The sequence below is a fragment of the Malikia granosa genome (genome assembly GCF_002980595.1).
In the GTDB taxonomy this organism is placed as follows: Bacteria; Pseudomonadota; Gammaproteobacteria; order Burkholderiales; family Burkholderiaceae_C; genus Malikia; species Malikia granosa.
The window spans coordinates 1-49,576 of sequence record NZ_PVLQ01000005.1; the positions used below are offsets into that span (position 1 = coordinate 1).

The 49,576-nt window shown below is 66.7% G+C and carries 57 protein-coding genes and 1 tRNA gene; 25 read left to right on the plus strand and 33 right to left on the minus strand.

What is annotated here, in order from left to right:
• Positions 1-4: 4 nt before the first annotated feature.
• Positions 5-79 (plus strand): hypothetical protein, encoded by a 75-nt coding sequence (locus C6P64_RS18770; protein WP_425436659.1) that lies wholly within the window; start codon positions 5-7, stop codon positions 77-79.
• 127 nt (positions 80-206) lie between these two features.
• Here C6P64_RS18770 and C6P64_RS00405 read toward each other — a convergent pair.
• From C6P64_RS00405 to rplN, 19 genes are all read right to left on the minus strand, one after another.
• Positions 207-283, minus strand: a tRNA-Met gene (locus tag C6P64_RS00405).
• Between the two features lie 24 nt (positions 284-307).
• Positions 308-697, minus strand: a complete 390-nt coding sequence (rplQ, locus tag C6P64_RS00410; RefSeq protein WP_105746623.1) for a 50S ribosomal protein L17 — start codon at positions 695-697, stop codon at positions 308-310.
• Positions 698-768: 71 nt separating this feature from the next.
• The gene (locus C6P64_RS00415; RefSeq protein WP_105746624.1) at positions 769-1,755 is read right to left on the minus strand and encodes a DNA-directed RNA polymerase subunit alpha; all 987 of its coding nucleotides are present in this window, start codon (positions 1,753-1,755) and stop codon (positions 769-771) included.
• 108 nt (positions 1,756-1,863) lie between these two features.
• On the minus strand, positions 1,864-2,487 hold the full coding sequence (gene rpsD, locus C6P64_RS00420; protein ID WP_105746625.1) for a 30S ribosomal protein S4: 624 nt from the start codon (positions 2,485-2,487) through the stop codon (positions 1,864-1,866).
• Between the two features lie 162 nt (positions 2,488-2,649).
• Positions 2,650-3,051, minus strand: coding sequence for a 30S ribosomal protein S11 (gene rpsK, locus C6P64_RS00425; RefSeq protein WP_105746626.1), 402 nt, complete (start codon positions 3,049-3,051; stop codon positions 2,650-2,652).
• Positions 3,052-3,070: 19 nt separating this feature from the next.
• Positions 3,071-3,436, minus strand: a complete 366-nt coding sequence (gene rpsM / locus C6P64_RS00430) for a 30S ribosomal protein S13 (RefSeq protein ID WP_105746627.1) — start codon at positions 3,434-3,436, stop codon at positions 3,071-3,073.
• Positions 3,437-3,454: 18 nt separating this feature from the next.
• Positions 3,455-3,568 (minus strand): 50S ribosomal protein L36, encoded by a 114-nt coding sequence (gene rpmJ / locus C6P64_RS00435; protein WP_072242940.1) that lies wholly within the window; start codon positions 3,566-3,568, stop codon positions 3,455-3,457.
• A 30-nt stretch (positions 3,569-3,598) separates the two neighbouring features.
• Complete coding sequence (gene infA / locus C6P64_RS00440; RefSeq protein WP_105746628.1) at positions 3,599-3,817, minus strand: translation initiation factor IF-1; 219 nt, start codon at positions 3,815-3,817, stop codon at positions 3,599-3,601.
• Positions 3,818-3,820: 3 nt separating this feature from the next.
• On the minus strand, positions 3,821-5,140 hold the full coding sequence (gene secY, locus C6P64_RS00445) for a preprotein translocase subunit SecY (RefSeq protein ID WP_105746629.1): 1,320 nt from the start codon (positions 5,138-5,140) through the stop codon (positions 3,821-3,823).
• Positions 5,141-5,163: 23 nt separating this feature from the next.
• Positions 5,164-5,595, minus strand: coding sequence for a 50S ribosomal protein L15 (gene rplO, locus C6P64_RS00450; protein ID WP_105746630.1), 432 nt, complete (start codon positions 5,593-5,595; stop codon positions 5,164-5,166).
• A gap of 13 nt (positions 5,596-5,608) precedes the next feature.
• Positions 5,609-5,791 carry a 50S ribosomal protein L30 gene (gene rpmD, locus C6P64_RS00455; protein ID WP_105746673.1) on the minus strand — a complete coding sequence of 61 codons (183 nt, stop codon included), beginning with the start codon at positions 5,789-5,791 and terminating at the stop codon, positions 5,609-5,611.
• 11 nt (positions 5,792-5,802) lie between these two features.
• Positions 5,803-6,318, minus strand: a complete 516-nt coding sequence (gene rpsE / locus C6P64_RS00460; RefSeq protein WP_105746631.1) for a 30S ribosomal protein S5 — start codon at positions 6,316-6,318, stop codon at positions 5,803-5,805.
• Positions 6,319-6,332: 14 nt separating this feature from the next.
• Entirely contained in the window at positions 6,333-6,698 is a 366-nt protein-coding gene (gene rplR / locus C6P64_RS00465) for a 50S ribosomal protein L18 (RefSeq protein WP_105746632.1), read from the minus strand.
• An 11-nt stretch (positions 6,699-6,709) separates the two neighbouring features.
• The gene (gene rplF, locus C6P64_RS00470) at positions 6,710-7,243 is read right to left on the minus strand and encodes a 50S ribosomal protein L6 (RefSeq protein WP_105746633.1); all 534 of its coding nucleotides are present in this window, start codon (positions 7,241-7,243) and stop codon (positions 6,710-6,712) included.
• Between the two features lie 24 nt (positions 7,244-7,267).
• Positions 7,268-7,663 carry a 30S ribosomal protein S8 gene (gene rpsH, locus C6P64_RS00475; protein ID WP_105746634.1) on the minus strand — a complete coding sequence of 132 codons (396 nt, stop codon included), beginning with the start codon at positions 7,661-7,663 and terminating at the stop codon, positions 7,268-7,270.
• A gap of 18 nt (positions 7,664-7,681) precedes the next feature.
• Positions 7,682-7,987, minus strand: a complete 306-nt coding sequence (rpsN, locus tag C6P64_RS00480; RefSeq protein WP_105746635.1) for a 30S ribosomal protein S14 — start codon at positions 7,985-7,987, stop codon at positions 7,682-7,684.
• A gap of 8 nt (positions 7,988-7,995) precedes the next feature.
• On the minus strand, positions 7,996-8,535 hold the full coding sequence (gene rplE, locus C6P64_RS00485) for a 50S ribosomal protein L5 (RefSeq protein ID WP_105728902.1): 540 nt from the start codon (positions 8,533-8,535) through the stop codon (positions 7,996-7,998).
• A gap of 2 nt (positions 8,536-8,537) precedes the next feature.
• Positions 8,538-8,858: a 50S ribosomal protein L24 gene (rplX, locus tag C6P64_RS00490; protein ID WP_105746636.1), complete on the minus strand. Its 321-nt coding sequence runs from the start codon at positions 8,856-8,858 to the stop codon at positions 8,538-8,540.
• A gap of 11 nt (positions 8,859-8,869) precedes the next feature.
• A complete protein-coding gene (rplN, locus tag C6P64_RS00495; protein WP_105728735.1) occupies positions 8,870-9,238 on the minus strand; it encodes a 50S ribosomal protein L14 in 369 nt (122 codons plus the stop codon).
• 276 nt (positions 9,239-9,514) lie between these two features.
• Between rplN and proC the strand changes: the two genes are divergently transcribed.
• Entirely contained in the window at positions 9,515-10,351 is an 837-nt protein-coding gene (proC, locus tag C6P64_RS00500) for a pyrroline-5-carboxylate reductase (RefSeq protein ID WP_105746637.1), read from the plus strand.
• Between the two features lie 9 nt (positions 10,352-10,360).
• On the opposite strand, the gene ubiA is transcribed toward proC, so the two are convergent.
• The 3 genes from ubiA to recG are packed head-to-tail and all read right to left on the minus strand — an operon-like array spanning position 10,361 to position 14,376.
• Positions 10,361-11,251 (minus strand): 4-hydroxybenzoate octaprenyltransferase, encoded by an 891-nt coding sequence (gene ubiA, locus C6P64_RS00505; protein ID WP_105746638.1) that lies wholly within the window; start codon positions 11,249-11,251, stop codon positions 10,361-10,363.
• Positions 11,248-12,219 carry a hydrogen peroxide-inducible genes activator gene (locus C6P64_RS00510; protein WP_105746639.1) on the minus strand — a complete coding sequence of 324 codons (972 nt, stop codon included), beginning with the start codon at positions 12,217-12,219 and terminating at the stop codon, positions 11,248-11,250. Before C6P64_RS00510 ends, ubiA begins: the two co-directional genes overlap by 4 nt.
• A 6-nt stretch (positions 12,220-12,225) precedes the next feature.
• A complete protein-coding gene (gene recG / locus C6P64_RS00515; protein WP_105746640.1) occupies positions 12,226-14,376 on the minus strand; it encodes an ATP-dependent DNA helicase RecG in 2,151 nt (716 codons plus the stop codon).
• Between the two features lie 86 nt (positions 14,377-14,462).
• On the opposite strand from recG, the gene C6P64_RS00520 reads away from it, so the two are divergent.
• On the plus strand, positions 14,463-15,344 hold the full coding sequence (locus C6P64_RS00520; protein WP_105746641.1) for a LysR family transcriptional regulator: 882 nt from the start codon (positions 14,463-14,465) through the stop codon (positions 15,342-15,344).
• A 21-nt stretch (positions 15,345-15,365) separates the two neighbouring features.
• Here C6P64_RS00520 and C6P64_RS00525 read toward each other — a convergent pair whose 3' ends face one another.
• The gene (locus tag C6P64_RS00525; protein WP_105746642.1) at positions 15,366-16,130 is read right to left on the minus strand and encodes a ParA family protein; all 765 of its coding nucleotides are present in this window, start codon (positions 16,128-16,130) and stop codon (positions 15,366-15,368) included.
• A 100-nt stretch (positions 16,131-16,230) separates the two neighbouring features.
• Here C6P64_RS00525 and queA point away from each other — a divergent pair, with 100 nt between their 5' ends.
• The 3 genes from queA to C6P64_RS00540 all read left to right on the plus strand — a co-directional run bounded on the left by queA (position 16,231) and on the right by C6P64_RS00540 (position 19,310).
• Entirely contained in the window at positions 16,231-17,286 is a 1,056-nt protein-coding gene (gene queA, locus C6P64_RS00530) for a tRNA preQ1(34) S-adenosylmethionine ribosyltransferase-isomerase QueA (RefSeq protein WP_105746643.1), read from the plus strand.
• Positions 17,287-17,380: 94 nt separating this feature from the next.
• Positions 17,381-18,610: a CaiB/BaiF CoA transferase family protein gene (locus tag C6P64_RS00535; protein WP_105746644.1), complete on the plus strand. Its 1,230-nt coding sequence runs from the start codon at positions 17,381-17,383 to the stop codon at positions 18,608-18,610.
• Between the two features lie 7 nt (positions 18,611-18,617).
• Positions 18,618-19,310 carry a TetR/AcrR family transcriptional regulator gene (locus C6P64_RS00540; protein WP_105746645.1) on the plus strand — a complete coding sequence of 231 codons (693 nt, stop codon included), beginning with the start codon at positions 18,618-18,620 and terminating at the stop codon, positions 19,308-19,310.
• Positions 19,311-19,428: 118 nt separating this feature from the next.
• Here the strand turns inward: C6P64_RS00540 and C6P64_RS00545 are convergent, their stop codons facing one another.
• Positions 19,429-20,586 carry an acyl-CoA dehydrogenase family protein gene (locus C6P64_RS00545; RefSeq protein ID WP_245911582.1) on the minus strand — a complete coding sequence of 386 codons (1,158 nt, stop codon included), beginning with the start codon at positions 20,584-20,586 and terminating at the stop codon, positions 19,429-19,431.
• A 209-nt stretch (positions 20,587-20,795) separates the two neighbouring features.
• Between C6P64_RS00545 and C6P64_RS00550 the strand changes: the two genes are divergently transcribed.
• From C6P64_RS00550 to tgt, 5 genes are all read left to right on the plus strand, one after another.
• Positions 20,796-22,259, plus strand: coding sequence for a benzaldehyde dehydrogenase (locus C6P64_RS00550; protein WP_105746647.1), 1,464 nt, complete (start codon positions 20,796-20,798; stop codon positions 22,257-22,259).
• 38 nt (positions 22,260-22,297) lie between these two features.
• On the plus strand, positions 22,298-23,281 hold the full coding sequence (locus tag C6P64_RS00555) for a tripartite tricarboxylate transporter substrate-binding protein (protein WP_170073011.1): 984 nt from the start codon (positions 22,298-22,300) through the stop codon (positions 23,279-23,281).
• A gap of 20 nt (positions 23,282-23,301) precedes the next feature.
• Positions 23,302-24,477, plus strand: coding sequence for a mandelate racemase/muconate lactonizing enzyme family protein (locus C6P64_RS00560; protein ID WP_105746649.1), 1,176 nt, complete (start codon positions 23,302-23,304; stop codon positions 24,475-24,477).
• Entirely contained in the window at positions 24,477-25,649 is a 1,173-nt protein-coding gene (locus tag C6P64_RS00565) for a CaiB/BaiF CoA transferase family protein (protein WP_105746650.1), read from the plus strand. The genes C6P64_RS00560 and C6P64_RS00565 overlap by 1 nt, the downstream gene beginning before the upstream one ends.
• A gap of 259 nt (positions 25,650-25,908) precedes the next feature.
• Positions 25,909-27,093, plus strand: coding sequence for a tRNA guanosine(34) transglycosylase Tgt (gene tgt / locus C6P64_RS00570; protein WP_105746651.1), 1,185 nt, complete (start codon positions 25,909-25,911; stop codon positions 27,091-27,093).
• Between the two features lie 18 nt (positions 27,094-27,111).
• Here tgt and C6P64_RS00575 read toward each other — a convergent pair whose 3' ends face one another.
• Complete coding sequence (locus tag C6P64_RS00575; RefSeq protein ID WP_105746652.1) at positions 27,112-27,894, minus strand: PhaM family polyhydroxyalkanoate granule multifunctional regulatory protein; 783 nt, start codon at positions 27,892-27,894, stop codon at positions 27,112-27,114.
• Between the two features lie 199 nt (positions 27,895-28,093).
• On the opposite strand from C6P64_RS00575, the gene C6P64_RS00580 reads away from it, so the two are divergent.
• A complete protein-coding gene (locus C6P64_RS00580; protein ID WP_105746653.1) occupies positions 28,094-28,477 on the plus strand; it encodes a TraR/DksA family transcriptional regulator in 384 nt (127 codons plus the stop codon).
• A gap of 23 nt (positions 28,478-28,500) precedes the next feature.
• Here C6P64_RS00580 and C6P64_RS00585 read toward each other — a convergent pair whose 3' ends face one another.
• A complete protein-coding gene (locus C6P64_RS00585) occupies positions 28,501-29,364 on the minus strand; it encodes a fumarylacetoacetate hydrolase family protein (protein ID WP_105746654.1) in 864 nt (287 codons plus the stop codon).
• 8 nt (positions 29,365-29,372) lie between these two features.
• A complete protein-coding gene (locus tag C6P64_RS00590; protein WP_105746674.1) occupies positions 29,373-29,870 on the minus strand; it encodes a Dps family protein in 498 nt (165 codons plus the stop codon).
• 183 nt (positions 29,871-30,053) lie between these two features.
• Here C6P64_RS00590 and cfa point away from each other — a divergent pair, with 183 nt between their 5' ends.
• Positions 30,054-31,232 carry a cyclopropane fatty acyl phospholipid synthase gene (gene cfa / locus C6P64_RS00595; RefSeq protein WP_105746655.1) on the plus strand — a complete coding sequence of 393 codons (1,179 nt, stop codon included), beginning with the start codon at positions 30,054-30,056 and terminating at the stop codon, positions 31,230-31,232.
• Between the two features lie 55 nt (positions 31,233-31,287).
• Complete coding sequence (purU, locus tag C6P64_RS00600; protein WP_105746675.1) at positions 31,288-32,133, plus strand: formyltetrahydrofolate deformylase; 846 nt, start codon at positions 31,288-31,290, stop codon at positions 32,131-32,133.
• Positions 32,134-32,167: 34 nt separating this feature from the next.
• Here purU and C6P64_RS00605 read toward each other — a convergent pair whose 3' ends face one another.
• The gene (locus tag C6P64_RS00605; RefSeq protein ID WP_105746656.1) at positions 32,168-32,596 is read right to left on the minus strand and encodes an Hsp20/alpha crystallin family protein; all 429 of its coding nucleotides are present in this window, start codon (positions 32,594-32,596) and stop codon (positions 32,168-32,170) included.
• Between the two features lie 126 nt (positions 32,597-32,722).
• Positions 32,723-33,430, minus strand: a complete 708-nt coding sequence (locus tag C6P64_RS00610) for a YggS family pyridoxal phosphate-dependent enzyme (protein WP_105746657.1) — start codon at positions 33,428-33,430, stop codon at positions 32,723-32,725.
• A gap of 25 nt (positions 33,431-33,455) precedes the next feature.
• On the opposite strand from C6P64_RS00610, the gene C6P64_RS00615 reads away from it, so the two are divergent.
• Together C6P64_RS00615 and C6P64_RS00620 are read left to right on the plus strand one after the other, a co-directional pair.
• Positions 33,456-34,499: a type IV pilus twitching motility protein PilT gene (locus C6P64_RS00615; protein ID WP_105746658.1), complete on the plus strand. Its 1,044-nt coding sequence runs from the start codon at positions 33,456-33,458 to the stop codon at positions 34,497-34,499.
• Between the two features lie 52 nt (positions 34,500-34,551).
• A complete protein-coding gene (locus C6P64_RS00620; protein WP_105746659.1) occupies positions 34,552-35,688 on the plus strand; it encodes a PilT/PilU family type 4a pilus ATPase in 1,137 nt (378 codons plus the stop codon).
• 28 nt (positions 35,689-35,716) lie between these two features.
• On the opposite strand, the gene C6P64_RS00625 is transcribed toward C6P64_RS00620, so the two are convergent.
• The 3 genes from C6P64_RS00625 to C6P64_RS00635 are packed head-to-tail and all read right to left on the minus strand — an operon-like array spanning position 35,717 to position 37,418.
• Positions 35,717-36,370, minus strand: a complete 654-nt coding sequence (locus C6P64_RS00625; protein WP_105746660.1) for a BON domain-containing protein — start codon at positions 36,368-36,370, stop codon at positions 35,717-35,719.
• Positions 36,367-36,975 (minus strand): SIS domain-containing protein, encoded by a 609-nt coding sequence (locus C6P64_RS00630; RefSeq protein WP_105746661.1) that lies wholly within the window; start codon positions 36,973-36,975, stop codon positions 36,367-36,369. The genes C6P64_RS00625 and C6P64_RS00630 overlap by 4 nt, the downstream gene beginning before the upstream one ends.
• 38 nt (positions 36,976-37,013) lie before the next feature.
• Positions 37,014-37,418 carry a YraN family protein gene (locus tag C6P64_RS00635; protein ID WP_105746662.1) on the minus strand — a complete coding sequence of 135 codons (405 nt, stop codon included), beginning with the start codon at positions 37,416-37,418 and terminating at the stop codon, positions 37,014-37,016.
• A gap of 1 nt (position 37,419) precedes the next feature.
• On the opposite strand from C6P64_RS00635, the gene rsmI reads away from it, so the two are divergent.
• The 8 genes from rsmI (at position 37,420) to glmU (ending at position 46,833) form a co-directional block, all read left to right on the plus strand.
• On the plus strand, positions 37,420-38,340 hold the full coding sequence (rsmI, locus tag C6P64_RS00640; RefSeq protein ID WP_105746663.1) for a 16S rRNA (cytidine(1402)-2'-O)-methyltransferase: 921 nt from the start codon (positions 37,420-37,422) through the stop codon (positions 38,338-38,340).
• A 175-nt stretch (positions 38,341-38,515) separates the two neighbouring features.
• Positions 38,516-41,203, plus strand: coding sequence for a bifunctional acetate--CoA ligase family protein/GNAT family N-acetyltransferase (locus tag C6P64_RS00645; RefSeq protein WP_105746664.1), 2,688 nt, complete (start codon positions 38,516-38,518; stop codon positions 41,201-41,203).
• Positions 41,204-41,330: 127 nt separating this feature from the next.
• A complete protein-coding gene (locus tag C6P64_RS00650) occupies positions 41,331-42,182 on the plus strand; it encodes a 3-hydroxybutyryl-CoA dehydrogenase (RefSeq protein ID WP_105746665.1) in 852 nt (283 codons plus the stop codon).
• On the plus strand, positions 42,182-42,400 hold the full coding sequence (locus C6P64_RS00655; protein ID WP_105746666.1) for a SlyX family protein: 219 nt from the start codon (positions 42,182-42,184) through the stop codon (positions 42,398-42,400). Before C6P64_RS00650 ends, C6P64_RS00655 begins: the two co-directional genes overlap by 1 nt.
• Positions 42,401-42,411: 11 nt before the next feature.
• Entirely contained in the window at positions 42,412-42,648 is a 237-nt protein-coding gene (locus C6P64_RS00660; RefSeq protein WP_105746667.1) for an oxidoreductase-like domain-containing protein, read from the plus strand.
• A gap of 58 nt (positions 42,649-42,706) precedes the next feature.
• The gene (locus tag C6P64_RS00665; RefSeq protein WP_105746668.1) at positions 42,707-43,417 is read left to right on the plus strand and encodes a transglutaminase-like cysteine peptidase; all 711 of its coding nucleotides are present in this window, start codon (positions 42,707-42,709) and stop codon (positions 43,415-43,417) included.
• A gap of 26 nt (positions 43,418-43,443) precedes the next feature.
• Positions 43,444-45,360 (plus strand): bifunctional diguanylate cyclase/phosphodiesterase, encoded by a 1,917-nt coding sequence (locus C6P64_RS00670; protein ID WP_105746669.1) that lies wholly within the window; start codon positions 43,444-43,446, stop codon positions 45,358-45,360.
• Between the two features lie 72 nt (positions 45,361-45,432).
• Entirely contained in the window at positions 45,433-46,833 is a 1,401-nt protein-coding gene (gene glmU / locus C6P64_RS00675) for a bifunctional UDP-N-acetylglucosamine diphosphorylase/glucosamine-1-phosphate N-acetyltransferase GlmU (protein ID WP_105746670.1), read from the plus strand.
• Between the two features lie 27 nt (positions 46,834-46,860).
• Here the strand turns inward: glmU and C6P64_RS00680 are convergent, their stop codons facing one another.
• Positions 46,861-47,358 carry an Lrp/AsnC family transcriptional regulator gene (locus C6P64_RS00680; protein ID WP_105746671.1) on the minus strand — a complete coding sequence of 166 codons (498 nt, stop codon included), beginning with the start codon at positions 47,356-47,358 and terminating at the stop codon, positions 46,861-46,863.
• Between the two features lie 136 nt (positions 47,359-47,494).
• On the opposite strand from C6P64_RS00680, the gene glmS reads away from it, so the two are divergent.
• Positions 47,495-49,402 carry a glutamine--fructose-6-phosphate transaminase (isomerizing) gene (glmS, locus tag C6P64_RS00685; RefSeq protein ID WP_105746672.1) on the plus strand — a complete coding sequence of 636 codons (1,908 nt, stop codon included), beginning with the start codon at positions 47,495-47,497 and terminating at the stop codon, positions 49,400-49,402.
• The last annotated feature ends 174 nt before the right edge of the window (positions 49,403-49,576 follow it).

Genomic DNA, 49,576 nt, shown 5'->3' on the forward strand with positions numbered 1-49,576 from the left:
GGGCATCCATGCCTTTGACCAATGGGGGGTCGAGCTCGGCAAGACCATGGCCAAGCAGATGGAAGCGAACGCCAACTGAAGAAGTCGGCGGCACGGCAGGGAAAGATCCTTGCCGCTGACTCATGGCTGGACTGATGTAGCGGCCAGCAAGCCAAAACAAAAAAGCCTGCTATCGCAGGCTTTTTGTCTGGTTGAACCAGGAATTCTGGTTGCGCGGGCAAGATTTGAACTTGCGACCTTTGGGTTATGAGCCCAACGAGCTACCAGGCTGCTCCACCGCGCGTCAAGAATTGAATTCTAGCACGAATTACTCGGCTGCCGGGGCTTCAGCCGAAGCGTCAGCGCGGTCGACCAGTTCGATCAGGGCCATCGGGGCGTTGTCGCCGACGCGGAAGCCCATCTTCAGGATGCGGGTGTAGCCGCCCGGACGGTTGGCAGAGCGCGGGCCCAGGTCGTTGAACAGCTTGGTGACGACGTCGCGGTCACGCAGACGGTCGAAAGCCAGGCGGCGGTTGGCGACCGAGTCGACCTTGGCCAGGGTGATCATGCGCTCGACGACGCGACGCAGTTCCTTGGCCTTGGGCACGGTGGTCTTGATGGCCTCGTGCGTGAGCAGCGAGTTCATCATGTTGCGCAGCATGGCCTGGCGGTGGGCGCTGGTGCGGTTGAGCTTGCGAAGTCCGTTTCCGTGACGCATGGTAGTTTCCTTTGAATATTTACCCGCGGCCGTATCAGGTACCGCAGGGGGTCAGGGGCAGAAAAAGGGGGTCAGTGCTTTTCCAGGCCGGCGGGCGGCCAGTTTTCCAGCTTCATGCCCAGCGTCAAGCCGCGCGAAGCCAGCACTTCCTTGATTTCGTTGAGCGACTTGCGACCCAGGTTCGGGGTCTTGAGCAGCTCGTTCTCGGTGCGCTGGATCAGGTCACCGATGTAGTAGATGTTCTCGGCCTTCAGGCAGTTGGCGGAACGCACGGTCAGCTCGAGCTCGTCGACCGGGCGCAGCAGCACCGGGTCAAACTGCTGGGTCACGCCGCTCTTGACGGCACCGTTCTCGAACACGTCAGCGCCTTCGAGCTGGGCGAACACGGCCAGCTGCTCGACCAGGATCTTGGCAGCAGCGCGCACGGCCTCTTCCGGACCGACGGCACCGTTGGTCTCGATCTCGAGCACCAGCTTGTCGAGGTCGGTACGCTGCTCGACGCGGGCGTTCTCGACCGCGTAGCTCACGCGCTTGATCGGGGAGAAGGAAGCGTCCAGCAGGATGCGACCGATGGCTCGGGTCGAATCGTCGCCACGGCGCAGGTTGCCCGGCACATAGCCACGGCCCTTCTCGACCTTGATCTGCATGTCGAGCTTGGCACCGGCCGACAGCGTGGCGATCGGATGCTCGGGATTCAGGATCTCGACGTCGTGCGGGGTCTGGATGTCAGCGGCAGTGACCACGCCAGCACCGTCCTTGCGCAGGCTCAGCGTGACTTCGTCACGGCCATGCAGCTTGAAGACCACGCCCTTGAGGTTGAGCAGGATGCTGACGACATCTTCCTGGACGCCATCGATCGAGGAATACTCGTGCACCACACCCGCGATCGTCACTTCCGTCGGCGCATGTCCCACCATGGAGGACAGCAGCACACGGCGCAGGGCGTTGCCCAGCGTGTGGCCGTAACCGCGCTCGAAGGGCTCGAGCACGACCTTGGCCTTGTTGGCCGTCAGTTGCTCGACGTTGATGTTCTTGGGCTTGAGCAGATTATTCAGCATTCGGACTTCCTTCAATACCCTCGGCTCGTTACGCCGATAAGGCCGATGGAGCACAAATCCCGGACTCCGCAGCTGAGCAGAATCCGGGCACTAGGGAGACTCTCGCGATTAACGCGAGTACAGTTCGACGATCAGCGATTCGTTGATGTCGGAACCGAACTCGTCGCGGTCAGGCGACTTCTTGAACACGCCTTCGGCCTTGTCGGCAGCGACTTCGACCCAGGCGGGGAAGCCGATTTGCTTGGCGAGTTCCAGCGCCTCGATGATGCGGGCTTGCTTCTTCGACTTCTCGCGCACGGCGACGACGTCACCGGCCTTGACCGAGTAGGACGGGATGTTGACGCTCTGGCCGTTCACCAGGATGGCCTTGTGCGACACCAGCTGGCGTGCTTCGGAACGGGTGGAGGCAAAGCCCATGCGGAAGACGACGTTGTCCAGGCGGGATTCCAGCAGGGACAGCAGGGTGGCGCCGGTGTTGCCACGGCGACGGTCGGCTTCGGCGAAGTAGCGGCGGAACTGGCGCTCGAGCACGCCGTAGATGCGCTTGACCTTTTGCTTTTCGCGCAGTTGCAGGCCGAAGTCGGAGGTACGCTGACCCGAGGTACGGCCATGCTGGCCCGGCTTGGTGTCGAACTTGGCCTTGTCGCTGATCGAGCGGCGGGCGCTCTTGAGCAGCAGGTCGGTGCCTTCACGGCGGGAAAGTTTGGCCTTGGGGCCGATATAACGTGCCACGTTGATTCCTTTTATGCACTGCCGCAAGAGTTGTCTTGCGGGAGCCGCCCCTGACAGGGGGTGGCGGTGGTCTTAACGACAAACACCACCGCAGCGACGCTGCGGTGGCGACCAAAACAAAAGCCTTGGATTATAGCGCTCTCGTACTGATCGACCAAGCGATCAGATACGACGACGCTTTTGCGGACGGCAGCCGTTGTGCGGCACCGGGGTCACGTCGGAGATCGAGGTGATGCGGATGCCCAGGGCGCCCAGGGCGCGCACCGAGGATTCGCGGCCCGGACCCGGACCCTTGATTTCGACGTCCAGGTTCTTGATGCCCTGTTCGATCGCGGCACGGCCAGCCACTTCGGAAGCAACCTGAGCAGCGAAGGGAGTCGACTTGCGCGAACCCTTGAAGCCCTGGCCACCCGACGAAGCCCAGGACAGAGCGTTGCCCTGGCGGTCGGTGATGGTGATGATCGTGTTGTTGAACGAAGCGTGGACGTGCGCGATACCGTCGGCGATGTTCTTGCGAACCTTCTTACGGACGCGGGCGGCGGCGCTGGATTGTTGCTTAGCCATGGTTATCCTTCAATCCGGTTTATTTCTTCAGCGACTGGGCGGCCTTGCGCGGACCCTTGCGGGTACGGGCGTTGGTCTTGGTGCGCTGACCGCGGACCGGCAGGCCGCGGCGATGACGGAAACCGCGGTAGCAACCGATGTCCATCAAACGCTTGATGTTCATCGTGGTTTCGCGGCGCAGGTCGCCTTCGATCGTGTAGGTGTTGACCACGTCGCGAACCTTTTCGAGTTCGGCGTCGGACAAGTCCTTGATCTTCTTGTTGTACTCGATGCCACAAGCTTCGCAGATCTGACGCGCACGGGTGCGGCCGATACCGAAGATGGAGGTCAGGCCGATCTCGGCGTGCTTGTGAGGCGGAATGTTGATACCAGCAATACGTGCCATGGTGGTCCCTTAAACGTATCAGCCTTGACGCTGCTTGTGTCGCGGGTCGGTGCAAATAACGCGCACGACGCCATGGCGACGGATGATCTTACAGTTGCGGCACATTTTCTTGACCGAAGCCGAAACTCTCATGTCATTCTCCTGAAGAAATCTCAAAACTCTTTACTTGGCGCGGAACACGATCCGGGCACGCGTGAGGTCATAAGGGGTCAGTTCGACCTTGACCTTGTCACCAGGAAGGATGCGGATGTAGTGCATGCGCATCTTTCCCGAAATGTGGCCCAGGACCACGTGCCCGTTTTCCAGCTTTACCCGGAACGTGGCGTTGGGGAGGTTCTCTAGCACCTCGCCCTGCATCTCGATCACATCATCCTTGGCCATCGATCAGACACCTGGTGCTGCCTTGAAGTTGGCCTTTTTCAACAAGGACTCGTACTGTTGCGACATCAGGTAGTTCTGCACCTGGGCCATGAAGTCCATGGTCACCACCACGATGATCAGCAGCGAAGTGCCACCGAAGTAGAACGGAACGTTGTACTTCAGGATCAGGAACTCCGGCAGCAGACAGACCAGCGTGATGTAGATCGCACCAGCCAGCGTCAAGCGCACCAGCACCTTGTCGATGTGCCTGGCCGTCTGGTCACCCGGACGGATGCCCGGAATGAAGGCACCGCTCTTCTTCAGGTTGTCTGCGGTCTCACGGCTGTTGAATACCAGCGCGGTGTAGAAGAAGCAGAAGAACACGATCGCTGCGGCGTAGAGCGCCACGTAGATCGGCTGTCCCGGCGACAGTGCCGAAGCAATGTCGCGCAACCAGCGCGTACCGTCACCGGTACTCACCCAACTGACCACCGTGGTGGGCAGCAGGATGATGGACGAAGCAAAGATCGGGGGAATGACGCCAGCCATGTTCAGCTTGAGCGGCAGGTGCGACGATTGACCGCCATACACCTTGTTGCCCACCTGACGGCGTGCGTAGTTCACCAGGATCTTGCGTTGTCCGCGCTCGACGAACACCACGAAGTAGGTCACGAGGACCACCAGGGCGACGATGAAGATCGCCACCAGGGGAGCCATCGCGCCGGTGCGAACCAGTTCGAACAGGCCACCGATAGCGCTCGGGAGACCCGCAGCGATACCGGCGAAGATCAGGATCGAGATGCCGTTGCCCAGGCCACGCTCGGTGATTTGCTCACCCAGCCACATCAGGAACATCGTACCGGCGACCAGGGTCACGACGGTGGTCAGGCGGAAGCCGAAACCAGGGTCGATCACCAGGCCTTGCGTGCCTTCCAGTGCCAGGGCGATGCCGAGCGACTGGAAGATGGCGAGGCCCACGGTGCCGATGCGGGTGTACTGCGTGATCTTGCGCTTGCCAGCTTCGCCTTCCTTCTTCATCTGCTCGAAGGCGGGCAGGATATAGCCCATGAGCTGCATGACGATGGAAGCCGAGATGTACGGCATGATCCCCAACGCGAACACGGTGAAGCGCGACAGCGCTCCGCCCGAGAACATGTTGAACAGGTTCAGGATGCCGCCCTGCTGGCCCTTGAAGAGCTGGGCCAGCTGGTCGGGGTTGATACCTGGCACCGGGATATGAGCCCCGATACGGTAGACGACCAATGCCAGCAGCAGGAACACGAGCCGGCGACGGAGGTCGCCGAACTTGCCTGTCTTCGCGAGGGTAGCAGCGTTAGTGGCCACGAGCAGTTCCGGTTAAAACCCGATCAGGCCAACGAGCCGCCAGCGGCTTCGATGGCTTCCTTGGCGCCAGCAGTCGCGCCGACGTTGGTCAGCTTGACGGCCAGAGTCAGTTCACCGGTCTTGATGACCTTGACCTTCTTGGCCAGTTCCGGCACGAGGCCAGCGGCTTTGAGAGTCAGCAGATCGACTTCTGCAGCGCCCAGCGCTTGCAGGTCGGACAGAGTCACTTCGGCGTTGTACTTCAGGCTTTGGGACTTGAAGCCACGCTTGGGCAGTCGGCGCTGCAGCGGCATCTGGCCGCCTTCGAAACCGACCTTGTGGTAGCCGCCCGAACGCGACTTTTGGCCCTTGTGGCCACGGCCAGCGGTCTTGCCGAGACCGGAGCCAATGCCACGGCCCACGCGACGCTTGGCGTGCTTGGCACCGGCAGCGGGCTTGAGAGTGTTGAGTTCCATGTCTTGACTCCGATCAGATCACTTTGATCAGGTAACTGATCTTGTTGATCATGCCGCGCACTGCGGGGGTATCCTGCAGTTCGCTGGTGCTGTTGAGTTTGCGCAGGCCCAGGCCGCGCACGGTGGCGCGATGGTCCTCTTTGCAGCCGATGGGGCTGCGAACCAGTTGAACCTTGATGGTGTTATTGGCAGTCATGATCTCTCCCATCAGCCCAGGATCTCTTCCACCGACTTGCCGCGCTTGGAGGCGACGTCAGCCGGGGTGGTCGAGTTCTTCAGAGCGTCCAGAGTGGCGCGGACCAGGTTGTAGGGGTTGCTCGAGCCATGGCTCTTGGCCACGACGTCGGTGATGCCCAGCACCTCGAAAACGGCACGCATCGGGCCGCCGGCGATGATGCCGGTACCCTTGGCGGCCGGCAGCATCATGACGTTGGCAGCGCCGTGGTGACCCTTGACTGCGTGATGCAGGGAGCCATTCTTCAGCGAAACCTTGATCATGTTGCGGCGGGCTTCGTCCATGCCCTTTTGCACGGCGGCCGGCACTTCACGGGACTTGCCCTTGCCCATGCCGACGCGGCCGTCGCCGTCGCCAACCACGGTCAGTGCGGCGAAAGCCATGATGCGACCGCCCTTGACCACTTTGGTCACGCGGTTGACCGCGATCATCTTCTCGCGCAAGCCGTCGTCAGCTTCGCTCTTCACGTTAGCTTGAAATTTAGCCATTTGCGTATCCCCAATCAGAATTGCAGGCCGGCTTCACGCGCGGCGTCTGCCAGGGCCTTAACGCGGCCGTGATAGGCAAAGCCCGAACGGTCGAAAGCCACTTTCTCGATACCGGCGGCCTTCGCCTTCTCGGCGATGCGCTTGCCGATCAGCTCGGCTGCAGCCTTGTTGCCACCCTTGCCGGCGGCACCCAGTGCGGCACGCACTTCGGCTTCGACGGTAGAGGCCGAAGCCAGCACCTTGCTGCCGTCGCCAGAGATGACGCTGGCATAGATGTGCAGGTTGGTACGGTTCACGGTCAGACGGACGGCGCCTTGCTGTGCAATGCGGATGCGGGTCTGACGGGCACGGCGCAAACGCTGTTCTTTTTTCGTCAACATGTTCGCAGTCCTTATTTCTTCTTGGTCTCTTTGATCACGACCTTTTCATCCGCATAACGGATGCCCTTGCCCTTGTAGGGCTCGGGAGGACGCACGGCACGGACTTCGGAAGCGATCTGGCCAACGCGCTGACGGTCAGCGCCCTTGATCACGACTTCGGTCGGGGTCGGGGTGGCGACCGTGATGCCAGCGGGCATCTCGATGTTCACCGGGTGCGAGAAACCGACGGCCAGGTTGAGCTTGTTGCCCGAGGCGGCGGCCTTGTAGCCCACGCCGATCAGGGTCAGCTTCTTCTCGAAGCCCTTGCTCACGCCATTGACCATGTTGTTGACCAACTGGCGGATGGTGCCGCTCATGGCGTTGGCTTCACGCGATTCGTCGACCGGGCTGAACGACAGCTTGCCGTCAGCGCTTTCGACCTTGACCAGCGCGCTCTGAGCCAGCTCCATGGCGCCCAGGGCACCCTTGACGCTGATGGTTTCGGGCTTGATGGCCACTTCCACGCCTTGCGGAATGGCGACTGCCTGCTTACCTACACGAGACATTTCAGATACTCCTCAATGCGCGCGTTAGGCGACGAAACACAGAACTTCACCGCCGACACCGGCAGCGCGCGCTTTGCGATCGGTCATCACGCCCTGGGGGGTGGTGACGATGGCGACGCCCAGGCCATTCTGGACCTGGGGGATGTCCTTGCTGCCCTTGTAGACACGCAGGCCAGGACGGCTGACGCGCTCGATGCGCTCGATGACCGGACGGCCAGCATAGTACTTGAGGGCGATTTCGAGCTGGCTCTTGCCGGCTTCGGTCTTGACTTGGAATCCGTCGATGTAGCCTTCGTCCTTCAACACCTGGGCGATGGCGGTCTTCACTTTGGAAGACGGCATGGCCACTGCGGCCTTGCTCACCATCTGGGCGTTGCGGATGCGGGTCAGCATATCGGCGATAGGATCACTCATGCTCATTTGGGGTTCTCCTACGGCTTACCAGCTGGCTTTGGTGACGCCGGGAATTTCACCGGCGAAAGCCAATTCACGCACCTTGGCACGGGCCAGACCGAACTGGCGGAAGGTACCACGGGGACGACCGGTGATTTCACAACGGTTGTGCTGGCGGGTCGGGTTGGCGTTGCGGGGCAGCTTCTGCAGACCCAGGCGGGCTGCATCGCGCTCTTCGTCGGAACGCTTGGCGTCACCGGCGATGGACTTCAACTCGTTGTACTTGTTGGCGAACTTGGCGGCGAGTTTCTCGCGCTTCAGTTCGCGCTGGAGCAAAGCTTGTTTAGCCACAAACCACCTCAGTTCTTGAACGGGAAACGGAAACCAGCCAGCAGTGCCTTGCACTCGGCGTCGGTCTTGGCGGTCGTCGTGATGCTGATGTTCAGACCACGCAGAGCATCCACCTTGTCGTACTCGATCTCGGGGAAGATGATCTGTTCTTTGACGCCAACGTTGTAGTTGCCACGGCCGTCGAAGGACTTGCCGGAGATACCACGGAAGTCACGCACGCGCGGCAGGGCCACGGTGACGAAACGGTCCAGGAATTCGTACATCTGGGCGCCACGCAGGGTGACCATGCAACCGATCGGCTGCTGTTCGCGGATCTTGAAACCAGCGATGGCCTTGCGGGCCTTGGTCACGACCGGCTTCTGGCCAGCGATCTTGGTCAGGTCGCCGACGGCGTGATCCATGACCTTCTTGTCGGCAACCGCTTCCGAGACACCCATGTTCAGGGTGATCTTGGTGATGCGCGGCACTTCCATGACGGACTTGTAGCCGAACTGCTCTTTCAGAGCCGGTGCGACCTTGTCGCGGTAGATTTCTTGAAAGCGTGCCATGGTCATGCTGCCTTGATTTCTTCGCCGGAAGACTTGAAGACGCGGACTTTCTTGCCGTCTTCGGTCACCTTGACGCCGACGCGATCGGCCTTGCCGGTGGCGGCGTTGAAGATAGCCACGTTGGACTGGTGAATGGGCATGGTCTTGTCGACGATGCCGCCAGCGATGCCCTTCATGGGGTTCGGCTTGGCATGCTTCTTGACCAGGTTGATGCCCTCAACCACCAGACGCTCTTCATCGGCGCGCGACACCACGGTGCCACGCTTGCCCTTGTCGCGACCAGCGATGACGATGACTTCGTCGCCTTTACGGATCTTGTTCATGTGTCGACTCCTTACAGGACCTCAGGGGCCAGGGACACGATCTTCATGAACTTCTCGGTACGCAGTTCACGCGTCACGGGGCCGAAGATGCGGGTGCCGATAGGCTCCAGCTTGGCATTGAGCAGGACGGCGGCGTTGCCGTCGAACTTCACCTTGGCACCATCGCCGCGGCGGATGCCGGCAGCGGTACGGACGACCACAGCGTTGTAGACCTCGCCTTTTTTGACGCGGCCACGCGGTGCGGCTTCCTTGATGCTCACTTTGATGATGTCGCCCACGCTGGCGTAACGGCGCTTGGAGCCGCCCAGCACTTTGATGCACATCACGGACTTGGCGCCCGTGTTGTCAGCAACATCGAGTCGAGATTGCGTTTGGATCATTTGATTTAAGTCCCAACTTGAATCCCAGCGGCCACCACGGCCACAGGCGATCAGTCTTGGGCCCGTCGTTGGCAGCCAGCTCACGGTTTGCAACCGCGCTCCGGCCGACTTCGCTGGGCAGATACTTCACCCACTACGGGCGAAGAGAAAGATTATCCAACAATTCAGCAAACTAGGCAAGGGGTTTTGCGCGGCAAATGCAACAGCCGCCGCGGGCCAGGCAGCGCCCCCGCCCGCCCGGCCAGCAGCCGGGCCGCGCGGGTAAGATCGGTGTCCATGAAGCAAGAGCCGACCTCCATCGCATCGACCCGCATCGCCTTCATCGGCGGCGGCAACATGGCCAGCGCCATCATCGGCGGGCTGATCCAGCAAGGCCTGGACGGCAGCCGCATCGCGGTCGTCGAGCCGCTCGCCGAGCAGCGCGAGCGCCTCGAATCGCGCTATGGCGTGACCACGCTCGAAGCCGCAGGCCCGGAGCTGCAGGGTTTCGATCTCGTAGTCTGGGCCGTCAAGCCGCAGATCATCAAGCAGGTCGCGACCGACTGCGCCCAGCACCTGGCGGGCGCGCTGCACCTGAGCGTGGCCGCTGGCATCCGCAGCGACAGCCTGGCGGCCTGGCTGGGCAGCGAGCGCATCGTGCGCGCCATGCCCAACACGCCGGCGCTGGTCGGCCAGGGCATGACCGGCCTGTACGCCCGCACCGCGGTCGTGGCGGCGGACCGCGGCCTGATCGAGGCCGTGATCGGCACCACCGGCCAGTACCTGTGGGTCGAGCGCGAGGCCGACCTCGACGCGGTGACCGCGCTGTCGGGCTCGGGCCCGGCCTATGTGTTCTATTTCCTGGAAGCGATGCGCCAGGCCGGCACCGAGATGGGGCTGAGCGCCGAGACCGCGACCCGGCTCGCGATCGGCACCTTCGCCGGCGCCGCCCGGCTGGCCCAGGACGCGAGCGAGCCGCCCGAGGTGCTGCGCGAGCGCGTGACCTCCAAGGGCGGCACCACCTATGCCGCGCTGTGCTCGCTGGAAGACAGCGGCGTCAAGGCCAGCTTCGTCAAGGCGCTGCATGCGGCCAGCCAGCGCGCCAAGGAACTCGGCGACGAGTTCGGCGCCTGAGTCGGCGCTTCAGTTCAGCGCGTAACTGCCGGCCACGCCCAGGAACAGGGTCAGGCCGAGCCAGTGGTTGAGGCGGAAGGCACGGAAGCAGCCTTCGCGCGTGCGCTCGCGGATCATGCCGTAGTGCCAGACCACCTGGGCCAGCGCCGCGGCGAATGCCAGGCCCAACACCGGGCCGCCGATCCAGGGCCAGAGCAGCCAGGCCCACAGCCCCAGGTGCAGCAGGTAGAAGGCCATCACGGCAGCGACATCCCAGCGCCCGAGCGTGATGGCCGAGGTCTTCATGCCGATGCGCAGGTCGTCGTCGCGGTCGACCATCGCGTATTCGGTGTCATAGGCCAGCACCCAGAACAGCTTGCCGAGCAGCAGCGCCCAGGCCTGCCAGGGCACCTGGCCCTGGATGGCGGCGTAGGCCATCGGGATGCCGAATCCGAAGGCCACGCCCAGTACCGCCTGCGGCATCGCGATATGGCGCTTGGCATAGGGATAGAGCATGGCCACCAGCAGCGCCGGCACCGACAGCGCGATGGTGATGGCATTGGTCGTGAGCACCAGGCCGAAGGCCAGCAGGGCCAGTCCGGCGCCGACGAGCAGCGCTTCCCGGGTCGAGATCCGGCCGCTGGTGATGGGACGCTGCGCGGTGCGCTTGACATGGCGATCGAAGTCGCGGTCGGCGACGTCGTTGATGCAGCAGCCGGCGCTGCGCATCAGGATGGTGCCGAGCGTGAAGACCAGCAACAGCTGCCAGCCCGGCCAGCCACCGGCGGCCAGCCAGAGCGCCGACAGCGTGGGCCAGAGCAGCAGCAGCCAGCCAGCCGGCCGGTTCCAGCGGATCAGGTCGAGGTAGAGCGCGAGCTTGGCGCGCCAAGCCGGCAACGCGGCAACGGGGCTGTGGTTCATGCGGACAGTCTCTTGACGCCGGGCAGTTCGCAGGCGTAGATGGCATTGCGCAGCGCGGCGATGGCCTCGTAGCGCGTGAAGCTGCGGCGCCAGGCCAGCACGACGCGACGCATCGGCGGCTCGCCAGCGAACGGCAGGTAGCGCAGGTAGGAGGCATCGCCCGGGCCCGATCCGGGCGGCAGGGCCCTGGCGCCCGGATCGAGCGCGGAGTTCGGCACGCTCAGGCGCGGCACCAGCGTGACGCCCATGCCGGCGGCGACCATGTGGCGGATGGTCTCGAGCGAGCTGCCCTCGAAGCTCTTCCTGATGCCCTCGGCGTCGTTCGAGAAGCGGGCGAACTCGGGACAGACCTCGAGCACATGGTCGCGGAAGCAGTGGCCGGCGCCCAGCAGCAGCATGGTTTCCTGCTTGAGCTGCTCGGCCGTGACCTCGTCCTGCTGCGCCAGCGCATGCGCCACCGGCACCACCGCGACGAAGGGTTCGTCGTAGAGCGGCGCGATCGCGAGGTTGGTGTCGGGAAAGGGCTCGGCCAGGATGGCGGCGTCGATCTCGCCCAGGCGCAGCTGCTCGAGCAGCTTGGCGGTCAGGTTCTCCTGCAGCATCAGCGGCATCTGCGGCGTGCGCTGGATCACCTGGCGCACCAGGTCGGGCAGCAGGTAGGGACCGATGGTGAAGATCACGCCCAGGCGCAGCGGACCGGCGAGCGGGTCCTTGCCGCGCTTGGCGATCTCCTTGATCGAGGCCGCCTGCTCGAGCACGACCTGGGCCTGGCGCACGATTTCCTCGCCCAGCGGCGTGACGGCGACCTCGCTCGCGTTGCGCTCGAACAATTTGAGCTCGAGCTCTTCCTCGAGCTTCTTGATCGCCACGCTGAGCGTGGGCTGGGAGACGAAGCAGGCCTCGGCCGCCTTGCCGAAATGGCGTTCGCGCGCGACGGCGACGATGTACTTGAGTTCGGTCAGCGTCATGGGGATTCAGGCCTTCAGATAATCGGATTTTCCGCCCAGCCAGCGATCGACATGCTGTTGCGCCAGGCGCGGCCAGCGTTCGAGCATGACCGGCGCCCAGGCGCGCGCCCATTCGAGCAGGTGGATGTCGGTCGCGAGATCGGCAAAGCGCAGCATGGCGGCGCCCGACTGGCGCGCGCCGAGGAACTCGCCGGGGCCGCGGATCTCGAGGTCGCGCCGGGCGATCTCGAAGCCATCGGTGGTCTCGGCCATGGCGCGCAGGCGCTCGCGCGCGGTCTCGCTCAGGCGCCCGGACTCGTTGGTCGAATACAGCAGCAGGCAGGCCGAGGCTGCCGCGCCGCGCCCGACCCGGCCGCGCAGCTGGTGCAGCTGGCTCAGGCCGAAGCGCTCGGCATGCTCGATCACCATCAGCGAGGCGTTCGGCACATCGACGCCGACCTCGATCACGGTGGTGCTGACCAGCACGCCCATCAGGCCGGCGCTGAACAGCGCCATCACCGCCTTCTTCTCGGCCGGTGGCATGCGCGAGTGCAGCAGGCCGACGCGCAGCGGCTGGCCGTCGGCGCTGCACAGGCCCTCCATCGCGGCGCTGAGCTCGAGATGGGTGGCGGTCGCGTTGCCGAGGTCGAGCGCCTCGCTCTCCTCGATCAAGGGGCAGACCCAGTAGACCTGGCGGCCCTGCGCGACCTGGGCCCGGATGCGGCCGATGACCTCGTCGCGCCGGCTGTCCGAGACGACCTTGGTCACTATGGGACTGCGGCCAGGAGGCAGCTCGTCGATGGTCGAGACGTCGAGATCGGCGTAGTAGCTCATCGCGAGCGTGCGCGGGATCGGGGTCGCGCTCATCATCAGCAGGTGCGGCTCCAGGCCGGCGTCGCGCATCTTCTCGCGCAAGGCCAGGCGCTGCGCGACGCCGAAGCGGTGCTGCTCGTCGATCACGGCCAGCGCCAGGTTCTGGAACTGGACCTGCTCCTGGATCACGGCATGGGTGCCGACCACCAGCGCGGCCTCGCCCGAGGCGATGCGCGCCAGCATGGCGGCGCGCTCCTTCTTCTTCTGGCTGCCGGTCAGCCAGGCCACGCCCTTGCCCAGCGGCGCCAGCAGTGGCTCGAGCCAGCCGACCAGCTTGCTGAAATGCTGCTCGGCCAGGATCTCGGTCGGCGCCATCAGCGCGCATTGCCAGCCGGCGTCGATCGCGACCGTGGCGGCCAGCGCCGCGACCACGGTCTTGCCGCTGCCGACATCGCCCTGCAGCAGGCGGTGCATCGGCACCGGGCGCGCCAGGTCGGCCGCGATCTCGTCGACGACGCGGGACTGGGCCCCGGTCAGGCCGAAGGGCAGGACCGCCAGCAGCTGCTGGTCCAGCCCGTCCGGGCGGCGCGGCAAGGCCGGCGCGCGCAGCCGGTCGCGCTCCTGCTTGGCGCGCTGCTGCGACAGCTGCTGCGCCAGCAGCTCCTCGGCCTTCAGCCGCTGCCAGGCCGGATGGCTGCGGTCCTCGAGCGCGGCGAGCGAAGTATCGGGACGCGGGTGGTGCAGGAAATGCAGCGCCTCGCGCAGTGTCCAGGGCGGCTGTGCCGAGCCGTTGCGGCCACGCAGCCGCAGGCCCGGGCAGTCGGCGATTGCCTCGGGCGGAATGGTGTCGCCGAGGTCGGCGCGCTCCAGGCCGCTGAGCACGGCCCGGCGCAGATAGGCCTGCGGCAGTCCGGCGCTGGTCGGGTAGACCGGGGTCAGCGCATCGGGCAGCTCGCCGCCGGCGACGCGGAAGGTCGGGTGCATCATGGTCCAGCCCAGGAAGCCGCCGCGCAGCTCGCCGCGCGCGCGGATGCGCTCGCCGACCGCCAGCGTCTTCTGGTGCGAGGGATAGAAACTGAAGAAGCGCAGCGTGCAGCGCTCGCTGCCATCGTCGAGCACGACCAGCAGCTGGCGCCGCGGGCCCAGGGAGAGCTCGCAGGAGGTCACAATGCCCTCGATCTGCACTTCCTCGCCCTCGCGCGCCTCGCGCAGGCGCACGATGCGGGTCTCGTCCTCGTAGCGCAGCGGCAAATGCAGCGCGAGGTCGATCGCGCGCACCAGCCCGAGCTTGCGCAACGCCTTCTGCGGTGCGGACAGGGGCTTGCTGGCGGCAACCGGTGGCGGAGCGGACAAGGCGTCTGACATGGCGGCATTTTGCCGCAGCCGGCCCCGCTTTGCGCCCGAACGGAAAAGCAGACAATCACGGTATCCATTGCAAGGAAAAGCAGAGCATGAGCCTGGCTTTCAATTACCGACACCTGTACTACTTCTGGATCGTCGCCAAGGAAGGCGGCATGACGCGCGCTGCGGCGCGGCTCGACATGGCGGTGCAGACCGTCAGCGCCCAGGTGCGCGAGCTCGAGCGCGACCTCGGCTGCCAGCTGCTCAAGCCGGCCGGACGCGGGCTGGCGCTGACCGAGGCCGGCGTCGCCGCGCTGCGCCAGGCCGAGCAGATCTTCCAGCTCGGCGAAATGCTGCCCGAGCGGGTGCGCGCGGCGGCCCAGGCACCTGCCATGCGGCTGGCGGTCGGGATCGCCGACGGCCTGGCCAAGCTCGAGGTGCAGCGCCTGCTGCAGCCAGTGCTGGCCACGCCGGACCTGCGCCTGGTCTGCCACGAGGGCGAGATGGCCGACCTGCTGGCCGAGCTCGCGGTGCACCAGCTCGACGTGGTGCTGTCCGACCACCCGGCCCCGTTCAACCCGCACCTGAAGGTGCACAGCCATCCGCTGGGCAGTACCGGCATGGGCTGGTATGCCGCGCCGCGCTGGTGGGAGCAGGCGCAGGGCAGTTTTCCGGCCTCGCTGCAGGATGTCCCGGTGCTGCTGCCGACCACCCACTCGATCGTGCGCGCCCACCTCGACCAGTGGCTGGCCCAGCTCGGCCTGCGCCCGCGCGTGGTCGGCGAGTTCGAGGACAGCGCCCTGCTCGAGACCTTCGGCGGCGCGGGACTGGGAGCCTTCCCGGCCGCGCTCGCGCTGGAGGAGGCGCTGCTGCAACGGCACCAGGCCAGGCTGCTGGGCGCCTGCGCCGGGGTCGAGGAGCATTACTACGCGATCAGCACCGAGCGCAAGGTGCAGCACCCGCTGCTGCGCCAGCTGCTGGCGCAGGACTGAGCGCCGGGCCGCTGCTGCAGCTCAGGCCAGCGCGGCGTGCAGCTCGACCAGGGCCTGGGTCAGCTTGTGCCTGGGGTCGAGGTGGATCATGGGCCGTGCCAGCTGGTGCGACTCGCGCACCTTGATCGAGGCCGGCAGATAGGGCTGCAGCACCGGCAGGCCTTCCGCGACCAGCTCCTGCACCAGCTGCTGCGGCAGCTTGGCGCGTGGCTGGAACTGGTTGACCACGATGCCCTTGACCTGCAGACCGGCATTGTGGTCGGCCCGGATCTCCTGCACATTGGCCAGCAGGGTGTAGAGTGCCTGGCGGCTGAAGTCGTCGCAATCGAAGGGGATCAGGCAGCCATCCGCCCCCATCAGCGCCGAGCGGGTGTAGAAGTTGAGCGCCGGCGGCGTGTCGATGTAGATGCGGTCGTAGTCCTGGCCGAACTGCTGCAGCGCCTCGCGCAGCTTGTAGATCTTGTGGCGCGACTCGAGCTTGACCTGCAGCTCGTCGAGCCGGTCGCTGGCGGCCATCAGGTCGAGCCGCTCGAACGGCGTGCGCAGCACGAAATCGGCCGGCGGCGCGGGATTGAAGCTGAAGCCCAGCGTCTGGTCGAAGAAGCTCGCGACCGTGGGCTGCTGTGCGCCGACCGGGGCGCCGAGCAAATAACGGGTCGAGTTGCCCTGCTGGTCGAGGTCGATCAGCAGCGTGCGCAGGCCCTGGGCAGCGCTGATCGCGGCAAGGTTGCAGGCAATGGTGGACTTGCCCACCCCGCCCTTCTGGTTGAATACGACGAGCGCCACGGCGCCTCCTGCGGTTGTTGGTGCAGGTCATTATGGGGCAGCCCAGCCATGGGAAAATGTCGGTTTTTCTTGGCACGGGCCCGTTCGGCCCTCAAGCGACATGAATCCATCTGCTTCCAGCGCCACGCGCGCCCACAATGTCAGCGACTTCGACTTCGAGCTGCCGCCCGAACTGGTCGCCCAGCACCCCGCCGCTGAGCGCAGCAGCTCGCGCCTGCTCGACAACAGCGGCCGCTCGCCGGTCGACCGCATCTTCAAGGAACTGCCCGGCCTGCTCAGGGCCGGCGACCTGCTGGTCTTCAACGACACCAAGGTCGTCAAGGCCCGCCTGTATGGCGAGAAGGCCTCGGGCGGCAAGGTCGAGCTGCTGATCGAGCGCGTGCTCGATGGCCACGAGGTGGTCGCGCACATGAAGGTCAGCAAGAAGCCGCTGCCGGGCGCGGTGCTGCACATGGTCGGCGGCTTCAGCGCCGAACTGCTGGGACGCTGGCCCGAGGACAAGGGCCCGCTGTTCCGCTTCCGCCTGAGCGCCGAGCCCTACGCGCTGATGGAGCAGCATGGCCATGTGCCGCTGCCGCCCTATATCGAGCATGGCGACAGCGCCGAGGACGAGCGTCGCTACCAGACCGTGTTCGCGCGCGCGCCGGGCGCGGTCGCGGCACCGACCGCCTCGCTGCACTTCGATGAAGCCCTGCTCGACGCGCTCGAGGCGCGCGGCATCGAGCGCGCCAGCGTCACGCTGCATGTGGGCGCTGGCACCTTCCAGCCGGTCAAGGTCGAGGCCATCGCCGACCATGTGATGCACTCCGAGCGCTATGCGGTGCCCGAAGCCACCCAGCAGGCGATTGCCGACTGCCGCGCGCGCGGCGGCCGCGTGGTCGCGGTCGGCACGACCACGGTGCGCACGCTCGAATCCTGGGCCCAGTCCGGCCGCGCGAGCGGCGAGACCCAGATCTTCATCACGCCGGGCTTCGACTTCAAGGTGGTCGACCTGCTGGTGACCAACTTCCACCTGCCCAAGAGCACGCTGATGATGCTGGTCAGCGCCTTCGCCGGCTACGAGACCATCATGGCGCTCTATGCGCGCGCGGTGCGCGAGGGCTACCGCTTCTTCAGCTATGGCGACGCCATGCTGCTGAGCCGTAGCGGCCGCTGACGACCTGCGCGGGAGCCGGACCAGCACGGTTTACATCCGGTGCGGGAGCATCCATAATAAGCAACCAACCAGTTGGTTGAATAAAAGGAAACGAATGTCTCTCGCTACATCCGGTGCCCTGAGCGGCCTGCGCATCCTCGACCTGACCCATGCCCTGGCCGGGCCCTTCTGCTCCCAGATCCTGGCCGACCATGGCGCCGATGTGATCAAGGTCGAACCGCTGGAGGGCGATTTCTTCCGCCGCATGGGTCCGTTCCGGCAGGACGACCAGGAGCAGCATTACGGTGGCCTGTTCCAGTCCTGCAACCGCAACAAGCGCTCGATCGCGCTCAACCTGAAGCATCCCGAGGGACAGGCCCTGCTCAGGGAACTGGTCGGCAGCGCCGACGCGCTGGTGGAGAACTACCGGGCCGGCGTGCTCGACAAGCTGGGCATAGGCTACGAAGACCTCAAGCGCGTCAACCCGCGCCTGGTCTACACCTCGGTGCGCGGCTTTGGCGACAAGTCAGGCGGCCAGAGCCCCTACATGGACTGGCCGGCCTTCGACATCGTGGCCCAGGCCATGGGCGGCTGGATGGGCATCACCGGCGAGGATGCCGACCATCCGGTCAAGGTCGGTGGCGGCGCCGGCGACACGGTGTCCGGACTGTTCGCGGCCTTCGGCACCATGGCGGCGCTGTGGCATGCGCGCAGCAGCGGCCAGGGCCAGTATGTGGACGTGGCGATGACGGACAGCATCCTGGCGCTGTCGGAACTCGTGGTGAGCCAGTTCAGCTACCGGGGCGTGTCGCCGCAGCCGGCGGGCAACGGCATCCCCGGCCTGGCGCCGTTCGGCACGATCCATGTCAAGGATGGCGTGATCGCGATTGCCGCCCCGCATGATCCCCAGTTCCACCTGCTGTGCGACCTGATCGGCCTGCCCGAGCTCAAGGCTGATCCACGCTTCAGCACCGAGGCCCTGCGCTGGGAAAACCACCGGCTGCTCACCCAGGCGATCGAGAGCTTCACGCGCAGCAGGACCAAGCTCGAGTTGCGCGACCTGTTTGGCGGCCGGGTGCCCTTCAGCCCGATCTACAACGCGCAGGAAATCTTCAGCGACCCGCATTTCGCCGCCCGGCAGATGCTGCCCGAGGTCGAGCAGCCCGGCAGCTCGCGCCCGGTGGCCGTGCCTGGGGTGCCGGTCAAGCTGTCGCAGACGCCCGGACAGGTGCGCCACCGCGCCCCGCTGCTGGGCGAGCACACGCGGGAAATCCTGGCCGGACTCGGACTGGCCAGCGAGCGCATCGAGGCGCTGGTCGACGCGCGCGTCATTTCGACACAATAATCCGTGCATGTCTGACCATCTCCCCAGCACCGCCCGCAAGCCCGGGCTGACTTCCAGCGCGCCCAGCGTCGTAGCGGCCGAGCTGGACCCTCCCACGCCGCGCAAGCGGAAGGCCCCGGGACCACGCCACGAGGACAAGCGGGTCGCGATCCTGCGCACCGCGGCACAGCTGTTCGCCGACAACGGCTACGAGGCGACCTCGCTCGACAAGATTGCCGACCAGCTCGGCATGCACAAGGCGACGCTCTACCACTATGTCTCCAACAAGGAGAGCATCCTGTACCAATGCCTGGTGCTGTCCTTCGGCAACCTCGATGCGGTGATGAGCGAGATGGAAGACCGCAGCGTGCCGCCCTTGCAGCGGCTGCGGCAGTTCGCGCACAGCCTGGCGCTGGCGCAGAACAACGTCTTCGGTCGCTGCCTGGTGCTGGTGGGCTCGCGCCCGCTGGACATGATGCCCGGCGGCGAGATCCGCCAGTTCCAGCGCCGGCTGGACGAGACCGTGCGCGCGCTGATCGTCGAAGGCATCGCGGATGGCTCGATCAAGCCCTGCCACCCTGGCCTGGTGTCCTCCATGCTGTTCGGCTCGCTGAACTGGGTGCCGCGCTGGTACCAGGAAGGCGGCAAGCTGAGCATCGAGCAGGTGGTCGACAGCTTCATGGATGTGCTGACCAGCGGCATCGCGGCGCCGCGGCGCTGAGACCTGCGCCTGAAGCAGCAAGCCCGGCCAGCCTGCAACAGGCTGGCCGGGCTGGTCTGGACCGGGGCGGCCCGTGCGCGCAGGCCACCGGGCTGGCGGCGCTGCAGGCCGCCGGCGCTCACATCGAGCGGGCGATCACGTCCTTGAGCGTCTCGTTGGAGCCGCCGTAGATCTTGGCGACACGGGCATCCATGTAGAGCTGCGCGATCGGGTACTCGCACATGTAGCCGTAGCCGCCAAACAGCTGCAGGCAGCGGTCGATGATCTGGCACTGCTTCTCGGAGCCCCACCACTTGGCCATCATGGCGTCGTTGGGCTGCAGCGGCTTGCCATCCACCATGTCCTTGATCAGCGTGTCGATGAACACGCGGCCGATGCGGGCCTCGGTCAGGCATTCGGCGAGCTCGAACTTGGTGTTCTGGAAGTCCCACAGGGTCTGGCCCAGCATCTTGCGGTTCTTGGCATGCTCGACCGTCAGCTCGATCGCGCGCTCGGCACAGGCGATGCCGACGATGCCGATCGACAGGCGCTCCCGGGTGAACACGTCCATCAGCTGGAAGAAGCCCTTGCCCTCGACGCCGCCGATCAGGTTCTCGGCCGGCACCCGCGCCTCCTCGAGGAAGATCTCCGCCGTGTTCATGGCGTTCTGGCCGATCTTCTCGAGCACCTTGTTGACCTTGAAGCCCGGGCACTTGTCCTTCTCGACCATGAACAGCGAGATGCCCTTGGCACCCGAGCCCGCGCCGCCCGTGCGCGCGGCGACCAGCACCATGTCCGCCTGCTGACCCAGGGTGCAGAAGATCTTGTTGCCATTGAGCACATACTCGTCGCCCTCGCGGCGAGCGGTGGTGCGCAGAGCCTTGACGTCGGTACCGGCATCGGGCTCGGTGATGGCCACGGCAATCATCTTCTTGCCGGCGGCGATGTCGGGCATCCACTTGAGCAGCTGCTCGTGGGTGGCGGTGCCGTGGAAGAAGCCTGGGCTGTTCAAGGCGCCCGGGATGAAGCCGAAGGTGGTGTCGCAGATGCGGGCCTGTTCCTCCATCACGACCACTTCATGGGCGATGGTGGCGCCCATGCCGCCGTATTGCTCGGGGATGCTCATGCACAGCAGGCCCAGCTCGCCAGCCTTCTCCCAGACATCGCGGTCGATGCCGTGCTGCTTGCGGAACTTGTCGGCCTTGGGAGCCACTTCCTCCTCGAAGAAGCGGCGGGCGGTGGCGCGCAGCATCTCCAGCTCTTCGGTCATCCAGGGGGAGCGATAGGTTTGCGACATGGGGATATCTCCACTCTTGTGGGCAGCCAGACTGCCAGGGTTGCATGGTTGAAACACGGATCGATCAACCGATCGGTTGATGAAACTTCAGTGTTATCGAAATTTTCTCAATTGTCAACCGACTGGTTGGTTGACTAATTGAAAAAATCCTCCTACAGTTCACGCAGCGCCGACAAGCACCCGGGCGCCCACACACTGGAGGAGACGAGATGAACAGCAATCTGCTGACTGCTACCGAATGGACTGGCAAGGCCCTGTCCGGTCACTGGACAAGCCTGGCCGGCGGTACCCTGGAAGTGATCGAGCCGGCCACTGGCGAGCCCCTGGCCCAGCTGGCCAAGGCCAGCCCGGCGGACATCCGGGCAGCCTGCCAAGGCGCCAGGCAAAGTCAGAAGGCCTGGGCCGCCCTGCCCTATGGCGAACGCGCCAAGGTGTTCCGCCGGGCGGCGGGCCTGCTGGAGGACAACCGCGCGGCCTATGCCGAATGGATCGTGCGCGAGACCGGCGGCATACCGCCCAAGGCCATGTTCGAGATCGACTCGGTCATCCACCTGCTGCACGAGGCCGCCGCGATGCTGACCCAGCCGCGCGGACTGGTGCTGCCCAGCGTGGATGGCGTGAGCAGCATCGCGCGCCGCGTGCCGCACGGGGTGGTGGGCGTGATCTCGCCGTTCAACTTCCCCTTCCTGCTGACCAGCCGCGCCACGCTGCCGGCGCTCGCCTGCGGCAACGCGGTGGTGCTCAAGCCCGATCCGCGCACCCCCGTGACCGGCGGCGTGCTGCTGGCGCTGCTGCTGCAGGCCGCCGGCCTGCCTGCGGGCGTGCTGCACATGCTGCCCGGCGAAGCCGATGCCGGCGAAGCCCTGGTGAGCGATCCGGACGTGACCATGATCTCCTTCACCGGCTCGACCGCCGTGGGCCGCCGCGTTGGCGAACTCGCCGGCCGCCATCTGAAGAAGGTGGCGCTCGAGCTCGGCGGCAAGAACGCGCTGCTCATCCTGGACGACGCCGACCTGGAGCTGGCCGTCTGCGGCGGCTCCTGGGCCTCCTGGCTGCACCAGGGCCAGATCTGCATGAGCGCCGGCCGCCACCTGGTGCAGCGCAAGCTGGTCGAGACCTACGCCCAGCGCATGGCGGAAAAAGCCAGGGCGCTGCCTGTCGGCAACCCGCACACCAGCCCGGTGGCGATCGGCCCGCTGATCACGGAAAAGCAGGCCGCCAACGTGCACCGCATCGTGCAGCAGTCGATCGCGATGGGCGCCAGGCTGCTGGCCGGTGGCAGCCAGGACGGCCGCTTCTACCAGCCCACGGTGCTGGCCGACGTGACGCCCGACATGCCGGTGTTCCGCGAGGAGATCTTCGGCCCGGTGGTCTCGATCACCGCGTTCGACAGCGACGCCGAAGCCGTGGCGCTGGCCAACGACACCGAATACGGGCTGGCCGCCGGCGTGCACAGCCGCGACATCGGCCGCGCGATGGCACTGGCCGAACAGCTCAACGTCGGCCTGGTCCATGTCAACGACCAGACCGTCAACGACGACGGCACCATGCCGATGGGCGGGCGCGGCGCCTCGGGCAACGGCTCGCGCCATGGCGGCCCGGCCAACTGGGACGAATTCACCCAGTGGCAATGGACCACGGTGCGCAACACCGCGCCGGCCTACCCCCTGTGACGGCCCAGGCACCTTTCCAGCAATCCAAGGAGACAATCGTGCAGAAGACCCCTTCCATCCGCCACCTGATCCGCAACACCGCGCTGGCCACCGCCATCGGCCTGGCGCTGGCCGGCACCGCCCTGGCGCAGGACAAGCCCGTCGTCAAGATCCTGGTCGGCTTCCCGCCCGGCACCGGCAACGACAACCTGGCCCGCATGTATGGCGAAGCGCTGTCGGAAGCCATCGGCGTCAGCACCGTGATCGAGAACAAGCCGGGCGCCGGCGGGCTGATCGCGGCGCAGGCCCTCAGGCAGGCCCCGCCGCAGAGCAACAGCCTGCTGTTCAGCCTCGACCACCAGGTCGTGATGCTGCCGCTGATCAACAAGAACCCGGGCTTCGACGTGAAGAAGGACATGGTGCCGGTGGGCCGCATCGTCAACTTCTACACCTGCCTGGTGGTGCCCGCCAGCTCGCCGGTCAAGGACCTGCCCGGCTACATCGAGAGCGTCAGGAAATCCCCGGCCCAGGGCAATGTCGGCATTCCGGCACCGGGCTCGCAACCGCATTTCCTGACCTATCTGCTGGGCCAGAAATACAGCGTGGACCTGAGCGCCGTCCCCTACAAGGGCTGGGCTCCCGCCATCGTGGACCTGATCGGCGGCAGCCTGCCGGCCGGCATCGGCCCGTGCAACGACCTGAACGAATACAAGAAGGCCGGCAAGCTGCGCGTGCTCGCCGTGGCTTCGGACAAGCGCTACAAGGCGATGCCGGACGTGCCCACCTTCGGCGAATTCGGCTTCAAGATGCCGGCCGACAGCTTCATCGGCGTCTATGCCGCCGCCAACATGAAGCCGGAATTGATCAAGCAGGTCACCGACGCGACCCGCAAGATGTTCGAGTCGCCCAAGCTGGTCGAGAAATTCGCCTCCACCCAGATGGAACCCGCCTACGCCGGCCCGGAAGAGCTGCGCGGCATCGTGGAAAAGAACACCGAGTTCTGGGGCGAGCAGGTCCGCAAGTCCAACTTCCAAGCCCAATAACCCCATACCCGAGCCCCATCATGAGCAAAATCGTCAAGGTCGAGACCTTCCCCGTTTCCACACCGCTCAAGAAGCCGGTGATCATGCCCAACACCCGCATCACCTCGATCGACAGCGTGGTGCTGAAGATCACCTGCGATGACGGCAGCGTCGGCTTCTCCGACTCCGGCGACACCTCGTCCTGGTACCGCGGCGAGCTGCAGGAGTCGATCATCGCGATGATCTCCAACGTGATCGCGCCGCGCATCCTGCTCGGCGAAGACCCGCGCAACATCGAGAAGATCGTCGCCAAGATGGACCTGCTGGTGCGCGACAACAACCAGGCCAAGGCGACGGTGGACTTCGCGCTGCACGACCTCAAGGGCAAGCTGCTCGGCGTGCCGGTCTACGAGCTGCTCGGCGGCCGCACCATCGAGGCCGCGCGCCAGGGCTGGGTGCTGTCGGCCGGCAAGCCCGACGACGTGGCGGCCGAAGCCAAGCGCGCCAAGGACGTCGGCTTCGCGCTGTTCAAGATGAAGATCGGCTACGGCACGATCCAGGACGACATCGACATGGTGCATGCGGTGCGCGAGACGGTCGGCCTGGACGCCTACCTGACCATCGATGCCAACGGCTTCTGGAGCTACGAGAAGGCGCTGCACATCATCCGCAAGATCGATTCCGCCGGCCTGGACCTGATCGAGCAGCCGCTGGCGCACTGGGACATCGAGGGCATGGCCCGCCTGCGCGCCGCGGTCAAGACGCCGATCTACGCCGACGAGTCGGCGCAGGAGCTGTACAACCTGAAGGAGATCATCGACCGCCGCGCGGCCGACGGCCTGTTCATCAAGCTGCAAAAGGCCGGCGGCCTGGTCAAGGCGCAACGCTGGCTGACCATGGCGCGCCTGGCCGGCCTGCCGGTGCACTGCGGCTGCATGATCGGCTCCGGCCTCGAGCACAGTCCGGCCGCCCACCTCTGGGTCGCCAACGAATGGGCAACCCAGGGCCTCAACGAGTCGATCGGCCCGCTGATGATCCACGGCACGATGGAGAGCAAGAACATCGCGGCCGGCACCGACATCGCGCTGAACATTCCGAAGTTCGAGGGCGGCCTGTGCTACCCGAACGAAGGTCCGGGTTTCGGCATCGAGCTCAACGAAGCCTTCCTGCTCAGCCACAAGACGGCCGACAGGCAAGGCCGCCAGGTGAGCCTCTGATGCAGCGCGCAGGCCCCCTGTCCCACCTGACGGTGATCGAATTCGCGGGCCTCGGCCCCGCGCCCTTTGCCGGCATGATGCTGGCCGACCAGGGCGCGCGGGTGATCCGCATCGATCGCCCGAGCAAGCCCGGCAAGGCAGGCGGAATGGCCGCCCTGACCGCGCGCCACAGCGACGTGCTGTCGCGCGGCCGCGAGTCGATCGCGCTCGACCTCAAGCAGGCCGAAGGGCGCGAAGTGGCGCTCAAGCTGATCGAGCGCGCCGACCTGCTGCTCGAGGGCTTCCGCCCCGGCGTGATGGAGTCGCTGGGCCTGGGCCCGGACATCTGCCTGGCGCGCCGCCCGCAGCTGGTCTATGGCCGCGTCACGGGCTGGGGCCAGAACGGCCCGCTGGCACAGGCGGCCGGCCACGACATCAACTACACCGCCCTGTCGGGCGCACTGCATTCGACGGCGCGCCGCGGCGCCCAGCCGACCCCGACCCCCGGCCTGATCGGCGACTTCGGCGGCGGCGGCATGCTGGCCGCCTTTGGCGTGCTGGCCGCCGTGCTGCAGGCCAGGCAGTCCGGCCAGGGCCAGGTGGTGGATGCGGCCATCAGCGATGGATCGGCCTTGCTGACCGCGCTGATCCAGGGCTGGCGCAGCTGCGGCCTGTGGAATGCCGAAGCTGGCAGCAACAACGGCGATGGCGGCGCGCATTTCTACGACGCCTACCGCTGCGCCGATGGCAAATATATGTCGATCGGTGCCATGGAACCCCAGTTCTACGCCCTGCTGCGCGAGAAATGCGGCCTGGACGGACCCGAATTCGACGCGCAGTGGAACGCTGCCCAATGGCCGCAGCTGAAGGAGCGCGTCGCCGAAGTCTTCCTGCAGAAGACGCGCCAGCAATGGTGCGAGCTGCTCGAAGGCAGCGATGTCTGCTTCGCCCCGGTGCTCGACCTGGACGAGGCACCACGACACCCGCACAACCAGGCGCGCCACACCTTTGTCGAGGTCAACGGCATCACGCAGCCCGCGCCGGCACCGCGCTTCAGCCAGACCCCGGCGGCGCCCTGCCAGCCGGTACGCGCAGCCGCCGCCGACACCTGCAAGCTGCTGGCCGAGATCGGCTACGACGAAGCGGCCATCGCGGGCCTGCTGCAGGGCGTCGCCCAGCAAGCCGGGAACTGAAACGGCCGGGTTCAGTGCGGGCCGGCCCCGGGCTGGCAAGAGTCAGTGGGCCGGTCCGGATCAGCAACGATGCCCCCCCGCGGGCGACACTGGCGGCTGCGCGTCGGCACCGACAGCCTCGACAGCCAGGCTCGCCCGCGTGAACTCGGCCTGACTGGTCTGGGGACGTTCTAGCTCGAGCAGCGCCGCCCAGACCAAGGGAGGCGGCCCGACCTTCTAGAATCGCGGCTTGCCCGCCCGGGCCGCTAGGGAACCTCACATGCTCAAATTCGACCTGCTCCACACCGACCCCGACAGCCACGCCCGCCGCGGCCAGCTGACACTCAACCACGGCGTGGTGCAGACGCCGATCTTCATGCCGGTTGGCACCTACGGTACCGTCAAGGGCGTGATGCCGAAAAGCCTGCACGACATGGGGGCGCAGATCATCCTGGGCAACACCTTCCACCTCTGGATGCGGCCCGGGCTCGACATCATGCAGAGCTTTGGCGGCCTGCATAAGTTCGAGCAATGGGACAAGCCGATCCTGACCGACTCGGGAGGCTTCCAGGTCTGGAGCCTGGGCGCGATGCGCAAGATCAGCGAGGAAGGCGTCAAGTTCGCTTCGCCGGTCAACGGCGACAAGCTGTTCATGTCGCCCGAGGTCAGCATGCAGATCCAGACCATCCTGAACTCGGACATCGTGATGCAGCTCGACGAGTGCACGCCCTACTGGCAGGGCGAGAAGGGCAGCGGCCACATCACGACCGAGGCCGAGGCGCGCGTCTCGATGGAGCTGAGCCGGCGCTGGGCGCTGCGTTCCAAGAACGAGTTCGAGCGACTGGGCAACCCGAACGCGCTGTTCGGCATCGTGCAAGGCGGCATGTTCGAGCATCTGCGCCAGGAGTCGCTCGAAGCCCTGGTCGAGATGGACTTCCCCGGCTACGCGGTCGGAGGGGTGAGCGTCGGCGAACCCAAGGAGCTGATGCTGCAGATCATGGCGCACACGCCGCACCGCCTGCCCGCCCACAAGCCGCGCTACCTGATGGGAGTCGGTACGCCCGAGGACCTGGTCGAGGGCGTGGCCCAGGGCGTCGACATGTTCGACTGCGTGATGCCGACGCGCAACGCGCGCAACGGCACCATCTTCACGCGCTACGGCGACCTGAAGATCCGCAACGCGCGCCACAAGGCCGACCCGCAGCCGCTCGATTCGAGCTGCACCTGCTACGCCTGCGCCGGCTCCAGCGGCGTGAGCTGGGACGACGGCGGGCGCGAGGGCTTTTCCCGCGCCTACCTGCACCACCTGGACCGCTGCGGCGAGATGCTGGGCCCGATGCTGACCACGGTGCACAACCTGCACTACTACCTCAACCTGATGCGCGAGGTGCGCGAGTCGCTCGAGGCCGGCCAGTTCAGCGCGCTGCGCGCCCGCTTCAAGTCGGAGCGCGCGCGCGGCGTCTGATACCGGCCCGCCGCTGCCTCACTCGGCGGCAGGCTTCTTGCGCGGACGCGGGCTGGCGGCCTTCTTGGCGGCGGTCGCTGCCGTCTTCTTGGCGGCGGCCTTCGGTCGAGGACGGGCCGCGGTGCTGGCTGCCGCCTGCTCGCTGGCCTGCTGCGCCGAGGCCGCCCGGGCTGCCTCGGCATCCTGGCGGGCCTGCTCGGCCAGCTTCTCGGCCGCCTCGGCGCTCGCCTGCACGGTCTGGGCCACCTGCTCGGCCGCCTTCGCGGCCTGCCCGGCCATGTCCTGCACCGCGCTGGTCGCAATGGTGGTGAACTGCTCGGTCAGCGAATTCCACCACTGCATCGGATCGACCCCGGTCTTGGCACCGGCCTGGGCGGAATCGGTCTGGGCCGACTCGGCGGCGGGCTGGACCGGCGGCTCGGCCGGCTTGGCGGGACGCGCAGCGGCCTGGGCCTGCACCGTCTCGGGCTTGATCTTGAACGACTCGGCCACGTCCTGCAGGCTCAGGTTCATGTTCTCGAGCGTGGCCAGCGTCATCTTCTGCACCTCGAGCGCCTGGATCGTCGCGGCCAGCGCCTTGGCATTCTGGTCGAGCCAGAACTCCACCGCGCGCAGGTCGTGGATGCGCTTCTCGATCTCCTCGACGCTGAAGGTCGGTGCCACCCAATGCCCGAGCGAAGGCATGGCACTGGCCGCAGGCTGCAGGCCTGGCGCCACCCCGGTGGCCTGGCGCGCGAGGCTTTGCAGGAAATCGAATCCGGGTATGTACTGGCCGAAGGCGCTGAAGTCGGTCTTGTCCATCTGGGCTCCTGGGAAGGCATGCAACGTCGGGCTGACGCCGCTTCGCTGCCAAGCATGCCACAAGCTGCTGGAGCGGGATTCCTCTGCCGCTTGACCTCGGTCAAGATCCGCAGCGCCGGCCTGGAACAAGATATGGGCAGAAGGAAGGGTTTGGTATGAGAATGTCGATTCGATCCGGACCTTCCAGGAGATGACAACCATGAGCGCCCCCACCCCAGAGACCTTTGCCCAACAGCTGCAACAGTTGCGTCACGACCTGATCGAACAGATTCGCCAGCAGCGCGGCGGCAAGATCGGCCGCGCCGAAGCCGCTGAAGACCGCCATGACATCCAGAGCGGCGACTGGGCGCAATTCGATGGCGAGCGCGATCTCGCGATGGCGCTGGACCAGCGCGAGACGGCGGAGCTGCAGGCGATCGACGCGGCGCTCAAGCGGATCGCGAACGGCAGCTACGGCTATTGCGGCGATTGCGAAGCCGAAATCCCGGCGGCACGGCTGCATGCCAGCCCGACCACGCTGCGCTGCCTGACCTGCCAGGAGCGCGCCGAGCGCGCCAGCGGCGAGACCCACCCCACCCTCTGACCCCGTTTCCCGGCAAGCGGCCTTCAGGCCGCCAAGGCCAGGGTCTGGGCGATGGCGCCAAACAGGCTCTGGCCCTGCGGGCCCTTGACCTCGAGGCGCAGCTGGTCGCCCTCCTCCAACGCCGGGGAGCGCTGCGCCAGGCAACCGAGCACCGTGCCGGCGCCCAGCGGGCGATGGCGGCACAGCAGCGCCAGCCACTGGCCGAAATGGAGTGAGCCGGCCTCGGGCTCGCCGCCAGCCAGCGCCTGTCCGTTGCGCGTGAGCTGCAGGGGCAGCTTGAGGCGGCCACGCTGCCAGGCCGATCCGAGCTCGTCGAGCGTGACGGCGACCGGGCTGAAGGCAGTGGCTGGCCAGGCCGGCATGGCGCCCTCAGGCGCCGCAGCGCCTGCCGGCGCCCGCAAGCACCAGTCATTGACCAGCATCAGCAGCCGGATCGCGTCGAGCGCCTGCTCGGGACTCGCGCGTGCCGGCAGGTCGGCGCTGACGACCGCCAGACCGGCGCCACAGTCGACGCCAAGCGCCGGCTCATGCCAGGGCATGTCGTCGCAGGGCCCGAGGAAGGCATCGCCTGATCCCTGACGCAGCGACAATTGCCTGCCAGCCCCAGCGGGCTGTTCGGGCAGCGCCGGATCCGCCGCGGCCCATTGGAAGGCGCGCGGCAGCGGCGCCATGCAGCGACCGGGCTCGAAGGGAAAGGCATGGCGGGCCCGTCCCTGGTTCAGCGCCACATAGAAATCCTGCAGTTGCGGGGCGATGAAGTTCCAGTCGTCGAGCGCCTGCTGCAGCGTCTGGGCCGCGCCCGTGGCGTAGCAGGCCAGGCCGAGATCGCGCGAGACGACGAGCAGCTGGCCGTCGCGCGAGCCGTCCTTGTAGGTAGCCAGTTTCATCCTGGCGTTCAGTCCTCGAGCAGGCTGCGCAGCATCCAGGCCGACTGCTCGTGCACGCTCAGGCGCTGCGTCAACAGGTCGGCACTGGGCTGGTCGTCGGCCTGGTTCACCAGCGCAAACAGGCCGCGCGCGGTGCGCGCCACCGCCTCGTGGCCCTCGGCCAGCAGGCGGATCATCTCGGTCGCCTTGTGCGGACGGGCCTCGACATCGGGCAGCGAGCTCAGGCGGACGAACTCGGCATAGGAGCCCGGCGCCGGATGGCCCAGCGCGCGGATGCGCTCGGCGATCGGATCGACCGCGTTCCACAGCTCGGTGTACTGCTGCATGAACATCGCATGCAGGCTGTTGAACATCGGTCCGGTCACGTTCCAGTGGAAATTGTGCGTGGTCAGGTAGAGCGTGAAGGTATCGGCCAGCAGGCGGCTCAGGCCCTGGGCAATCGCCGCCCGGTCCTGCTCACCGATGCCGATGTCCATCTTGAGGGCTTCAGTCTTCTTCTTTTCCATATCGAACTCCAGTTCCAAAATCCGCAACGACAACTGCGTGGCTTGATCTTAATCCGGCCCGGATCGCAGGAGAATTTCATCTGTCGGCCTCGGTGATTGAAAAAATCAATCACCAAGCGTACGCCAGCGGCTGGACCGCACGCGCCCTCTTGGCTTACTTTCACGCCGGGGAGGGAGCACAAGATGGACAAGGAACTGGTTCAAGCGGCCGGGTTCGAGCGTCCGCAGCCGGAACAGACCGGTGCGCAGGCCGCGTTCGAGGAACTGCTCGCGCAAGCCGATGTCAGGCTCAACGGTCCCAGGCCCTGGGACCTGCAGATCCGGCACGGCGGCACTTTCGAGCGCGTGCTCGGCCAAGGCAGCCTGGGCCTGGGCGAGAGCTATATGGACGGCTGGTGGGACTGCGAGCGGGTCGACGAATTCATCTGCCGCGCGCTGCGCGCCGGCCTCGACCGGCAGGTGCGCAACCCGGCACTGCTGCTGCTCGCGCTCAAGTCCCGGCTGATGAACCTGCAGTCCCGCGCGCGCGCCTGGCAGGTGGGCGAGCGGCATTACGACAGCGGCAACGAACTGTTCGAGGCCATGCTCGACCCGACCATGTCCTACAGCTGCGGCTACTGGGCCAATGGCGCGACCCTGGAGCAGGCACAGCGCGCCAAGCTGGAGCTGATCTGCCGCAAGCTGCAGCTCAGGCCCGGCATGACCCTGCTCGACATCGGCTGCGGCTGGGGCGGGCTGATGCGCCATGCCGCCGAGCAATACGGCGCGATCTGCGTCGGACTGACGATCTCGCGCGAGCAGGCCAAATGGGCCGGCCGCCAACTGCAGGGCCTGCCGGCCCGGGTCGAACTGGTCGACTACCGCGAGTTCAGGCCCGCCGGCGGGCAGCGCTTCGACCGCCTGGTCTCGGTTGGCATGTTCGAGCATGTGGGGCCGAAGAACTACCGCAGCTATTTCGAGCTGGCCCGGCGCCACCTGCGCGAGGACGGCCTGTTCCTGCTGCACAGCATAGGCAAGAACCGTCCCGGCGGCGCCAACGATCCCTGGATCGAGAAATACATTTTCCCCAACGGCCGGCTGCCGAGCGTGGGCGAACTGACCCGGGCCGCCGAGCGCGAGTTCGTGCTCGAGGACCTGCACAACTTCGGCGCCGACTACGACCGCACGTTGATGGCCTGGCTGGAACGCTTCGATGCCGCCTGGCCCCGGCTGCAGCCGCGCTACCCGGAGCGCTTCCGGCGCATGTGGCGCTACTACCTGATGGCCTGCGCCGGCGGCTTCCGCGCGCGCGACAACCAGCTCTGGCAGCTGGTGCTGTCACCGCGCGGCGTGAGCGGCGGCTATCGCCGACCGCTGCTCTGAAGCCAGCGGCCCGGCCCGCCGACGGGCCACATGGATGCGCGACAATCGCAGCACCATGAATACTTACGTCTTGACCCTGTCCTGCCAGGACAAGCCCGGCATCGTGCACGCTGTCTCGGGCTTCCTGCTGGAACATGGCGGCAACATCGAGGAAGCCGCCCAGTACAATGACCACGATACCGGGCTGTTCTTCATGCGGGTGCAGTTCGTCTGCCTGAGCCTGGGCCAGCAGGAACTGCGCCAGGCCGTCGGGCAGTTTGTGCAGGCGCACGCGATGGACTGGAGCCTGCATGCACTCGACGCCCGCCTGCCGACCGTGATCATGGTGAGCCAGCAGGGCCATTGCCTGAACGACCTGCTGTTCCGCTGGAAGAGCGGCCTGCTGCCGATCGACATCCGGGCCATCATCAGCAACCACCGCGACTTCTACCAGCTAGCGGCGAGCTACAACATCCCCTTCCATCACCTGCCGGTCACGGCTGCGACCAAGGCCCAGGTCGAGGCGCGCCAGCTCGAGATCATCGAGCAGGAGCGGGCCGACCTGGTGGTACTGGCGCGCTACATGCAGGTGCTCTCGAACGAGATGTGCGCCAAGCTGGCCGGCAAGGCGATCAACATCCACCACAGCTTCCTGCCCAGCTTCAAGGGTGCCAAGCCCTACTACCAGGCGCACCAGCGCGGGGTCAAGCTGATCGGCGCGACCGCCCACTACGTGACAGCCGACCTCGACGAGGGCCCGATCATCGAGCAGGACGTGGCGCGGGTCGACCACAGCATGACGGTGGACGACCTGACGGGCATCGGCCGCGACACCGAGAGCCAGGTGCTCGCGCGCGCCGTCAAGTGGCACAGCGAGCACCGCGTGCTGCTCAACGGCCACCGCACCGTGGTGTTCCGCTGAGCCAGGCAGGCCGGCCCGGCCCTGGCCGGGCGGCTCAGTCGATCTCGAGCCGGTGGCCGCTGCTGCTGCCCTGGCGCTTGGGCAGGGTCAGGCTCAGCACGCCGTTGTCGAACTTGGCCTTGGCCTGGCTGTTGTCGATGTCGGCCGGCAGCTGGAAGCTGCGCTCGACCGAGCCGAAATAGCGCTCGCTGCGCAAGGTCTTCTCGTCGGCGGTCTGGCTGTCTTGCTGCTTGACCTCGGCGCGCAGGGTCACGACATTGCCTTCGACCGTGACCTGGATGTCTTCCTTGGCGACCCCGGGCAGTTCGGCCTGCACCGTGTAGGCGCCGTCCGACTCCTTGACGTCGACCTTGATCGACTGCGGCAGCGGGTCGCCATGCAGGGGTCGGATGAAGAAACCGGGCGACATCAGGTCCTTGAACAGATCGTCGAACGGGTTGCCGCGGGTCATCAGGCTGTTCATGCTTTTCACTCCTTGGATCGGGACGAAGATTGGGTGCCAACGTCGATGGCCTGGCCGGCCATGTCCTGCTGCAGGAATGACAATAATGCCCGGCCCGCCGAATTGCAAGCGGCCGCCAGCGGCGCTTCAGGCGGATGCGGGATAGTGGCGTGAACCGAAGATGGCGCTGCCCACGCGCACCAGGGTACTGCCGCTGGCGATGGCGGCCTCGAGATCGTCGCTCATGCCCATCGACAGGGTGTCGAGCGCCAGCCCCCGTTCGTTGAGCGCGTCGAACAGCGCGCGCGCGCGGCCGAACACTGCGCAGGCGCTGGCGAAATCGGGCGCCGGCTCGGGGATGCACATCAGGCCGCGCAGCTGCAGGCGCGGCAAGGCAGCAACCGCCTGCGCCAGCTCGAGCGCCTGCTCGGGCTGCACGCCCGACTTGTTCGGGCCGCCATCGACATTGACCTGCACGCAGACCTGCAAGGGCGGCAACTCGGCGGGCCGCTGCTCGCTCAGGCGCTGCGCGACCTTGAACCGGTCTATCGTGTGGACCCAGTCGAAATGCTCGGCCACCGGACGGGTCTTGTTGCTCTGCAGCGGCCCGATGCAGTGCCACTCGAGGCCACTCAGGCCGGCGGCCTGCAGCTGCTGCACCTTCTCGACCCCTTCCTGCACATAGTTCTCGCCGAAGGCGCGCTGGCCAGCCAGCCAGGCCTGGCGCACCGCCTCGGCATCGAAGGTCTTGGAAACCGCCAGCAGGCGCACCGAGTCCCTGGACCGGCCGGCGCGATCGCAAGCCTGGCCGATGCGCGCTTGCAGGGCTTGGAGATTGGCAAGGATCATGGACATAATGATAAAAAACAAGGGAGTCGGGATGGACATCACCCAGCTGCTGGCTTTCAGCACCAAGAACAAGGCCTCGGACCTGCACCTGTCAGCCGGCTTGCCACCGATGATACGGGTGCATGGGGACGTCAGACGCATCAACGTGGAGGCGCTGGACCACAAGCAGGTCCACGCGATGATCTACGACATCATGAACGACGCCCAGCGCAAGCACTACGAGGAGTTTCTCGAGGTCGACTTCTCGTTCGAGCTCGAGGGTCTGGCGCGCTTCCGGGTCAATGCCTTCAACCAGAACCGCGGCGCGGCAGCGGCGTTCCGCACCATTCCCTCCCGGATACTGACGCTCGAGCAACTCAACTGCCCGCGCATCTTTGCCGACCTGGCGCTCAAGCCGCGCGGCCTGGTGCTGGTGACGGGGCCGACCGGCTCGGGCAAGTCGACCACGCTGGCTGCCATGGTCAACCACCTCAACGAGAACCAGTACGGCCATGTGCTGACGATCGAGGACCCGATCGAGTTCGTGCACGAATCGAAGAAATGCCTGGTCAACCAGCGCGAGGTCGGCCGCATGACGCTGTCCTTCGCCAATGCGCTGCGCTCGGCGCTGCGCGAGGATCCGGACGCGGTGCTGGTCGGCGAGATGCGCGACCTCGAGACGATCCGGCTGGCGATGACGGCGGCCGAGACCGGCCACCTGGTGTTCGGCACCCTGCACACCTCGTCGGCGGCCAAGACCATAGACCGCATCATCGATGTCTTCCCGTCCGAGGAAAAGGAGATGGTGCGCGCCATGCTGTCGGAGTCGCTGGTGGCGGTGATCTCGCAGACCCTGTGCAAGAACAAGGAAGGCAGCGGTCGCGTCGCGGCACACGAGATCATGCTCGGCACGCCGGCGGTGCGCAACCTGATCCGCGAGAACAAGGTCGCGCAGATGTATTCGGCGATCCAGATGGGCAATGGCTTTGGCATGCAGACGCTGGACCAGAGCCTGTCGGAGCTGGTCAAGAGCAACCAGATCACCAACGCCGAGGCGCGCGGCAAGGCCAAGATCCCGGAGAACTTCCCCGGTTGAGCGGGGAGGTCGGCCCACCACTGAGCCGGCTATGCCCGGCAGGAGCATGCAGATGGAACGCGATCAAGCGAGCAAATTCGTCAACGACCTGCTCAGGCTGCTGGTCGAACGCAAGGGCAGCGACCTGTTCCTGACCGCCGACTTCCCGCCCGCGATCAAGGTCGATGGCCAGATCAGCAAGGTGTCGCCGCAGCCGCTGAGCAGCCAGCACACCCAGACGCTGGCGCGCGCGATCATGAACGACAAGCAGGCAGCCGAGTTCGAGCGCAGCCGGGAGTGCAACTTCGCGATCGCGCCGGCCGGCATCGGGCGCTTTCGCGTCAACTGCTTCCTGCAGATGGGCAAGGTCGGCATCGTGATGCGCACGATACCGAGCCAGATCCCGACCATAGACGGGCTGGGACTGCCGCAGGTGCTCAAGAACATCGCGCTGGCCAAGCGCGGCATCTGCATCCTGGTCGGCGGCACCGGATCGGGCAAGTCGACCACGCTGGCGGCGATGGTCGACTGGCGCAACGAGAACACGCACGAGCATATCGTGACGGTGGAGGACCCGATCGAGTTCGTGCACCAGCACAAGAACTGCATCATCACCCAGCGCGAGGTCGGGCTAGACACCGACAACTGGGACAACGCGCTGAAGAACTCGCTGCGCCAGGCGCCCAACGTGATCCTGATGGGCGAGATCCGCGACCGCGAGACCATGGAGCACGCGATCGCCTTCGCCGAGACCGGCCATCTCTGCATGGCGACCTTGCATGCCAACAGCGCCAACCAGGCGATGGAGCGCATCATCAACTTCTTCCCGCAGGAGCGCCACGCGCAGATGCTCAAGGATGTCTCGCTCAACATCAAAGGCATGATCGCGCAGCGCCTGATCCCGCGCCAGGACGGCAAGGGCCGCTATGCGGTGGTCGAGGTGCTGCTGCACAGCGGCCTGATCGCCGACCAGATCATGAAGGGCGAGATCAACGAGATCAAGGAGACGATGAAGAAGAGCCGCGAGGTCGGCATGCAGACCTTCGACCAGGCGCTGTTCGACGCCTTCGAGGCCCGGCTGATTTCCTACGAGGAGGCGCTGCGCAACGCCGACTCGCAGAACGACCTCAAGCTCAACATCAAGCTCAACAGCCAGCGCGCGCGCAGCGCCGACCTGTCGGCCGGCACCGAGCACCTGACCTTGATCTGAGCACCTGCCGCGCCGGCGCGGGGTCGGTTCAGAGCGGCTTGGACTGGGGCTCGCGCGCGGGCGGAGCCTGCAGGCGCTTGAGCTCCTCCTCGCTGATGTAGTCGAAGATGCGCACGACGGCCTTGACGCCGCTGGTGGTGCGCGCGATCTCGGTCGCCAGGTCGGCCTCGCGCTTGGTCACGCGGCCCATCAGGTAGATGGTGCCGCGCTCGGCGACGACCTTGAAGGCCTGCGACGAGAGCTCCTGGTGGTCGATGAAGCCGGCCTTGACGCGGCCGCTCAGCACCAGGTCGGAGGTGCGCTGGCTCAGGGTCGGGCTGTCGGTGATCGCGAGCTCATTGACGACCGAGCGCACGTTGTCGACGCCGGAGACGGTCTGCTGCACGCGCTGGCGGTCGGCCTCGTTGGGCACCTCGCCGCTCAGCAGCACCTGGCGGTTGTAGCTGGTGACGTTGACGCGGACCCGGGTGCCCATGGCCTCGGTGATGCGGTTGGAAGCCTTGAGCTCGATCGCCTCGTCCTCGAGCTGGGCGCCCGAGGTGCGGCGATCGGAGGCGACCAGGCCGGTGCCGACGGCAGCGCCCAGCATCAGCGGCGCGCAGCCCGACAGCAGGCCGCCGAGCGTGGCGACGAGCAGCAGGGCGGCAGTGCCGCGTCGCAGCGGAAAGGTCAGCGTTTTCATTCGACAAACTCCTCGGTCTCGTCATCGCCCAGCAACTGGACATCGACGCCATCACAGATGCAGTGCAGCGCCACCTGGTGCGCCTCGTGGATGCGCGGCAGGCGCTCGCTCGGCACGCAGACCAGCACGTCGGTGTCCTTGAGCAGCTGGCCCAGCGCGCCGGCACGAGCGCCGCACAGCGCCACCACGGTCATCTCGCGCTCGTGTGCGGCCTCGACCGCACCGAGTATCTCGGGCGCTTGCGACAGGCTGGTGACGACCAGCAGGGTGTCGCCCGGCTGTCCCAGCGCGCGCACCTGGCGCGCGTAGACCGAGCGCGCGTCGAAGGCGTTGTAGAGCCCGGTGAAGACGGCGGCATTGCTGCCCAGGGCGAGCGCCGCGAGCTCGGGCCGGTCGCGCTCGAAGCGGCCGACGAAGGCGCTCGCGAAGGCCTGTACCAGGCCGACCGAGGCCCCGTTGCCGCAGGCCAGTACCTTGCCGCCGCCAGTGACCGAAGCCAGGATGGCGCCGAGAGCGGCTTCCACGGCCGGCGCCAGACTCTGGGCACATTGATACTGGATGTCGGCGCTGTCGATGAATTGCTGTTGGATGCGTTGCAAGAGCATGGGGCGGATGATAAACCGGGCCGGCTCGGCGCAAGCACCTAGCCGGCATCGAAAGCGGCCTGCAGCCATTCGATCGCGGGCGGCTCGGGGCCGTCGAGCCGGCCCTGCAGCAGCACGGCGTCGAAGCGGCAGGGTGGCAGGCTGGCGAGCCGGGCCAGGAAATGGCGTGCCGCGAAGACGATGCGGCGCTGCTTGGCAGACACGATGCTGGCCGCCGCCCCACCCTGCGCCAGCGAGCGGCGCTGGCGTACCTCGACGAAGACCAGGGTGCCGTCGCGCTCGCGCATAATCAGATCGATCTCGCCGCCGCCACGGCCTGGCGTCCTGAAGTTGCGGCAGACCAGGCGCAGGCCCTGGCGCTGCAGATGGTCGAGCGCCAGCTGTTCGGCCCTGTCGCCCCTGGCCTTGCTGGTGGCGGCTGTTCCCTCACTCTGGATCGTCATCTTGAACCCCTCCTTCCAGCCGGCGCTGGGCGCCGCGCAAGCGGCAGCCGGTGCGCAACATTATCCCGCCGGGGCGCTCTACGTGGTAGCCACCCCGATCGGCAACCTGGCCGACATCACGCTGCGCGCGCTGCACCTGCTCGGGCTGGTCGACGCGATCGCCTGCGAGGACACCCGCCACACCGCCAGCCTGCTGCAGGCCTACGGGCTGCACCGGCCGCTGCTCGCGCTGCACCAGCACAACGAGGCCGAGGCCGCGGTCGGCGTGGTCGAGCGGCTGCAGCGCGGCGAGCGCATCGCCTATGTCAGCGACGCCGGCACGCCGGGCATCAGCGACCCGGGCGCACGGCTGTGCGCGGCGGTACAGGCCGCCGGGCTGCGCGCGATCCCGCTGCCGGGCGCGAGCAGCGTGACGACGCTGCTGAGCGTGGCCGGACTGGCTTCGACCGATAGCGACGCCGCCTTCGAGTTCACCGGCTTCCTGCCGACCAAGGGCGCGGCGCGCGCGCAGGCACTGCGTCGGCTGGCCCAGCAGCCGCATGCCTGCGTGCTGCTCGAGGCGCCACACCGCATCCAGCAGCTGGCCAAGGACCTGGCCGAGCTCGGCGAGCGCCAGGTGACGCTCGGGCGCGAGTTGACCAAGCAGTTCGAGCAACTGGTCACGCTGCGCTGCGACAAGCTGGCCGGCTGGCTGGCGGCCGACCCGGTGCATGGCAAGGGCGAGTTCGCGCTCGTGCTGCATCCGCTGGCGCGCGCTGCCGCCAGCGAGGACGGCCCGGACGCCGAGGCGCTGCGCGTGCTCAAGCTGCTGCTGGCCGAATTGCCGCTCAAGGGCGCGGCCCGGCTGGCCGCCGAGATCACGGGCGCATCGAAGAACGCGCTCTACCAGGCCGGACTCGCGCTCAAGCCGGCCGCCGACTGAGCGGCCAGGTCGGCGCGGCGATTGCAAGGGCTGGACCAGCTCTGTGTCGATTTGGCGACAAGCCGAAGACGAGCTTGATTTTTGTCAGCCATTCGTCGGCATGTTGCGGCATGATGAGAGAAATTGATGCACTGCAACAAAACAGTGTCCTGCCTCCACCCAGACCGCCCATCCCATGAGCACACGCCACCTCGACTCCCTGTTTTCACCCCGCAGCGTCGCCGTCATCGGTGCCTCGGATCGCCCGCACAGCGTGGGCAACACGGTCTGGAGCAACCTGCAAGCCAGCTACCGCGGCGAGCTGCACGCGGTCAATATCGACCCGATGGCCCTGGGCGGCCAGCCCGTCTTTCCCGACCTGCAGGCGCTGGCGGCCCAGTGCGGCAAGGGCCCCGAGCTGGCGGTGATCTGCACGCCGGCGGCGGCCGTGCCGGGACTGATCGCCGAGCTCGGCACGCTGGGCACGCGCGCCGCGGTGGTCATCTCGGCCGGACTGACGCCGGCCCAGAAGCAGGCCATGCTGGAGGCCGCGCGGCCCTACACGCTGCGCATCCTGGGGCCCAACAGCATCGGCCTGCTGGTGCCGCACCTGGGGCTGAACGCCAGCTTTGCGCCGGCCAATGCGGCACCTGGCCAGCTCGCCTTCGTCTCGCAGTCGGGCTCGCTGATGTCGGGCATGCTGGACTGGGCCAATTCGCGCGGCATCGGCTTCTCGCATTTCCTCTCGCTCGGCGAACAGGCTGACGTCGATTTCGGCGACGTGCTGGATTTCCTGGCCAGCGACCCGCGCACGCGCGCCATCCTGCTCTACATCGAGTCGATCGAGTCGGCGCGCAAGTTCATGTCGGCGGCGCGGGCGGCGGCGCGCAACAAGCCAGTGATCGTGATCAAGGCCGGCCAGTCCGTGCTGGGCCAGCAGGCCGCGGCCTCGCATACCGGGGCCATGGCTGGCTCGGACGCGGTGTTCGACGCCGCGATCTCGCGCGCCGGCATGCTGCGCGTGCACACCCTGCTGCAGCTGTTCTCGTCGGCCGAGCTGCTGGCGCGCTTCCGCGACAACCGCAGCGAGAAGCTGATCGTGCTGACCAACGGCGGCGGCGCTGGCGTGATCGCGGCCGATGCCGCGGCCAACGCGGGCATCGAGCTGGCCGAACTCGAACCGGGCCTGGTCGAGCAGCTCGACGCCTTGCTGCCGGCCAACTGGTCACATGGCAATCCGGTCGACATCGTCGGCGACGCACCGCCACAGCGCTACCTCGAGGCCTTGCAGCTGCTGCTCAAGCAGCGCGACAGCGCGGTGCTGCTGGTGCAGGCACCGACCGCCATCGTCTCGAGCACCGAGATCGCCCAGGCCGTACTGCCGCTGGCCAGCCAGCGGCCCTCGCGCGTGCTGGCGAGCTGGCTCGGCAGCGGCATGGTGAGCGAGGCCAGGCGGCTGTGCCGCGGCGCCGGCATTCCCGACTACAACACGCCCGAGGAGGCGGTGCGCGCCTTCTCCTTCCTGCGCCAGTACCAGCGCCACCAGGCCGAACTGATGGAGATGCCCAACGCCGACCCGCTCGGCAGCCAACCCGACCTGACGCGCATGCGCGAGCTGGTCGAGTTCGTGCTGGCCGACGGCCGCGAGGTGCTGAGCGAGCCCGAATCGAAGGAGCTGCTGCGACTGGCGGGGGTGCCGGTGACGCCGACGCGGGTGGTGCCGCCCGAGCCCGAGGCCGCGGTCTATGCGGCCGAGACGGTCGGCTATCCGGTCGTGATCAAGATCCTGTCGCCCGACATCGTGCACAAGTCGGATGTCGGCGGCGTGCGGCTGAACCTGCATGGCGCGAGCGAAGTGATGGCCGCCGCCGAGGCGATGCTGCAACGGGTGGCCGAGCGCCAGCCCGGCGCGCGCATCGAGGGCTTCACGGTGCAGCCCATGGTGCAACCACTGCATTCGCACGAGCTGATCGTGGGCGCGAGCGTGGACCCGCAGTTCGGTCCGGTGATCCTGTTCGGCGCCGGCGGCGTGTCGGTCGAGGTGGTGGCCGACCGGGCCCTGGCGCTGCCGCCGCTCAATACCTCGCTGGCGCGCTCGCTGATCGGGCGCACCCGCATCGCCAAGCTGCTGCAGGGCTATCGCGAGGTGCCGGCGGCCGACCATGACGCGATCGTCCATGTGCTGCTGGCGGTATCGCAGCTGCTGGCCGACATTCCCGAGATCGCCGAGCTCGACATCAACCCGCTGATGGTCAACCACGAGGGCGCGCTGGCGCTCGATGCGCGCGTGCGCCTGAGCCGGGCCAAGCCGGCTGGTGCCTCCAACTTCGCGATCCGGGCCTATCCGCGCCACCTGATCGAGACCCAGCCCTGGGACCAGGGCACGCTGGTGACGCTGCGTCCGATCCGGCCCGAGGACGAGCTCAGGCACCTGGACTTCTTCCACCGGCTCGACCCCGAGGACGTGCGCATGCGCATGTTCAGCGCCCGGCGCAGCCTCGAGCACAGCGAGCTCGCGCGCCTGACCCAGATCGACTACGAGCGCGAGATGGCCTTCCTGGCCACCATCACCAATGCCGACGGGGTCGAGGAGACGATAGGCTCGGTGCGCGGCATCAGCGACCCGAACAACGAGGAGGCCGAATTCGCGGTGATCGTGCGCTCGGACATGAAGGGCAAGCACCTGGGCTGGATCCTGATGGACAAGCTGATCCGCTACCTGCGCGCCAATGGCACGCAGCGCGTGGTCGGCACCATCCTGCGCGAGAACAGCGGCATGCTGGACCTCGCGCGCAGCCTGGGCTTCGAGATCAAGCGCCACCCGGAAGACCCCGACCTGCGCTGGGCCGAGCTGCCGCTGCAGACCGGGCAGGCCCAGGCCTGAAGCCGCAGCCGCTGGCCAGCCGGTCCAGCGGCTTGACTTGCCGGCAGCGGCGCTGCGGCCAGAAAGGCCGCAGGTCGAGCCGGCATAATTTGTTTTTTGATCCGTTCCCCCCTTTGCAGGAATTTCCATGAGCAGCATAAAAACCGTCGGCATCGTAGGTGCCGGCACCATGGGCAATGGCATCGCGCAGGCCTGCGCGGTCAGCGGCATCCGCGCCGTGATGGTCGACATCAGCGAGGCCGCGGTGCAGAAAGGCCTCGCCACCCTCCAGTCCAGCCTGGAGCGCCTGGTCAAGAAGGACAAGCTCAGCGCCACCGACCGCGATGCCGCGCTGGCCCTGGTGCAGGGCACGACGGACTACGAGGCGCTCAAGGGCGCCGACCTGGTGATCGAGGCTGCGACCGAGAACCTCGAGCTCAAGATCCGGATCCTGCGCCAGCTCGACGGCCTGCTGCCGCCCGAGACCCTGATCGCGACCAACACCAGCTCGATCAGCATCACCCAGCTCGCGGCCGTGACCGCGCGCGCCGAACGCTTCATCGGCATGCATTTCTTCAACCCGGTGCCGCTGATGGCGCTGGTCGAGGTGATCCGCGGCCTGCAGACCAGCGACGCGACCCATGACGCGGTGCACGAACTGGCTCAGCGACTGGGCAAGACCCCGGTCAGCGTGAAGAACGCGCCGGGCTTCGTGGTCAACCGCATCCTGGTGCCGATGATCAACGAGGCCTTCTTCGTGCTGGCCGAGGGCGTCGCCTCGGCCGAGGACATCGATGCCGGCATGAAGCTGGGCTGCAACCATCCGATCGGCCCGCTGGCGCTGGCCGACATGATCGGCCTGGACACCTGCCTGGCGATCATGAACGTGTACTTCGACGAGTTCAAGGACAGCAAGTACCGCGCCAGCCCGCTGCTGAAGGAAATGGTCGCTGCTGGCCGCCTGGGCCGCAAGACCGGCCACGGCGTCTACGCCTACTGATGAGCACCGATCCGCGCACCGAGGACCGGCTGGCCGAGCTCGAGATCAAGGCCAGCTATGCTGACGACCTGCTCGACCGGCTCAACGAGCTGGTCTACCGGCAGCAGCGCCAGATCGAGCAACTGCAACTCGAGCTCGCCGCGCTGCGCGGCCAGTGGCGCGACAACGCGACGCCGGCCTTCCGCAGCCTGCGCGACGAGCTGCCTCCTCATTATTGAAACGGCCAGGCATGAGCCACTACACCGTCGCCCACCTGGGCGCGCTGCCCATCACCGATCTGGCCTGTGCCCAGGCCGCCATCCAGATGGCGCGCTCACTGGCCAGCCGTTCCGGCATCGAATTGCGCGAGCCGCCACCGGAGCCGACCAGCTGCTGCGGCCGCGGCTGCAACGGCTGCGTCTGGGAAAGCTATTTCACCGCGATGGCCTACTGGCGTGACGAAGCCCTGCTACAGCTCAGCGACTAGCGCCCGCTGGCAAATTCCTGCTGACCCGGCCCGGCAAGGCCGCTACGATGGCGGCTCCATGAGTGCCCTGATCCGCCACTTCCTGACTGCGCTCGGCGCGCTGACGGGCCAGCTGCCCGCCAGGCTGGTCGGCCTGGTGCTGGCGGCCGGCCTGGGCTGGACGCTCGCGCAGTCCGGACTCGACCGCCTGCATCTGCTGGCGCTGCAGCGCTATGGCAATCCGGCCGCCGAGATCGTGGGCGGCTGGCGCCACATGCTCGAGGAATCGCGCGCGCTGTCCGACGACGAGAAGCTCAAGGCGGTCAACCTGTTCTTCAACCGTCACATGCGCTTCAACAGCGACCAGGCGGTCTGGGGCGTGCCGGACTACTGGGCCACGCCGCTCGAATTCATGGGGCGGGCGCAGGGCGACTGCGAGGATTTCGCGATCGCCAAGTACATCTCGCTGCTGATACTGGGCGTACCGAACGAGCGGTTGCGCCTAATCTACGTCCGGGCCCGCTTCGGCGGCACCTCGGTCCTCAACAGCGAGGCGCACATGGTGCTGGGCTATTACGTCGATCCGGCTGGCGAGCCGGTCATTCTTGACAGCCTGCTGAACTCGATCCGACCCGCCGCCACGCGCACCGACCTGACCCCGATCTTCAGCTTCAACAAGCAGGGACTCTGGGTGCCAGGCACCCCTAGCACGGGCGCAGATCCAACGGCCAGACTGTCGCGCTGGCGCGACGTGCTGGACCGGATCAAGATCGACGGCATACAGTTATGACAGCAGCAAGCAAGGGAGAGGACGCGATGTCACTCGTCAAACAACTCTGGGTGGCCATCGCCCTGGTCATGCTCTCGGCCTTCGGCATCAGCCTGGTGGTCAATGTCTATTCCTCGCGGCAATATCTGGAGCAGCAGCTGCAGATCAAGAACATCGACAACGCGACCTCGCTCGCGCTGTCGCTGAGCCAGATGGCCAAGGACCCGCCGACGCTCGAGCTGATGGTGTCCTCGCAGTTCGACATCGGCCACTACCGCTTCATCCGGATCGTCTCGCCCAGCGGTCAGCCGCTGATCGAGAAACACTACGAAGGCAAGCTCGAGGATGTGCCGCAATGGTTCATCGACCTGATCCCGCTGCGGGTCCAGAACGGCCAGGCGCTGATCCAGGAAGGCTGGAAGCAGTACGGCACCCTGACCCTGGCCAGCCACGACCAGTATGCCTACAAGAGCCTGTGGGACGGCACGCGCAAGCTGGTGGCGTGGTTCCTGCTCGGCGGCCTGCTGACCGGCCTGCTCGGCACGATGCTGCTGCGCTTCATCACCCGACCGCTGCTCGACGTGGTGGCGCAGGCGCAGGCGCTGGCCGAGCGCCGCTTCCAGACCGTCAACGAGCCGCGCACGCCCGAGCTGCGCGCGGTCACCCACGCGATGAACCACATGGTGGGCCTGCTCAAGACCATGTTCGCCGAGGAGGCGCAGCGCCTCGAGGCCCTGCGCGACCGGGTCAACCACGATGCCGTCACCGGGCTGGCGAACCGGGAATATTTCCTCTCGCAGCTGGGCGAGATCCTGAGCGGCGAGCAGCATGGCTCCAGCGGCAGCCTGGTCATCGTCCGGCTCGAGGACCTCAACAGGCTCAACGACAAGCTGGGCCACCAGGGCGCCAACCGGCTGCTGCGCTCGCTCGGAGCCATGCTGCAGGACGGGCGCCAGGATTACGCCGGCCGGCTCAAGGGCGGCGAATTCGCCGTGGTCTACCAGAGCCAGGACTCGGCTGCCCTGGCGGCCCAGACCCTGCACGCGCGCCTGCTGCGCGACTGGCTGCCGCAATGGCAAGCCGAATGCCCGGCCCTGTTCCACCTGGCCGCGGTGCGCTACCAGCGCCACCAGAGCCTGGGCGAACTGCTGGCCAAGGCCGACCAGGCGCTGGCGCAGGCACAGGCCAAGGGCCAGAACAACTGGCATGCGCCCGAGGAAGGCAGCAACAAGCTCACCATACCGGCCGAGCAATGGCGCTCACTGCTGACGGAGGCGATCCGGGTCGGGCGCCTGAGCCTGGCCCTGTACCCGGTGGTCAGGGGCGCGCATGGCCGCTTGCGCCACCGCGAGGGCTCGTTGCGCCTGCAGACCGACATGAGCACGCCGCAGCTGACGGCCGGGGACTTCCTGCCGATGGCCGCCAAGCTCAACCTGACCACGGAGATCGACCTCGAGGTGGTGCGGCTGGCGATCAACGGCCTGCGCGAATCGACCGGCGACCTGGCGGTCAACCTGTCGGCCGAATCGATCACCGACTTCAGCTTCCGCAAGCAGCTCAGCGAGTTGCTGCAGGCCCATCCGGCGCTGCGCGTCCGGCTGCTGTTCGAGGTGCCGGAATACGGGGTGGCACGCCATTTCGAGGCCTTCCAGGACCTGATGCTGCGGCTCAAGTCGCTGGGCTGCCGCATCGGCATCAAGTATTTCGGCCAGAACTTCCTCGAAAGCGGCAAGCTCGCCAGTCTCGGGCTCGACTATGTCAAGGTCGACCCGAGCTATGTGCGCGGCATCGGCAGCCACAGCGGCAACCAGGAATTCCTGACCGGGCTCTGCACGATGGCGCATGCGCTGGGGATGTTCGTGATTGCCGCCGGCGTCGAGCAGGCCGACGACCTGCCCTTGCTGGAAAAGCTCGGCTTCGATGGCATGACCGGCCCCGGCGTCAGGCGGACCGATCCGGCCTGAGTCAAGAAACCGCCGTGAAAGCGGGTGGATAATCACAGAATAGCGTCAAGTTGACGTGTTTCTGGAGTTTTTATGAGCTTTCCCGTGGATGTGGTGATCATGGCGGCCGGCAAGGGCACGCGCATGAAGAGCAAGACCCCGAAGGTGCTGCAGCGCCTGGCGGGTCGGGCCCTGTCGGCCCATGTGATCGATTGCGCGACCCGGATCGCGGCGCGCCAGGCAGTGGTGATCACCGGCCACGGCGCCGAGCAGGTCGAGGCCGCCCTGGCCCCGCTGGCCAGCGAGCAGCTGGCGCTGAACTTCGTGCGCCAGGAGCCCCAGCTCGGCACCGGCCATGCGGTGCAGCAGGCACTGCCGGCGCTGGCCGATGACGGCATCACGCTGGTGCTGTCGGGCGACGTGCCGCTGACCCGTCCCGAGACGCTGCAGGCGCTGCTGCAGGTCTGCGCTGGCGAGCACCTGGCGCTGCTGACGCTCGAGATGGCCGACCCGACCGGCTACGGCCGCATCGTGCGCAACGTGATCGGCGACGTGCAGGCCATCGTCGAGCACAAGGACGCGACCGACGAGCAGCACCGCATCACCGAGATCTACAGCGGCATCATGGCGCTGCCGACCCGGCTGCTGCGCGGCTGGCTGGCGCGGCTCGACAACCGCAACGCGCAGAGCGAGTACTACCTGACCGACGTGGTCAAGTTCGCGGTCGCCGACGGCGCGCGCGTGCTCGGACACCGGATCAGCGACGCGGTGCAGGTCGCCGGCGTCAACAGCCCGGCCCAGCTGGCCGAGCTCGAGCGCGCCTATCAGCGCCGTTGCGCCGACGAGCTGATGGTCGCCGGCGTGCGCCTGGCCGATCCGGCACGCTTCGACCTGCGCGGCACGCTGGTCTGCGGCCAGGATGTCGAGATCGACGTCAACTGCGTCTTCGAGGGCCGGGTCGAACTCGGCGAGGGCGTGCGCATCGGCGCCAACTGCGTGATCGCCAACGCGACCATCGGCGCCGGCGCGGTGATCCACCCGTTCACCCATATCGACGGCGAGAAGGCCGGCGTCAGCGTCGGCGCGGGCGCACTGGTCGGCCCGTTCGCGCGCCTGCGCCCGGGCGCCCAGCTGGGCCGCGAGGTCCATGTCGGCAACTTCGTCGAGGTCAAGAACTCGGTCATGGCCGATGGCTCGAAGGCCAACCACCTGGCCTATCTGGGCGATGCCGATGTCGGCGAGCGCGTCAACTACGGCGCCGGCAGCATCACGGCCAACTACGACGGCGCCTACAAGCACCGCACCGTGATCGAGGCCGATGTCCACATCGGCAGCAACTGCGTGCTGGTGGCGCCGGTCACGATCGGCCAGGGCGGCACGGTCGGCGGCGGCTCGACCGTGACCAAGGACACGCCGGCCGGCGCGCTGACGGTGGCGCGCGGCAAGCAGCTCAGCGTCGCGAACTGGCAGCGCCCGAGCAAGCAGAAGGGCTGAGGCAGCGGCCCCGGCCGGACTTGCTCTTCAGCTGCGCCCGCGCTCCGGCAGCGGCAGGGCCGGCTCGAACTTGGCGCGCTTGAGGCTGAAGAAGGCGCGCACATTGCGCACATTGGCATCCTGGGTGAACAGGCGCTGCGCCAGCGCCTGGTAGCCCGGCATGTCGTGCACCGCGACCACCAGCACGAAATCCGGTCCCGGGCTGACGCGCCAGCATTGCTGCACTTGCGCGTCGGCGACGGCGCGCGCCTCGAAGGCGTCGAGCATTTCCTGGCCCTGGCGGTCCAGGCTGACCTCGACCAGCGCGGTCAGGCCATGACCGAGCAAGGCGGCGAGCCGGTCGGGTTGCAGCAGCGCGACCTGGCGCTCGATCACCCCCAGCTCGACCAGTCGCCGCACCCGGCGCAGGCTGGTCGCGGGCGAAATGCCCAGGCACTCGGCCAGGGCCTGGTTGGAGCGCGAGGCATCGCGCTGCAGTTCGGCCAGCAGCCTGAGGTCGATCGGATCAAAGGCAGATTCTTCCATCGATAAAACTTTATCAAAAGAATATTGCACACACTCAAAGGAAAGAAATATTTGCTCAAATATCATAAATATTTGCACACTTATTTCTCTGGCTTCCCATTACGATGAGCAAATACTACGTAATTTGAGGTCAACTATGTGTGGAATCGTCGGCGCAGTCTCTACGCGCAATATCGTCCCGGTGCTGGTGCAGGGCCTGCAGCGACTCGAATACCGGGGTTATGACTCCTGCGGCGTCGCGGTGCACCGCGGCGCGACCGTCGATGGCGCGCCCGCCGGCGTACCGGCCGGCCTGGACCGCGCCCGCAGCACGGCCCGGGTGTCCGAGCTGCAGCAGCAGGTCGAGCAGGACCAGCTGATCGCCGGCACCGGCATCGCGCACACGCGCTGGGCCACCCATGGCGCACCGGCAGTGCACAACGCCCATCCCCATTTCAGCCATGGCCCGGGTGCCCAGGCCCAGGAACGCCCGGCCCGCGTCGCGCTGGTGCACAACGGCATCATCGAGAACCACGACGAATTGCGCGCCGAGCTGCAGGCCCGTGGCTATGTCTTCGACAGCCAGACCGACACCGAGGTGATCGCGCATCTGGTCGACTCGCTCTACGAGGGCGACCTGTTCCAGGCCGTCAGCGCGGCCATCGCCCGGCTGCACGGCGCCTATGCGATCGCCGTCTTCCACAAGGACGAGCCGAACCGCGTGGTCGGCGCGCGCGCCGGCTCGCCGCTGGTGCTGGGCGTGGGCCAGGGCGAATACTTCCTGGCCAGCGACGCGATGGCACTGGCCGGCGTCACCGACCAGATCTGCTACCTGGCCGAAGGCGACCTGGTCGACCTGCAGCTGGGCCGCTACTGGATCTTCGACCGCGCCGGTCAGGCGCAGGACGCCAACCAGCGTCCGGTCAAGACGGTGCAGGTGCACAGCGGCGCGGTCGAGCTCGGGCCCTACCGCCACTACATGCAGAAGGAAATCTTCGAGCAGCCGCGCGCGGTGGCCGACACGCTCGAGGGCATCGAGGGCATCGCGCCCGAGCTGTTCGACGGCCAGGGCGAGCAGGCCGGTTCGGCCTGGCGCGTGTTCAAGGAGATCGACCGGGTGCTGATCCTGGCCTGCGGCACCAGCTACTACAGCGGCTGCACCGCCAAGTACTGGCTGGAGGACATCGCGGGCATCCCGACCCAGGTCGAGATCGCGAGCGAATACCGCTACCGCACCAGCGTGCCCGATCCCAGGACTCTGGTCGTGACCATCAGCCAGAGCGGCGAGACCGCCGACACGCTGGCCGCGCTGCGCCACGCCCAGAGCCTGGGCATGACCCACACGCTGACGATCTGCAACGTCGCGACCAGCGCCATGGTGCGCGAGTGCGAGCTGGCCTACATCACGCGCGCCGGCGCCGAGATCGGCGTTGCCAGCACCAAGGCCTTCACGACCCAGCTCGCCGGCCTGTTCCTGCTGACGCTGGCGCTGGCCCAGGCCAAGGGCAAGCTGTCGGCCGAGGACGAGGCGCGCCATCTGAAGGACATGCGGCATCTGCCGGTCGCGCTGCAGTCGGTGCTGGCGCTCGAGCCGCAGCTGATCCAGTGGGCCGAGGCCTTCGCGCAGAAGGACAACGCGCTGTTCCTGGGCCGCGGCCTGCACTATCCGATCGCGCTCGAGGGGGCCTTGAAGCTCAAGGAGATCACCTACATCCACGCCGAGGCCTATGCCGCCGGCGAGCTCAAGCATGGTCCGCTGGCACTGGTCACCAGCGCGATGCCGGTGGTGGTGGTCGCGCCCAACGACGCGCTGCTGGAAAAGCTCAAGAGCAATATGCAGGAGGTGCGCGCGCGCGGCGGCGTGCTGTATGTGCTGGCCGATGCCGACACCCATATCCAGAGCAGCGAAGGCGTCCACGTGATCCGCCTGCCCGAGCACTACGGCGTGCTGAGCCCGATCCTGCATGTGGTGCCGCTGCAGCTGCTGTCCTACCACACGGCGCTGGCCAAGGGCACCGACGTCGACAAGCCGCGCAACCTGGCCAAGAGCGTGACGGTGGAATAAGGCGGCCAGGGAAGAGCGATGCCGGCTTAGATTGACAATTGTTATGGATATTTCACTTGAGGCAGAGTTGTCAATTTTCTAAAAAAACTTTGTTGAGGATATTTTCTCCAATTGTCGATCTAGGTCCGACCTGTCTGCTCCCGAGCCCTTTCTGGAGTGATTTCAAGGTGCCCG

What these genes read in the sequence shown, in the direction of transcription:
- C6P64_RS00665 (WP_105746668.1), top strand. Translation starts at nt 42,707, where the DNA reads ATGAGTGCCCTGATCCGCCACTTCCTGACTGCGCTCGGCGCGCTGACG.
- C6P64_RS00650 (WP_105746665.1), top strand. Translation starts at nt 41,331, where the DNA reads ATGAGCAGCATAAAAACCGTCGGCATCGTAGGTGCCGGCACCATGGGC.
- C6P64_RS00510 (WP_105746639.1), bottom strand. Translation starts at nt 12,219, where the DNA reads ATGACGCTGACCGAACTCAAGTACATCGTCGCCGTCGCGCGCGAACGC.
- C6P64_RS00680 (WP_105746671.1), bottom strand. Translation starts at nt 47,358, where the DNA reads ATGGAAGAATCTGCCTTTGATCCGATCGACCTCAGGCTGCTGGCCGAA.
- C6P64_RS00580 (WP_105746653.1), top strand. Translation starts at nt 28,094, where the DNA reads ATGAGCGCCCCCACCCCAGAGACCTTTGCCCAACAGCTGCAACAGTTG.
- rpsH (WP_105746634.1), bottom strand. Translation starts at nt 7,663, where the DNA reads ATGAGCATGAGTGATCCTATCGCCGATATGCTGACCCGCATCCGCAAC.
- C6P64_RS00585 (WP_105746654.1), bottom strand. Translation starts at nt 29,364, where the DNA reads ATGAAACTGGCTACCTACAAGGACGGCTCGCGCGACGGCCAGCTGCTC.
- rpmD (WP_105746673.1), bottom strand. Translation starts at nt 5,791, where the DNA reads ATGACTGCCAATAACACCATCAAGGTTCAACTGGTTCGCAGCCCCATC.
- rpsM (WP_105746627.1), bottom strand. Translation starts at nt 3,436, where the DNA reads ATGGCACGTATTGCTGGTATCAACATTCCGCCTCACAAGCACGCCGAG.
- rplR (WP_105746632.1), bottom strand. Translation starts at nt 6,698, where the DNA reads ATGTTGACGAAAAAAGAACAGCGTTTGCGCCGTGCCCGTCAGACCCGC.
- C6P64_RS00550 (WP_105746647.1), top strand. Translation starts at nt 20,796, where the DNA reads ATGAACAGCAATCTGCTGACTGCTACCGAATGGACTGGCAAGGCCCTG.
- C6P64_RS00630 (WP_105746661.1), bottom strand. Translation starts at nt 36,975, where the DNA reads ATGCTCTTGCAACGCATCCAACAGCAATTCATCGACAGCGCCGACATC.
- cfa (WP_105746655.1), top strand. Translation starts at nt 30,054, where the DNA reads ATGGACAAGGAACTGGTTCAAGCGGCCGGGTTCGAGCGTCCGCAGCCG.
- C6P64_RS00590 (WP_105746674.1), bottom strand. Translation starts at nt 29,870, where the DNA reads ATGGAAAAGAAGAAGACTGAAGCCCTCAAGATGGACATCGGCATCGGT.
- rplF (WP_105746633.1), bottom strand. Translation starts at nt 7,243, where the DNA reads ATGTCTCGTGTAGGTAAGCAGGCAGTCGCCATTCCGCAAGGCGTGGAA.
- C6P64_RS00660 (WP_105746667.1), top strand. Translation starts at nt 42,412, where the DNA reads ATGAGCCACTACACCGTCGCCCACCTGGGCGCGCTGCCCATCACCGAT.
- purU (WP_105746675.1), top strand. Translation starts at nt 31,288, where the DNA reads ATGAATACTTACGTCTTGACCCTGTCCTGCCAGGACAAGCCCGGCATC.
- rpmJ (WP_072242940.1), bottom strand. Translation starts at nt 3,568, where the DNA reads ATGAGAGTTTCGGCTTCGGTCAAGAAAATGTGCCGCAACTGTAAGATC.
- rpsK (WP_105746626.1), bottom strand. Translation starts at nt 3,051, where the DNA reads ATGGCTAAGCAACAATCCAGCGCCGCCGCCCGCGTCCGTAAGAAGGTT.
- C6P64_RS00645 (WP_105746664.1), top strand. Translation starts at nt 38,516, where the DNA reads ATGAGCACACGCCACCTCGACTCCCTGTTTTCACCCCGCAGCGTCGCC.
- C6P64_RS00540 (WP_105746645.1), top strand. Translation starts at nt 18,618, where the DNA reads ATGTCTGACCATCTCCCCAGCACCGCCCGCAAGCCCGGGCTGACTTCC.
- C6P64_RS00655 (WP_105746666.1), top strand. Translation starts at nt 42,182, where the DNA reads ATGAGCACCGATCCGCGCACCGAGGACCGGCTGGCCGAGCTCGAGATC.
- rplO (WP_105746630.1), bottom strand. Translation starts at nt 5,595, where the DNA reads ATGGAACTCAACACTCTCAAGCCCGCTGCCGGTGCCAAGCACGCCAAG.
- rplE (WP_105728902.1), bottom strand. Translation starts at nt 8,535, where the DNA reads ATGGCACGCTTTCAAGAAATCTACCGCGACAAGGTCGCACCGGCTCTG.
- glmS (WP_105746672.1), top strand. Translation starts at nt 47,495, where the DNA reads ATGTGTGGAATCGTCGGCGCAGTCTCTACGCGCAATATCGTCCCGGTG.
- rplN (WP_105728735.1), bottom strand. Translation starts at nt 9,238, where the DNA reads ATGATCCAAACGCAATCTCGACTCGATGTTGCTGACAACACGGGCGCC.
- recG (WP_105746640.1), bottom strand. Translation starts at nt 14,376, where the DNA reads ATGTCAGACGCCTTGTCCGCTCCGCCACCGGTTGCCGCCAGCAAGCCC.
- rpsE (WP_105746631.1), bottom strand. Translation starts at nt 6,318, where the DNA reads ATGGCTAAATTTCAAGCTAACGTGAAGAGCGAAGCTGACGACGGCTTG.
- C6P64_RS00635 (WP_105746662.1), bottom strand. Translation starts at nt 37,418, where the DNA reads ATGACGATCCAGAGTGAGGGAACAGCCGCCACCAGCAAGGCCAGGGGC.
- C6P64_RS00605 (WP_105746656.1), bottom strand. Translation starts at nt 32,596, where the DNA reads ATGAACAGCCTGATGACCCGCGGCAACCCGTTCGACGATCTGTTCAAG.
- C6P64_RS00565 (WP_105746650.1), top strand. Translation starts at nt 24,477, where the DNA reads ATGCAGCGCGCAGGCCCCCTGTCCCACCTGACGGTGATCGAATTCGCG.
- queA (WP_105746643.1), top strand. Translation starts at nt 16,231, where the DNA reads ATGAATCCATCTGCTTCCAGCGCCACGCGCGCCCACAATGTCAGCGAC.
- C6P64_RS00625 (WP_105746660.1), bottom strand. Translation starts at nt 36,370, where the DNA reads ATGAAAACGCTGACCTTTCCGCTGCGACGCGGCACTGCCGCCCTGCTG.
- proC (WP_105746637.1), top strand. Translation starts at nt 9,515, where the DNA reads ATGAAGCAAGAGCCGACCTCCATCGCATCGACCCGCATCGCCTTCATC.
- rplX (WP_105746636.1), bottom strand. Translation starts at nt 8,858, where the DNA reads ATGAACAAGATCCGTAAAGGCGACGAAGTCATCGTCATCGCTGGTCGC.
- rplQ (WP_105746623.1), bottom strand. Translation starts at nt 697, where the DNA reads ATGCGTCACGGAAACGGACTTCGCAAGCTCAACCGCACCAGCGCCCAC.
- tgt (WP_105746651.1), top strand. Translation starts at nt 25,909, where the DNA reads ATGCTCAAATTCGACCTGCTCCACACCGACCCCGACAGCCACGCCCGC.
- infA (WP_105746628.1), bottom strand. Translation starts at nt 3,817, where the DNA reads ATGGCCAAGGATGATGTGATCGAGATGCAGGGCGAGGTGCTAGAGAAC.
- C6P64_RS00615 (WP_105746658.1), top strand. Translation starts at nt 33,456, where the DNA reads ATGGACATCACCCAGCTGCTGGCTTTCAGCACCAAGAACAAGGCCTCG.
- C6P64_RS00520 (WP_105746641.1), top strand. Translation starts at nt 14,463, where the DNA reads ATGAGCCTGGCTTTCAATTACCGACACCTGTACTACTTCTGGATCGTC.
- C6P64_RS00415 (WP_105746624.1), bottom strand. Translation starts at nt 1,755, where the DNA reads ATGCTGAATAATCTGCTCAAGCCCAAGAACATCAACGTCGAGCAACTG.
- C6P64_RS00620 (WP_105746659.1), top strand. Translation starts at nt 34,552, where the DNA reads ATGGAACGCGATCAAGCGAGCAAATTCGTCAACGACCTGCTCAGGCTG.
- C6P64_RS00535 (WP_105746644.1), top strand. Translation starts at nt 17,381, where the DNA reads ATGTCTCTCGCTACATCCGGTGCCCTGAGCGGCCTGCGCATCCTCGAC.
- glmU (WP_105746670.1), top strand. Translation starts at nt 45,433, where the DNA reads ATGAGCTTTCCCGTGGATGTGGTGATCATGGCGGCCGGCAAGGGCACG.
- C6P64_RS00560 (WP_105746649.1), top strand. Translation starts at nt 23,302, where the DNA reads ATGAGCAAAATCGTCAAGGTCGAGACCTTCCCCGTTTCCACACCGCTC.
- C6P64_RS00545 (WP_245911582.1), bottom strand. Translation starts at nt 20,586, where the DNA reads ATGTCGCAAACCTATCGCTCCCCCTGGATGACCGAAGAGCTGGAGATG.
- C6P64_RS00670 (WP_105746669.1), top strand. Translation starts at nt 43,444, where the DNA reads ATGTCACTCGTCAAACAACTCTGGGTGGCCATCGCCCTGGTCATGCTC.
- C6P64_RS00575 (WP_105746652.1), bottom strand. Translation starts at nt 27,894, where the DNA reads ATGGACAAGACCGACTTCAGCGCCTTCGGCCAGTACATACCCGGATTC.
- ubiA (WP_105746638.1), bottom strand. Translation starts at nt 11,251, where the DNA reads ATGAACCACAGCCCCGTTGCCGCGTTGCCGGCTTGGCGCGCCAAGCTC.
- C6P64_RS00610 (WP_105746657.1), bottom strand. Translation starts at nt 33,430, where the DNA reads ATGTCCATGATCCTTGCCAATCTCCAAGCCCTGCAAGCGCGCATCGGC.